Below are 57,671 nucleotides of genomic sequence, written 5' to 3' on the forward strand. Positions count from 1 at the left end.
TCGGGGTAGAAATAGTTGTCCAAATAGGCGACGACCAAACCGATGATGCGGCTTTTGCCCGACACCATCGCGCGCGCCAATACATTGGGGCGATACCCAAGCTCAGTCGCGGCTTTGCGCACCTTTTCTTCCGTCTTCTTGCTGACCGAAGCGCCCGGCGTGAAGACGCGACTGACGGCGGATTGGCTGACACCGGCCAGTTGCGCGACCTGGAGTGATGTTACTTTCTCAGCCATCAATCTGCTGTCCAACCTCCGTCAATCAACATCGAGGTGCCTGTAACCAGCGCTGAGGCATCCGAGGCGAGGTAGCGTACCGCACCCATGATATCTTCGACCTCGCCCACGCGACCCAGTTTGATCTTTTCCATGATCCACGCGGCGCGTTCTGGGTTGTCAAAGGTGGATTGGGTCAGAGGCGTTCGAATGAACGTCGGGCAGACCGTGTTGATTCGGATGCCCTGCTTGCCCCATTCGATGGCCATGGATTTGACCATACCTTCGAGCCCATGCTTGGTTGCACAGTAAAGCGCCCTGTCTACGCCGCCCACATGGCCCATTTGACTGGAGATATGAATTATGGACCCTGGCTTGCCAGCATCGATCAAGGCACGCGCAGCATAGGCGGAAAGGAAGTAGGCGGAACGCAAGTTGACGCCGGTAACGACATCGAATTCTTCGGGTGTCGTTTCAATTGCGGGGCTATGACGGGCGACCCCGGCCGAGTTCACCACGACTTCGAAGTTTCGCGTTTCGAAAAGCTGTTTCAGCTTTCCCAGATCGCCCTGGTCCAGCACAAGCGCTTCGGCTGACCAGCCCTGCCCCTGCAGAGCAGCCACCGTATCATTCAACCGGTCCTCGCCTCTGGCCGCACAGACGACATGCGCGCCCGCCTCGGCCAGCGCCACGGCACAGCCCTGCCCAATGCCTGAAGAGGCACCTGTCACCAGGGCGGTCTTTCCTGTCAGGGAAAACGAAGGGGTGCGCGGCAGTTCAGTCATCAGCTCATTCCATCCGGTATATCAATGCGCCCCATGTTTCGGGCCTTGTTGAATTCCCGCAGACGGGCAAAGACGTCAACGCCTAGCTGACGATAAGCATCCAGAAGATCGACCAGCACCCAGTTTTCACGAATGCGCCCGTTTTCCTGCCGCCAAAAATCGAGGCTGCGCATGGTGATCTTCTGGCCCGCAGGCGCGATCCCCATCCATCCGTCATGGGTGACGGTCTGGATCATATTAGGCCAGCCGGTCACAGCCGCGTATTCGCCATCGCCGAAGAAATGGTAGGTGATGTCCTCGACGTATTTCCCGCGATCCGGCATCCCGTTCAGGAACGGAATCTGGTGCCAGTTACGGAATCCTGCATAGCCTCGTCCGGTGCCGATGCCTGAGGGGCCGTACCAATTCATACGGGGATGCCAGAACCGCTCCATCTCCATCACCTCGGGGCCGCCTTGCGACGGGTGTTTCTTGAGGTGCTCCAGCATGTCGATGATGTGTTTGCAGGTCTCTTTACCTTTGGCCTCATCATGGGGCCCAGGTACCAACCCGTCCTGCGCGGCCGGCCCGGGCACGTGCCATTCGCGGCCAAGACTGGGGGCCATGGGCCAGGTACTTGCCTGAATCATAACCTCGGGGATATCCCAAAGGGCTTGCATTTCAGCAACTTTGCCGTTTTCGAAACGGTAAAACTCATGAAACCGCATGGTGACCTGGTGGCCTGTCGGCGGGATGTCCAGCCACGGGCCGGTGAACGTACCGGTGTAGTAGCCGCCGCATCCAATCCAGTCAGAACCATGTTCATCCGGTCCACCCATGACGATATAATCCCGCCGTTCCAGATCGGGCCAGGCAACCAACAGATCTTTATAGGCGCGGTCATAGAAAGCGTCGCTGCCAATGCTGTCGCCAAAGGGATGGCATAGGTGGAAAACGGCGTCCGAGGCCGTTACCTCGGCCAGTGCCGCGCGAACACCGGCCTCGGAAAAATCATACATCGCGGCCCTGAGCGGAGCGATCAGGGCCTTGTGTTGAGTATGCCTGTCACTCATTCAGCGGCATCCCGATACGGCGCGGGTTCGCCATAGGGCACATTGATGCCACCATAGCGACGCACGCGGACGTTGCACTGTTCTGCGTGGCCTACAAAACCTTCCAACATGCACAGACGCGAGCCGTATTCGCCGATTAGTGTCGCCGCCTCGTTGGTCAGAACTTTCTGATAACTGTGCGTTTTCAGGTACTTCCCGACCCAAAGCCCACCGGTGTAGCGCCCGGCCTTCTTCGTTGGCAGGGTGTGGTTCGTACCAATCACCTTGTCCCCGTTTGACACGTTGGTGCGCGGACCAAGGAACAACGCGCCGTAGCAGGTCATATTCTCAAGGAACCAGTCGTCACGATCCGTCATCACCTGCACATGTTCCGAGGCGATATCATCGGCAACCTGCAGCATCTCGTCATACGTGTCGCAGACAATCACCTCGCCATATTCCTCCCAGGACACTTTCGCAGTGTCGGCGGTCGGCAGGATGCCCAACAGGCGGTCCACCTCGGAGAGCGTCTCATTAGCAAGCTTTTCAGAGTTTGTCAGCAACACGCAGGGGCTGTTGTATCCGTGTTCGGCCTGCCCCAGCAGGTCGGTTGCGCATAGCTCGGCATCTGCCGCGGTCTCGTCCGCGATCACCATGGTTTCGGTGGGACCTGCAAACAGATCAATGCCGACGCGCCCGAACAACTGGCGCTTGGCTTCGGCAACAAAAGCGTTGCCGGGGCCAACCAGCATGTGGACCGGATCAATCGTCTCGGTGCCCAAAGCCATCGCACCAATGGCCTGTATGCCACCCATAACGTAGATCTCATGCGCGCCACCCAAATGCATGGCCGCAATCACTGCTGGGTTCGGCTTGCCTTTGAACGGAGGCGTGCAGGCAATGATACGAGGGACACCCGCGACCGAAGCCGTGGCCACGGACATGTGAGCCGAGGCCACCATTGGGAACTTGCCACCGGGGACATAACATCCGACCGATTGTACGGGGATGTTCTTATGGCCAAGGATCACGCCCGGCAGGGTTTCGACCTCAATGTCCAGCATTGAATCCCGCTGAGCCTGCGCAAAGTTGCGCACCTGTTCCTGTGCGAATTTTATGTCGGCCAGTTCCCTATCGGTCAGTTGACCGATCAAGTCATCGATTTCCTTCTGGCTCAGGCGGAACGAGGCTGGCGAGTAGTTGTCGAACTTCTCACTCAACTCACGCACCGCAGCATCACCGCGGGTTTCAATGTCTTTCAGCGTCGCCTCAACCACGGCGCGGGTCTTGGCATCATCTTCAGCCCGGTCCGCATCGGATTTGCCGCGTTTAAGATACTCGATTGCCATGTTTCCAATCCTCAGTTTTCGGGCCGGGGTGGACATTTCTCACCCCGGTCAAATGCTTCCCAGCCTTCGCCGTTGAACAGGTCGACGCCCAGTTGCGCCGCGACATGTGCGAAATCGACATTCACCCAGTTGTCGACGATCTTGCCGTCAACGACTTTCCAAAAATCCATATAGCGGATCTCGACCCGCTTGCCGGTAGGGGCGATGCCCAGAAACTCACCCGTATGGGTTGCTTCCTGACGACCAAAGGCTGCTGCCCATTCGCCCATGTAAAGACGGGCTTCATCGATGCAGGTTTTGTCCGAAAACGCCGCTTGAAACGGGCGCTGCCAGTTTTCCTGAAACTCTTTCAGCCCGGTTTTGGTGCCGCAGCCTTGATTGCCCATCCAGCGGAAGCCTTGGGTGAAGAATTCTCCGATGTCATCAATGCGGTGATCGTTCAGACCATCCACCATGGTTTCGATCACGCGGCGCGTGTCTTCGGTTTTGCTCATGTCCGTGTCGCGGGTCAGGACAGCTTGTTCGGGACGGGAACCTTTCATGTCTATGTCCTTTCAGGTTGCCAGAGAGAGAGTTTGGGGATCGCAGCCCCTATACTCAGAAAGTCCCTCGGCATCCTGTTCAGCGCCGGGTGGCGCGACATGGCGTTATGGCGTGCATGGTTGCTCATCAGCCTTTGACCGCTCCGGCTGTCAGACCGCTGACGATCTGGCGCTGGAAGATCAGAACAAGGAAGATCAGCGGCGCAGTGATCGACACGGCGGCGGCAACCGCGACCACCTGATCGGTTGTTGTCGTCTCTCGGTTGAACATGCCGACAATAGCGGGAACCATGGTCTGGTTCTGCGCATCCAGCAGCAGTGCAGTGACAAGAAAGTCATTATACGCCAGCAGGAAGCTGAACAGACCTGTGGTGATCACCCCCGGCCACATTACCGGCATGATCACACGGCGGAAGGCCTGAAAATGGCTGCAACCATCAACGCGCGCAGCCTCATCCAGCTCTGCCGGGATATTCTGAAAGAACGAACGCAGCATCCAGATCGTGAATGGCTGATTGATCGCAACCAGAACGGCGATCACCGCAAATGGCTTGCCATACAGCGTCGGTGCGTTTTCACCCAGGATCGGGGCCAGCCACTCGGCCGAGTTGATGAATACCGGTAGATAACCGGCCACCAGCACCGAATGCGGCAGGGCCCGGAACACCAAGGCGACAATCAGGATCCAGAAAGCCAAAGTCGATCCAGACCGTGCCAGACCATATCCCGCCAACGTGCCAACGGTCAGCGACACGGTCACCACACCTGTTGTCACGATCAGTGAGTTTTTGAAGTTGTTTGAAAAGCCCCGGTCAATCCAGACGGTCTTGTAGTGTTCGGTGGTCAGGCCAAGCACGTCCCGACCCAAGGGTCCGAACCAGGGGTTCAGCACGTTTAGAACGGCGGGCAGGACGACAAAGAATGCAAGCAGAAAGCCAACAAGAACAACCAGCACGCCGATCACCCAGCCAAACCATTCTTGCTCGGGTTTCGTGTAAGACTTCACCATCGACGGGAGTGTTTTTGTGGAGATCACAATCGTCGCCCAAATCACCGCGATGCCCAGAATGATGTCCAGCAGCGAAAGACCTTTGCCAACGCCCAGAGTGGCAGGACCGAAGATCACGTTCAACGCGTTGCTGTCGAAGGCATCCACTGGCGACTTGAAGCTCATCACCACGATCCAGAAGATCGGGAAGGCCGCGATCAGGCACCACAGCGCAAGGAAGATGTTTGAAGTCAGCCGCAGGCCAAAAGGCTGGCGAAGCGCACGCGAGGACATATCAGTGACCTCCTTTATGATCGCGCCATGTGCGGCGCAGCGGAAGGATAAGCAGGATGACAACGCCAATCATGGTCAGCATCGAGTTGGCCGAGGCACGGCTGATCGACCGGTTACCCGCCTGATCCGGCGTCAGGTAGTCAAAGGTCAGCCACTGTAGCGAGATCACATAGCCCTGGCTTGAGAAGCCTACGATTTCTTCGAACACGCGGTAGCTGTCCATCAGGTGGATCATTGATACAAATATGATAAGCGGCATCAGATGCGGAATGACGATGTATTTCAGCCGCTGCCAGCGGGTCGCCCCGTCAATTACCGCGCTCTCCAAACTGTCTTGATTAACCGTTTGGAGACCGGCGTAAAAGATGATGGCCGCAAAGGGCGCCACGTGCCAGACGCGGTAGATCATCATCAGGACTTCAATCGTCCAAGCCTGGGCAAACAGGGCTATGTCACGGTTCAGCCACCATTCCATCATCGCAGTCAGGATACCGTCGCCGCGAAACAGCCAATTGATTGACAGAACTCCGATCACCGGAGTGATGATAAAAGGTAGCAGAGAGACGAATATCACCGGGCCGCGGATAGAACGCGCGGCATTGTTTATCAGAATGGCAATCCCAAGCCCGCAACCGACCACCAGCGGCAGGGTGATCAAAGTAAACGTCAGAGTGAACCGCAGGGCCTTCCAGAAATTGATCGTCGACAGCACATGCCAGCTGCCATCACTTATGGCGCGCCATGCACGGTCAGGTTCCAGAACATTGCGATAGCTTTGCAACCCCACGTACTGGGTTTGCGTGATTATCTCACCATGCTCATCCAGCTTTGGCTGCGACACATTTTCAGTCACACAGGTCTGGGTCAGGAAACCGGGGGTACAGGTTTCTTTTTCAACCGTCTCATAGATCGGCTGAGTGACATAGAAACTCTGCTTGAACACGCTGACCAGCGGGAACGCGATGAAGAGAAGCATCATAAAGACAGAGGGACCGACAAAAGCAGCAAATGTCCGGAAGTTCATGGCTCTGCCTTTCTAATGGTTCTCGGGGGAAAGGGATGGGAGGGCCGTAGCCCTCCCAAGGGAGGATCAGTTGCTGATCAGACCCGCTTCTTTCGCGGCAGTGACATAGTCTGCCTCGATATCGGCCAGAGTCGTCTGCGCGTCTTTGGCACCGGTCAGGTAGTCGGCCAGTCCGTTACCCAACGAGGTGTGCATGATGCCCATAGGACCGGAAGCCGGGTAAGCCTTGGCGCCGCCTTCAGCGGACGCTGCAGCACCTGCAGCCAAAGGGCCTGCCGAATAGGCCGTGCTCAGCCATACTGCGACATCGTTGTTCGCACTGACCGTATCGGTGTCCATGCCCTCAAGTGCGACGCGGAAGGCAGCATCCGCTTCTTCGTCGCTCATGTTCGAAGCCAGAACAATACCGTCCCACCAGATTGTGGTCGCCGGAACCGCCGATCCCATTGGAGCCGCGGCCATGGTCACCTTGCCAACGACCTGGCTTTCGGCCTCATCGTTCATCGCAGCGGCACGGCTGGCCCACAGGTTCGCCATGGCAATCTTGCCCTGCTGGAACTGCTGTTGCACATAGGTCGAGTCGGAAACCAGATATTCTGGGTCCATATACTCGGTCATGGCTTTCAGGGTTTCCAGCGCCGCTACGCCTTGCTCGTTGTTGATTGCAGGCATGTTGCCGTCACCAAAGAACGAACCGCCCTCGCCCAAATACATATTGACGAATTCCTGACCAAGGTTCCAACCGGTCTTGAACGTCCCACCAATGGGATAGTCCATGACGCCGGCTTCCTTGATCTTGGCAGCCGCGGAAAGAACATCGCCATATGTCTTGGGTTCTTCGATGCCCAGTTCAGCCAGAACATCGTCGCGATACATCAGGTGCTGCGCATTCACCATCATCGCAATCGCCATGGTCTTGCCATCGACTTTGATCAACTGATTGGGCAGCAAATCCTGACCGTACTTCTCGACCAGATCGTCCAGCGGACGGATCGTACCGGCATTGAGCAAAGGCACCAGAGTTGCGTTCGAAACACCGCCGATCTGATAAAGCGCCGGATCAGCGGCAAATGCCTCAGGTTGCTTTTCGCGGAATTCCTGGTCCAGCGAAGCGCTGAAGTTACCGCATTCCGCCATTGCATCGGTGACCGCTTTCCAGGCTTCAAACCCGGCGGACAGCGACTTCAGTGGCACGTCGTTTTCAAAGGCACATTCCGCCCATGCGCCGGTGGCGGCGATGGACATGGCACCTGCCATAAGGATCGTCTTGAGTTTCATGCGTTTCTCCCTGTCAGGATCGGTCCGTCGTCGACGTCCGGACCGGTGTTAAGCCCGTTTGGGCTGTTTGTGGGGGTGGTCCCCAATCCGCGCACCGCTTTCAGCTTCAAAGAGGTGACAGATTTCTTTTGGCACCGATAACGAGACTGTCTCGCCAATCTCGGCGCGGAAGGCTTTATCGGCTTTGACCGATACCAGAGCACCGCCGACCCGGACCGAGATCATGGTCGCGTCGCCCAGCAATTCCAGCGTGTAAATGGGTGCTGTGATCTGGCCCTGCCCTTCGGCAAGGCTGGCGTCTTCTGCGCGGAATCCCAGTGTCATTGGTCCGTCCGGAGCATCGACTGGAATTTCGACATGCTCGGCTCGGAACACGCCGCCCGAAACCTCGCCATCCATCAAATTCATCGCGGGTGAGCCGATGAAGCTGGCCACAAACGTGTTAGCCGGCATGTCGTAGATTTCCGTGGGGCTACCCACTTGCTGAACCACGCCTTGTTTCATCACCACAACGCGGTCGGCCAAAGTCATGGCCTCAATCTGGTCATGGGTTACATAGATGGTGGTGACGGCCAACTCATGACTTAGATTTTTGATCTGCGCCCGGGTGGAAACCCGCAGTTTAGCATCCAGATTTGAAAGAGGCTCGTCCATCAGGAACACGTTGGGTTCGCGCACAATGGCACGGGCGAGTGCCACACGCTGCCTTTGACCACCTGACAATTCGGCAGGCTTACGATGCAGGAAGTCGTCCAGCTCGACCATCGCGCTGGCGCGGCGCACTTTCTCGTCATGGGTCGACGGGTCGATGCCGCGCACTTTCAGCGGAAAGCGGATGTTTTCATAGACGTTCATGTTGGGATAAAGCGCATAGCTCTGGAACACCATCGCAACGTCGCGGTCCTTCGGCTCCAGATCGTTGACCACATTGCCATCGACCAAGATTTCGCCCTCGGTCACGTCCTCAAGTCCGGCGATCATCCGCATCGTCGTTGTCTTGCCGCAGCCCGAGGGGCCGAGCAGGACCAGAAACTCGCGATCAGCAATGGTCAGGTCGAAATTGTGAACCCCAACGAATGAGCCCCATCGCTTGCCGACGTTCCGCAATTGAATTTCCGCCATGGTGCCCCCTGCAAGGAATCATTTTGCATACGTTTGCAAAACTGTAATTCGCATACGTCAATTCAGGCAAGACTTTTTTGCATACGTATGCAAAACTGACGCAAATACCCGACTCAACCCGGCTTCGTGCCTCTCGTAAAACTTTGATCACAATGGCAAATACCGTGACCTTTCAGACAGAAAAAAAACTCGTCTCTGCGTTTCACACCGCGTTGGATTCCGCGACAGAACAAGAAATCCCGAAGGCAATGGGCCAATACTGCGCCCCGGATCTGAAGTGGCGCGGCTTTCACCCATTCAACGAAATCAATGGCGCCGAACAGGTTGCCCGGCAGTTCTGGCAACCACTAAAGAGCAGCCTAACCCGCCAGCAGAACCGTGTAGATATCCTGTTTGCGGGGCAAAACTCGCTGCGGGACGAGGCCCACGTTTGGGTCGTATCTATGGGGCATTTGATGGGGCTGTTCGACCGTCCGTGGCTGGGCATTCGCCCAACTGGCAAGCTGGCATTCCTGCCCTATTGCGCGTTCTACAAGGTCGCCGGTGACAGGATTGTCGAAACAGCGATGTATTTCGACATACCGCACCTGATGGTGCAAGCCGGGCAGAATCCGTTTCCCCCGCAAACAGCGGCGCATTTGGTGCAACCCGGACCAAGGCCCCATAACGGTCTGCTACTGAACGAGCAGCCCATTGAAGAAGGCGAAAGGACGCTGGCAGTCATCAACGCGATGATCTCGGATCTGGGCCAATGGGACAGTGGGTTGTCGCTTGAGGATGAATTGGCCCGAACCTGGCACCAAGACATGATCTGGTGGGGACCTGAAGGGATCGGCGCGACCTACACGATAGAACGCTATGCCAAGCAGCACTCAGGCCCGTTCCGCGCCGCCTTCGCAGACCGGTCAAAGACCAATCATTTCTGCCGTTTGGCCGAGGGGCATTATGGCGGGTTCTTCGGCTGGCCCAACTTCACGGCAACTCCGTCCGGTGGGTTCATGGGTATGCCCGCAACCGGTACGCCCGGCGAATTCAGGGTGATCGATATCTATCGCCGCGCTGGTGACAAACTGGCAGAAAACTGGGTCTTCATTGACCTGTTGCATTTCTGGAATGCGCAAGGTGTCGATATTCTGGAACGCACGACGGGGATCGAAACGCCATGAGAATAGATGCGCATCACCACTTGTGGGACCTGTCTGCCGTGAACTACCCCTGGCTCATGGAAAAGGGCGTCGCTCGTTTCTTTGGCGACCCCTCCCCCATCCAACGAAACTATTTGCTGCCGGAATTTCGCGCAGATGCCAAAGCCGAGGGTTTCGGCGCCTCGGTCCATATTCAGGTGGGCGCGGCTGACCCCTGGGCCGAAGCGCAATGGGTGCAAACAGTGACCGACCGGTTCCCAGACTGGCCGTTGGTGCAAGTGGCGTTCTGCGATCTGACCGCTGATGATCTGGACAAACAACTCGACCGGCTTCAAACCCTGCCGTCTGTACGTGGCGTTCGTCAGATTATTGGCCGTGCTCCGGGCGAAGATGCCTCAACTGGAACGAACTCGCTGCTAAAAAACCCAGAGTTTTTGGCTGGACTGAAGCAACTGGGCCGCCGCGGTCTTTCCTTTGACCTTCAACTACTGCCTGAACTTATGGGTCAAGCTGCAGATGTCCTTGCGCAAGCTCCGGAAACCCAGACGGCGTTGTGCCACGCAGGTTCACCGTATGACCGGACTCCGCCAGGTTTGCGAAAGTGGGCTGACGAATTGACCGCATTGTCAAGCCTTCCGCAGGTCTATTGCAAACTCTCCGGCCTTGGAATGTTCGATCACAACTGGAGCGCAGAAAGTGTCGCGCCTATCGTTTCAAATTGCTTGTCTCAATTTGGCAGCGATCGCTGCATGTTCGGATCGAATTTCCCAGTTGATAGCCTAACATCAACTTTCAAAGATCTTGTTTCCTGTCACCAACAGATCATCTCAAAATCGGACCATGACGACGTGTTTCATATCACCGCAAAACGCTTTTATCGTTTTGAAGAATGAAAAAACGCATAAACCGAAGTTTTTGGCACCACTTTCTGATGGCTTCTTTGCAATTGCGGCGGATGTCTACTGTCCGCCGTAAGTTCTGAATGCAACGAACAACTTTCGGCTGCCCTTCCAAATGGGTTTTAGCATGCTGCAAAGTACACAATATATGACGCGAGTTGAGTGTACGTAGAATTCGAGAACGAGTGCTGTTGGCCCGCCGCAATGCAACAGTTTTGCCTATCACGTACAAATCTCTTGACGGTAGGCTACTGGCGTGGCTTGCCGCGCTCAGTGCCATTAGGTTGCGACGAGAGATACCTCGTTGTCCGGCGAGTAAGTGTCCCAGATGTTCCAGTGTCCGGTCGTTGGTGTCGGGTTGTTGATTATTGGAACATCGAGCACGGTGGGCTTGCCACCGTCCACAAACCAATATGCCGCAGGTAAATCTGACCGTTCCGTTTAACCCTCGAGGGTATTGGGGCTTATATATTATAAGGTCTATTGTGTGAGGTTCTCATCCAAATTGGGCGTCCGAACCAGTCCTCGCAAAATTCTGTTACTCTTCGCGGGCAATGATCATTGGTTCCCTTGCCACTAATCTTCCCGCAACAGCTCAACTATTTCATCAAGTTCCGCGCGTCGCCTCGATGAATGCGGAAGAGTTATCATCAGCGACCGGCCTGTTTCGCAGGCCTGCGCCGATACACGCACCAAATGCCCGGCCTTCAGCGCAGGCTCGATCAAGCATCCATGCGCCATCAAGGCACCGGCCCCGGACTTGGCCTCTTCGACTGCAAGACCGTAAAGCGAATATTTCGGCCCTTTGGTAGGATCGCTGATAATTGTCCCCGTCTCCTCGGACCACCGCCGCCAATCGTCCTGCCATGTCTGATCGTGCAGCAGCGGGGTGGTTTCAAAGTCGAAACGCTCGACCAGTTCTGGCGCGCAAACCGGGAAAATGACATCCTTCGCGACTACAATTTGATCAGCCGCCCCATCAGGATCGGCAATGAAGACCGAAAGATCAAACAGATCACGTGATAGGCGAGGCGGTGTTTCCATGGCCGTTACCGAGAACTTCATGTCCGGCCAAGTGTTTCGGATGCGCCCCAAACGCGCCGGCAGCCAAAGTTGCGCGACCGAAGGCAGGGCGGCGATGTGGATCTCAACGCTCGGGCTCAGGTTCCGCAGGTTCTGCGTTGCGGCGGCAAGCTGATCGAAGGCCTGGGTGAAATCACTGGCCAAGTGGCGCCCAGGCGCGGTCAGCTCAACCCCTTGCGCGTTTCGCCGGAACAGCGGCACGTCCGCCCAAGCCTCAATCGTTTTGATGTGTTGCGAAATCGCACCGGGAGTGACGCTCAGCTCTTCGGCAGCAGCGACGAAACTGCCCAGCCTTGCTGCAGCTTCAAAAGCGCGGAGTGCGTTGAGAGGTGGCCCTTTCGGGCGTCTTGGTAGAACAGCCATTGTCTTAGACTCAGTTTTTCTACGCCAAGAAATAGCAATTCTGATTTGCGATGTCGCCCCGTTTGTTCAATCTGGTGACAAGCAGGAGGTCACAGACATGACAATCACACACCGAAACTGGGTCCCGGATCAGTGCGAAACCCGTGTTCAGCAAATCGCCGCCAAGGCGTCTCAGGCCGCGTCTGATGAGCTGATCAAACGGATCGGCGATCTTGCGACGCGGAACCGCGAGATCCACGAGCAAGAGTGTTTCAACCTTAACCCGGCAACAAATGTGATGAATCCAAGGGCCGAGGCCCTGTTGTCATCCGGCATCGGGTCCCGACCATCGCTGGGCTATCCCGGCGACAAGTACGAGATGGGGCTGGAAGCTATTGAAGAGATTGAAGTGATTGCCGCCGAGCTTTGCGCCGAGATCTTTGAAGCCAAATTCGCCGAAATTAGGGTGCCGTCAGGCGCGATTGCCAACCTCTATGGGTTTATGGCGACCTGCAAGCCGGGCGATACAATCATTGCACCGCCAGCCTCGATTGGTGGGCACGTGACTCATCACCTTGGGGGGTGTGCTGGGTTGTTTGGTCTGCGCACGATTGAGGCGCCAACGGATGGTGACGGCTATACGGTCGATCTGGATCAGCTACGCGCGTTGGCGCTGAAAGAACGGCCCAAGCTGATCACTATCGGGGGCAGCCTCAATCTGTTCGAACATCCCGTAAAAGAGGTCCGGCAGATCGCTGACGAGATCGGGGCCAAGGTCATGTTCGACGCCGCCCATCAATGCGGGATCATCGCAGGCAAAGCGTGGTGCAATCCTTTGGCCGAGGGCGCGCATTTCATGACGATGAGCACTTACAAAAGCCTGGGCGGCCCCGCCGGTGGTTTGATCGTCTCCAATGACGCGGAGATTGCGCAAAAGCTCGACGCGATTGCCTTTCCGGGAATGACGGCAAACTTCGACGCGGCCAAGTCTGCAGCATTGGCCGTAACAATGCTGGACTGGCGCGATTTCGGCAAACAATACGCGGCCGAAATGATCTCGATGGCGCAAGCGGTCGCAGAACGATTGGACGCTCGTGGTGTTCCCGTCTTTGCGGGTCGGGAAGGATTTACCAACTCGCACCAGTTTGCTGTGTTGGCAGACTCTTATGGTGGCGGGCAAGCGGCGTCCAAAACGCTGCACCGCGCTGGGTTTCTTGCTTGCGGAATTGGACTGCCTGCACCCGAAGTGAAAGGGGACATGAACGGCCTTCGGTTCGGGACGCCTGAACTGGTCAGATGGGGGATGACGTCTCAGGACGCTGATCGGTTGGCGGCATTGATCACTTCTGGATTGGCGGGCGCGGATATCGCCGCCGAGGTTGCAGAGTGGCGGCAGAGTTTTTCGGAACTGCGTTTCGTACACTGACAGCACGATGGGTGCTGTCCATGGCGCTTTCGTCGCGCCCGTGTGATTGCGCCCTTCGCATCGTATATGGGCGCGGGCCGACCGCATGGCCCGCGTTTTGGCATTTCACATTGCCAGATCCGGTTGGTCCCGAGTTATCTCATACGTTCTGGTTTGACCGGATCGGGTCACCTGCAAGATCAACTTCTGAGCATTTTCGAACCGTTCGAAATACGCAAACCGGATATTAGCCAGCGCTGTAATATCTTGGCACTGAATCAGGTAGTCGGCCAGAAAGTCGCTATGTTGATCTTGATCAGCAGACTCGTTGGTATTGTCCTGCCCCAATCCTTCACCCGTAAGTGTGACATTGGCCGACGCGGTAATGCATCCGGCCTCTTCCGGCAGCACAAACAAGCCCAAAGGTTTGGACAGGTCTGATACCGCAACCGCCACCTGCGCGCGATCGTCATCGGTTTCGGCCGGGCCTTCAAAACCGATAATGTCTGCAGAAGGCACATTGAGGGATAAAGAAAATGCCTGATCAGAAAAGGCGATATTCACATATCCCGTACCATGTTTATGGGCAGGGCCTTGCACTTGCGATAGAACAATCGCCGGTGTCAGCATCAAAGCAATGGCTGCACATTTCATAAACAAAGCACCACCCAACAAAGAATCACACAGTCCATTCTAATGTGATTAAAACCCCGTGCAATCGCGGCTTCGGCTCACCTACCCCGCCAATTATGGGGAAAGGGTGCGACATATATTTCCGACAATAAGACTCAGGTTGACTTACCTTACTATTTCACTCAGTTTTTGGTGCGTGCGCGTCGCTGAAGCGGCGCTAGTGAGTTTTTTCTGACAGGAAAGTGTCACCTCCATGACCAAATTTTTTGCCGCCACCAGCGTACTGACCCTTGGGATCGCGACAGCAGCATTTGCCGAAACCCCCGCGAAGATCGACGTTCTGACCACCTATGCGAACATCGCCGAAGCCAAATATGACGACAGCCTGATCGCGGCAAAGTCGCTGCAGGCCGCAGTAAACGCGCTGATCGCTGATCCGTCAGACGCCACACTAAACGCAGCACGCGCTGCATGGATTGCTGCACGTGTTCCGTACCAGCAGACCGAGGTTTACCGTTTTGGCAACGCGATCGTCGACGACTGGGAAGGCAAGGTAAACGCATGGCCGCTGGACGAAGGGCTAATCGACTATGTGGACGCAGCCTATGGTGGTCCAACTGACGAGAACGAATTCGCCGCACTGAACGTCATCGCCAACCCGACGTTCGAGCTGTCAGGCAAAACCATCGACGCCAGCGAAATCACCCCGGAACTGCTGGGCGAGCCCCTGCACGAAGCCGACGGAATCGAAGCGAATGTTGCCACAGGCTACCACGCGATCGAGTTCCTGTTGTGGGGCCAGGATCTGAACGGCCATGGCGCGGGCGCAGGCGACCGTCCGTACACCGATTACGTTCAGGGTGACGACTGCACAAACAGCAATTGCGACCGCCGTGCACAATACCTGAGCGCTGCGACTGACCTGCTGGTCAGCGATCTGGAATGGATGGCGGCGCAATGGGCCGAAGGTGGCGAAGCACGCGCAGTCCTGACTGCCGACGAAATCGCAGGCGTCAGCGCCATTCTGACCGGCATGGGTTCACTGTCTTATGGTGAGCAGGCCGGTGAACGCATGCGCCTTGGCCTGATGCTGAACGACCCCGAGGAAGAACATGATTGCTTCTCGGACAACACACATAACAGCCATTACTACGATGGTCTCGGCGTTCAGAACGTCTATCTGGGCAGCTACACCCGCATCGACGGCACTCCGGTTTCAGGCGCATCGCTGTCGGATCTGGTGATCGCCAGCGACCCATCTCTGGACGCGGAGATGAAGGTGAAACTGGCCAACACCATGCAGGCTCTGGGACGTTTGAAATCAACCGCGGAAGCCGGATTTGCCTATGACCAGATGCTGGAACGCGGCAACGAAGGCGGCGAAGTGCTGATCATGGGCGGCGTTAACGGCCTGGTCGATCAGACAAAGACGATCGAGCGCATTGTGACCACGTTGGAACTTGACCAGATCGTGTTCGAAGGTTCGGACAGCCTGGACAACCCAGACGCGGTCTTCCAGTAAAATACAAGGTTCGCGCCAAACGGAGGCGGCAGTTTCACACCGCCTCCAAATCTTGTGAGGTACCTTTGATCTGTTGCCTCTGGACGTTTCTAAATTAACTTACTAATACAGTAAGAAATACAACTCAGAGCCCTGATTGCTATGATCGTATGCCACTGCACAAACATCTCGGATCACGATATCCGCGCAGCTATCGACTGGATGCGCACGTCTGATCCTTACGCGGTCATTACACCTGGTAAAATCTACCATGCCCTTGGAAAATCAGCAGATTGTGGCGGGTGCATGCCGCTTTTTCTAGACTCGATGCGCTCCAGCGATAAGTTGGAGGTCCCGATGCAGCTTCGCGCACTTCGCAGCGAGGCAACACAGGAGAATGCAGATGAAGGGCGACCCCAAGGTCATAGAATATCTCAACAAATCTCTGCGGCATGAACTGACGGCGGTCAGCCAGTATTGGCTGCATTACCGCCTGCAAGAGGATTGGGGCCTCGGCCACATGGCCAAGAAAAGCCGCGAAGAATCCATCGAAGAAATGGGGCACGCGGACAAGCTGATCGAGCGAATCATTTTCCTGGGCGGTCACCCGAACTTGCAACAACTTGACCCGTTGCGCATTGGCCAGACCCCAAAAGAGACGTTGGAATGTGATCTGGCCGCAGAGGTCGACGCCCGGGCCTTGTACAAGGAAGCGCGCGAATACTGTCAGAGCGCTGGCGACTACGTCACTATGTCTCTGTTTGAAGGATTGCTGGCGGATGAGGAAGGGCATATCGATTTCCTCGAAACGCAGCTGGACCTGTACGAAAGGATTGGCGAAGCCAATTATGCGCAACTCAACGCATCGAAAATGGACGAAGGCGAGTAAGCTTGCCCTTTTGCCGGTGGCCGCGCTTGCGGCTACCCAATCCCTGTCGGCAGAGCTGCGGGATCTTCACCTCAACTACCTTCCCAGAACTGAAGACGAACATGCAAGGATTGCGCGGGTTACCGCCGCACCTGTCGAATTCAGCGCGCCTCAGCGCTTTGAAGAGCTGCCAGGTGGGGCCGCAACTGTCCGCGCGCGCATCGACGCAGATGCGTTCTCGCAGCCCTCAGGCAACCTGAGTTTCGAGCAGGAGCTGGACTTCAAAGTCGGCAACGGCCTGTTCAAGAAGATCTGGGTGTCTTCCCCGTCTTCCACGTTGGCCTCAGATGGGTTGGGGCCGCTATATAACGCACGATCCTGTCAACGCTGTCACATCAAAGACGGGCGTGGGCATACTCCCAACGGCCCCGATGATAACGCAATTTCGATGTTCCTGCGCGTGTCTATCCCCGGAACCCCCGAGGACGGATACGCCGAGATCGAAGACTACTTCGCCACCCGTCCCGAACCGAATTACGGCAGGCAAATGCAGGATCTGGCCCTTCCCGGCCACCCGGCAGAGTACCGGCTTGATATCACTTACGAAGACGTTCCCGTCACTTTGTCGGATGGGGAAGTCGTCACTTTGCGGCGTCCTACGTACGAAGCTGCCGATCTGGGTTATGGCCCTTTGCATCCTGACGCGATGATCAGCCCCCGCGTGGCTCCGCAGATGATCGGCCTGGGCTTGCTCGAGGCGATCCCGGTACAAGACCTACTGTCGAATGCGGACCCGGAAGATGAGGATGGCGACGGAATATCCGGCCGGCCTAACATCGTATGGGCAGTTGAATATGGCGCGCCGATGATGGGCCGGTTTGGTCATAAGGCGGGCATGCCCACGATCATGGAGCAATCCGCTGCAGCCTTTGCCGGTGATATCGGCATTTCCAGCCCCCTCTATCCGGCTGCGCACGGCGATTGCACGGCGGCGCAGGTGGATTGCGTAAACGCTCCACACGGCGATGGCGACGACCGGACCTTTGAAATTGATCAGGTCGGCATGGATCTGGTCGCGTTCTACAGCCGCAATCTGGGTGTACCGGCCCGCCGCGATTTGGACGATCCTCAGGTGTTGCGCGGCAAGCAGGTGTTCCATGACACCGGCTGTGCATCCTGCCACACGCCCTCTTTCGTGACACATCGCATGGAAGACCGCCCCGAGCATAGTTTTCAGCTGATCTGGCCCTATTCGGACCTGCTGCTGCACGACATGGGCGAAGCGCTTGCCGATAACCGGCCCGAGGCCCGCGCCACGGGTCGTGAATGGCGGACACCACCACTTTGGGGGATCGGACTGACCCAACAGGTATCGGGCCATACGCAGTTTCTGCATGATGGGCGGGCGCAATCGTTGCTCGAGGCGATCCTGTGGCACGGCGGTGAGGCGCAGACAGCGCGTGACACGGTCGTCGGGATGCCTAAGCCTGACCGCGATGCCCTTATCCGTTTTTTGGAAAGCCTTTGACCCATGCGCGCCTTCGTACTTGCTCTTTCCCTGACATTGCCGTTGGGCGCAAACGCACAAGATCGCGAGCCGATCCTGTCCGACGCCATCGAGGCTCATATCCTACCCGGCTATTCCGCCCTGTCAGAATCCACCAACGCTTTGGCCGATGCTGCGCAGGCGGATTGTGACCCGAACTCGACCCAGCTTCGCAATGCATACAACGACGCGTTTGACGATTGGATTTCGGTTAGTCATCTGCGCTTTGGCCCATCCGAAGTCGAGGACCGCGCCTTTGCATTAGCGTTTTGGCCCGATACCAAGGGATTCACCCCTAAAGCACTGTCCAGCCTGATTTCTGCTGAGGATACAGCCATTCAATCCCCGGATGCCTTTGCGGAAACCTCCGTGGCCGGCCGCGGTTTTTTCGCGCTGGAACTGATGCTCTACGATCCACGCTTCACCGATCTGGGCAGAGCCGAGTATCGCTGCGCGCTGATGCAGGCCATAACCGCAGACATCAACTGCAATGCCGGGGCAATTGATGCAGATTGGGCGGACTACGCACGCGCATTGGCAAACCCGGGTGAGAACAGTCCATACCGGTCTGAAGACGAAGCCATGCAAGAGCTTTACAAGGCCCTGACGACCGGTCTGGAATTCACCGCCGAAACCCGCCTTGGTCGCCCATTGGGAAGTTTCGACCGTCCCCGCCCCAAACGCGCCGAGGCGCGGCGTTCCGAACGTTCGTTGCGCCATGTGGAGTTGTCATTGATCGCTTTGCGTGACCTGGCCGCGCGTCTGTCGGCAGATCACCCGGAAATCGCCGCCGATCTGGATGACGCATTCGCCGCCGCCATCGATCGGGCGCAGTCGCTGGACGATCCGGCATTTGCCGGGGTGGCAAACCTGCAGGGACGGTTCCGCGTTGAGGCGCTACAACAATCCATCAACGATATCCGCGCCATTGCCTCGACCGAGCTTAGCCCCACGCTGGGCATCAATGCCGGGTTCAACTCATTGGACGGGGATTGAACCGTGACGAGCCGACGAAGTTTTCTTGCTGGGTTGGCTGCTGCCAGCTTTGCGCCCTTGCGTGGATGGTCAGCTGTCGGCGCACCGGATTATCTGGCCGCCGCACTGTTCCCGGATGGGACTTTTCGGCTGGCCGGGTTGGATACGGGCGGCGACATCCTGTTTTCTCTGCCGTTGCCCGCGCGCGGGCACGCGGCGGCGGCGCATCCCCACCACGCGCAGGCGGTGGCCTTTGCACGCCGTCCGGGAACATTTGCAATCATCATCGACTGCGCGACCGGCACACAGACCGCTGTGTTAGAAGCCCCGAAAGGCCGCCATTTCTATGGGCATGGCGTGTTCTCAACCGATGGAACGCGGCTGTTCACCACCGAAAACGATTTTGAGACCGGTCAGGGTGTGATTGGTGTCTGGAACACGGATGACCACACACGAATTGGGGAGTTCGCTTCAGGCGGTGTCGGTCCCCATGATATGCGTCTGATGCCAGATGGTCGCACATTGGTTGTGGCAAATGGCGGGATCGAAACCCATCCAGAAGCAGGAAGAACCAAACTCAACCTGCCTGTGATGCAACCGCGCCTGACCTATCTGGATCAAAATGGCGGGGTTCTTGAGCAGGTGGAACTGCCACAAAAGCTGCACAAAAACTCGATCCGCCATCTGGCGGTGCGACCTGACGGTTTGATCGGTTTCGCGATGCAATGGCAGGGCGACTCATCGCAACACCCTCCCCTCTTGGGTTTGCATCGCCGTGGCGAAAAACCCCTACTACTCAGCGCGCCCGACGCTGACCAAAGTACGTTGCAGGGATATGCGGGCAGCATCGCCTTTTCCGGTGCAAGCGAAACAGTCGCTATCACCTGTCCCCGCGGCAATGCCCTGCACCGTTTTCGGGTCACGGATGGACAGCTTGATGGCGTCTTCCTGCACGAGGATGTTTGCGGCCTTGGCACCGCATCAAACGGGTTTGTGTTCACAACCGGGACTGGTGTGATCGGGCAATTGTCCACAAACAAAGCCCAAATATCCAACCGGTCTAATTGCCAATGGGACAATCATCTGATCCCAATTCGTGCTACCGCATAAATTCGGAAAACTCCGCCCCATAGATTACACTTGGAAGAATCATATAGCTGCCGTATTGGCGGGCGCGAAACTGGCACCCTGACTTACAAGGACTGACTTGATTGAAACACACGCCCGACGCACCGCATTCCATCTACGGAGTTGAGAAATGGGGCAAAGGTCTCATTGAGGTGACGGAGCAGGGCGAAATCGGTCTGCGTAATCCCATGGCACCCGAGGCTGAAGCGATCAGCTTACCGGGTATTCTCAGTGATCTGGATGAACGTGGCATCAAGGCCCCGATGATCCTGCGCGTCAGTTCCTATCTGGAACACGAGATTGTCCACATTAACGAGAGCTTTCGCGATGCGATTGCGCGCACCGGCTACAAGGGCAGCTATCGCGGTGTCTTCCCGATCAAGGTGAACCAGCAGGCGCAAGTGGTCGACCGGATCGTCGAGTTCGGCAAGAAATACAACTACGGGCTCGAGGCCGGATCCAAACCCGAACTGGTGGTCGCGCTGGCGCACCGTCTCGCCCCCGAGGCGTTGATTGTCTGCAACGGCGTCAAAGATGCCGAATTCATTCAGTTGGCCATCCTCAGCCGCAAGATTGGGTTCAACACGGTCATTGTGTTGGAAAGCCCGAAAGAGGCTGACACGGTGATCCAGGTCTATAACGAACTGGGCATCGAACCCCTGATCGGTGTGCGGGTCAAACTGACCAACCAGATCAGCGGTAAGTGGGAGGAAAGTTCGGGCGACCGGTCCGCCTTTGGTATGAACACCGATCAGCTGGTCGCCACGGTGGATAAGCTGAAAGCGGCGGGCCTGCTGCATTGCCTAAAACTACAGCACTCACACCTTGGTTCGCAGGTGCAGGACGTCAACGATGTGCGCCGCGCGGTGGGCGAAGCCTGCCGGTATTACACCGAACTGACGCGCGAAAGCGTGCCGCTCACCCATCTGGACCTCGGCGGCGGTATGGGCGTGGATTACACAGGTGAGAAGAAGGCCGCCGAGAACTCGATCAACTACACGGTCGAGGAGTACTGCGCCAATGTTGTCGAGACCGTCGCCTACGCGATGGATGAGGCAGAAGTGAACCACCCTACGTTGGTTACCGAAAGCGGCCGCGCCGTGGTGGCGACATCGTCGATGCTGGTGTTCAACGTGCTGGAAAGCACGCTTTACGATGCGCCCAACGGCCCAGAGGTCGAAGCGGACGATCACCATCTGGTCTCAGATCTTGCGGCGATCAACGGCTATCTCAGCAGCGACCGACTGCAGGAATGCTGGAACGACGCGAATTTCTACCGCAACGAACTGCGCGCGCTGTTCCGCCGCGGCTATGTGGACCTGCGCCAGATGGCCCGCGCCGAACGGATCTATCTGTCGCTGATGGCCCGTCTCAAGGCACTGGCCGCAAGCGACGATCTGGACACGGATGTCGATGATCAGCTTGAGAAAGTGGCCGATATCTATCACTGCAACTTCTCGCTGTTCCAGTCGCTGCCTGATGTCTGGGCGATCGACCAGTTACACCCAATTGTGCCCCTGCAGGGCCTGAACCAAACGCCTGATCGTCGCGCGGTTCTCTCCGATATCACTTGCGACAGCGACGGGAAGATTGACCAGTTCATCCTGGCCGACGGTGTCTCGCCCAGCCTGCCTGTGCACTCCCTGCCCGAAGATCGGGAATACCTCATGGGTGTTTTCTTTGTCGGGGCCTATCAGGAAACACTGGGCGATTTGCACAACCTGTTCGGCGACACGAACGTCGTTACCATCGACCTGCGCGCGGACGGCGGCTTTGACCTGCTGCACGAGCAAGAGGGCGACACGATCAGCCAGGTTCTGTCGTATGTCGAGTTCGACCCCAACGATTGTGTCGCCGCGTTCCGCAAAATGGTGGACGAGGCGATCTCGACCGGTACTCTGATGGCCAAGGACCGCAAAACCCTGATGAGCGCCTATCGCGACTCCATCAACGGCTACACCTATTACGAATAACTCCAGAGAGGAGATGACCCCCATGGGAACTTTGAGTGGCAAAACACTGGTTGTCGGCGCAGGCGGCGTATCGCACGCGGCCGTGCACAAGATGGCAATGAATTCGGATATCTTTACCGAAATCACATTAGCCAGCCGCACGAAATCGAAATGCGACGCCATCGCCAAGGCAGTGAAAGATCGCGTGGGCGTTGACATCGCCACGGCGGAGCTGGACGCCTATAAGGTCGAAGATACCGTCAAGTTGATCAAGGAAACCGGGGCCGAACTGCTGGTGAACCTCGCCCTGCCCTATCAGGATCTGGTGCTGATGGATGCGTGTCTTGAGGCGGGCATTCATTATCTCGACACTGCGAACTATGAACCCGAAGATGTGGCCAAGTTCGAATACCACTGGCAATGGGCTTATCAGGACCGGTTCAAAGAGGCAGGCCTGACCGCCATCCTCGGCTCGGGCTTCGATCCGGGTGTAACCAGCGTGTTCGCCAAATGGCTGAAGAAACACAAGCTGGACACCATTCGCCAGATCGACGTTCTGGATGCCAATGGCGGCTCGAACGATCAGGAATTCGCCACCAACTTCAACCCGGAAATCAACCTGCGCGAAGTGCTGGCCGAAGTGCGCCACTGGGAAAACGGCGCATGGCATACCAGCCCGGCGATGACCACAAAGGTCGAATACGATTTCCCCGCCATCGGCCAAAAAAACATGTACCAGATGTATCACGAGGAATTGGAGTCGCTTACGACCCACTTCCCCGAGATTGAGCGTGCCCGCTTCTGGATGACATTCGGCGACGCCTACATCACCCACGCCAAGGTGCTGGAAAATGTCGGCATGACTCGCATCGACCCGGTGATGCATGACGGCAAGGAAATCATCCCGATCCAGTTCCTGAAAACTCTGCTGCCCGATCCCGGCGATCTGGGTGCCGAAACTAAAGGCAAAGCCTGCATCGGTGACATCGCCACGGGTCAGGCCAAGGACGGCTCGGGCGAGAAGACCTATTACATCTACAACATCTGCGACCACGAAGAATGCTACGCAGAAGTCGGCAGCCAAGCCGTCAGCTACACCACGGGCGTCCCCGCCATGATCGGTGCGGCGCAGGTGCTGAAAGGCAACTGGTCCGAGCCCGGCGTATGGAACATGGAACAGCTGGATCCGGACAACTTCATGGACATGCTGAACGAGCACGGTCTGCCGTGGCAGGTCCACGAACTCGACGGTCCGGTCGAGTTCTAACTTCATCTTTTCCAAAATATTCCGGGGGTCCGGGGGCAGAGCCTCCGGCCTCTCCACAATTCGGAGGCGCCGGACATGTCCGACATGATGACCACACAGGCCGGAGACGCAGGAGCCTTTCGCAGCTTTGACCTGAGCCGCGTGCCAAGCCCCTGCTTCGTGGTTGATGAAAAGGCCGTCGAGCGGAACCTGACCATTCTCTCCGACATTGGAACCCGATCCGGCGCACATGTGCTGAGCGCGCTCAAGGCATTCTCGATGTTCTCGCTTGCCCCGCTTGTTCGCCTACATCTCGGCGGCACATGCGCGTCCGGCATTTTCGAAGCACGGCTGGGTCGCGAAGAATATGGTGGCGAGGTCGCGACCTTCTGCGCCGGCTACAAGGACGCAGACATCGATGAAATTCTGTCGTTGTCCGATCACATCATATTCAACTCACCAGCGCAAAAAGACCGGTTTCTTGCCAAAGCTCGGAACGCTGGCGTTCAGGTTGGTCTGCGCATCAACCCGGAACATTCCGAAGGTGAGATCCCCAAATATGACCCCTGTGCGCCCTGCTCTCGCCTTGGCACCCCAATCAGTCAGTTGACGACCGACGAATTGACCGGGGTTGATGGCCTGCACATGCACACGCTCTGCGAACAAGGGTTCGCGCCATTGCAGCGCACTTGGCAGGCGGTCCTGCCAAAACTCAAGCCCTTCCTCGGCCAACTCAAATGGCTGAACTTTGGCGGCGGTCATCATATCACGCGCGACGACTATGACCGCGACGGGCTGGTGGCTTTCATCCGGGACATCCGCGAGAAATACGGCATCGATGTCTATCTCGAACCCGGTGAGGCGGTCGCGTTGGACGCAGGTATCTTGGTCGGCGAAATTCTCGACCTGCCCACCAATGGCATGAACCTTGCAATCACCGATATCTCGGCCACATGCCACATGCCTGACGTGATCGAAGCCCCCTATCGCCCCGCCCTAATGGATGAGGCCGAAGCAGGCCATACTTACCGTCTGGGCGGCCCCTCCTGTCTGGCCGGTGATGTGATCGGGGATTACACATGGGATCAGTCACTGGAAATCGGCCAACGCTTTGCCTTCCTGGATCAGGCCCACTATTCGATGGTCAAGACCAACACATTCAATGGCGTACCGCTGCCTACCATCGCGCTGTGGAACAGTGAAACGGACGAGCTGAAGATCATCAAGCAGTTCGGCTATGACGACTTTAAGGACAGACTTTCATGAGCATTTTCCTCGACAGTGAACTGACCGAAGCCGAGCGGACTGAAGATGCCCGCTTTCGCGTGATCCCTGTGCCGCTGGAGCGCACGGTCTCTTACGGCTCGGGCACGGCCAAAGGGCCTGATGCCATCATCGAGGCCAGCAATGAGCTGGAACGCATTACCGGACATGCTGAACCATGCGTCGAGGGGATCTTCACCGAAGAACCAGTGGATTGCGATGCTTCGCTTGCTGAGATCATGAACCGCCTTTCCCAGCGCACCGAAGCCGCTGTTCGCGCGGGCAAGGTTCCGGTGACTTTGGGCGGAGAGCATTCCCTCAGTTACGGTGCCGTCATGGGAGTGGCGCGCGCATTAGGTCAACCAATCGGCATCGTTCAGATCGACGCCCATGCTGACCTGCGCAACGCCTATCAGGGGGAAAAACACAGCCATGCCTCAGTCATGCATCTGCTGGCCGAGGAAGGCGTTCGATTGGCTCAGTTCGGCGTCCGTGCCTTTTCGACTGAAGAGGCGCAGAGCCGCCTGAAAAACCACATCTTCCACGTGGATGCAGAAGATCTGGTCACAGGCAATATCCATGCCGTCGACCTGCCAGAGGATTTCCCCGAGCTGGTCTATGTCAGTTTCGATGTCGACGGGCTGGACCCGGCAATCATGCCCGCCACCGGAACTCCGGTGCCGGGTGGCCTTGGATATTATCAGGCGCTACGGCTGGTAGAACACACCCTGAAAGGCCGCAAATGCGTAGGCTTCGACGTGGTCGAACTGGCCCCGAACGGCAATGCCGCCTGGGACTTCACCGCCGCGCAGATCGTTTATCGCCTGATGGCTGCCTGTTAACCCTCGGACGTTTCGTTCAGTTCCATATGGCCCTCGCCCTTGTTCAGGACGCGGCGCAGCATGGGTTCAAAGAACTCCAGCGGTTTGGTCTGGTAGTCCGGATCAAACGCCTTCTGATCGTATTCATGGCAGAAGTAACGGCAGTCCTCCCAATGGGGGCTGTCGCGGTACTTGTCGCGGGCGTTGCGATCACCGCCCAGGTGGTGATTGTAGTAATAGCCTTGGAACACGCAGTGGTGTTTTAATATCCAGTGGGTTTTTTCGCTGACATAAGGTTTCATCATCGCTGCCGACAGCTCACCGTGGTTATATGGTGACAGAATATCTCCGGTGTCATGAATCAGTGCCGCGACCACCAGTTCTTCATCTGCACCATCCTCATAGGCACGTGTCGCGGCCTGAAGGCTGTGCTGGTAACGGTTGACCGGATATGGCGTCCACGCCTCGTCCAGGGAACGGATCGCGTCCAGAATTCGGTCAGGAAGGGCAGCGTTGAACGCCTCTTCATACTCCATGACAGCGTCCCAATCGGCTTTGGTCGCCTCTTCAAAACTGGTCCAGGTAGGTTTGTGGCTTTTGTCCAGCATGATGTTTCCTCTGGCTGATCTGCTAAAGCCAGCATATCCGAAGACAGCAGCTGAAAAAAATGAATTGATTTTATCACTTCGATCAAAAAATACTTTCAAAATGCAAATCAAAGCCCTTGAGACATTTCTGTGCGTTGCAGACACCGGTGGCTTCCATGCCGCTGCACGACACCTCAACATCACACAGACAGCGGTCAGCGCCCGTGTCAAACTGATCGAAGAGGAAACCGGAAAGCCCTTGTTCACTCGGGGCGCAGGCGGCACCAACCTGACGGAATTCGGACGGCAGTTTCGACCTTATGCCGAGCAGATGTTATCGTTGTGGTCCTTCGCCTCGCGCGATCTGCCGGGCCAGACACCGCACCGGATTGCCCTGCGCCTTGGTGCACAGCTCAGCGTTTGGGATCCATTGCTGGTCGATCTGGCCGTTCGTTACGAACAGCGCCATGGCCAGCTGTTGCTAACCCTGAACTACGATCATGACCTCAACATGGTCGAGGCCGTGGCGACGCATGTATTGGATGCGGCACTGACCCACGAAAAACCATCTGATCGGCGCGTTCTATATCACGAACTGGCGCCTGAACGTTTGTTGTTGGTCGAAACCCCCAACGCCGACAAAGACCCGGTTTTCGTCAATCTCGAATTGGGCGAAATCTATCAGGACCACGTGCGTTCAGCAGCGCGCAAAGCGGCAGGTCAGACACTTTTTTTGGGCAATTGCATGATGGGTCTGCGCTATGTTTTACGGCGCGGCGGTACGGGTTACTTTCCCGAATATGTAATTCGAGATCAGTTGAGCGACGGCACTTTGGTATCAGTTGCCGAAGCGATGGATCTGATGTTGCCGCTTTACTTGGTGGCCAGACGGGATAGCGAGGCGTTTGACGACGTGGTGGGTTGCCTGACTGAACTGCGCGCGGCGAATTAAGCCTGCGACAAGGTTCCATTCGCCCCCCGCGATCGGGTGCGCAGCAATGGTCGCCCGGCGATCAACAGGAACACGCACGAAATAAGGACGCCGATAATCGCCGGCAGGTATAGCAATATCCACAGGTTCGGATCATCGATCACAACCGGCGCCACAAAGCCCCGGACACCCTCTAACAGGACTAGAATGGTGAACGCGCCGAAAATCTGCGGCCACAGTCCAAAGCGCGAAAAACTGCCCAGCATCAAGGTTGAAAACCCAGCCATTGCCACCGCGATACAAATGGCGATCCATGAAAAGCGCTGATGCAGCTCTTCGATCAATTCCCCTTCGGAAAACAGCTCGGTCGCCAGAATTCTATCCCGGCCTTGCAACAATTCGAGCGTTGGGATCGCCTCAAGACTACGCATAGCGCCGGTGTCGGAATTTGTCAGTTCCGAGATGTCATAAGAAGCATCCGCAAAAAGCGTCGAAGACAGCGTTCTGCCTTCTGGATTCAGGCGCAATGCAATCCCGTCCACCATCACCAGGTGAATGCCGGTGCCATTGTTGACCAGATAAGCCGTCTTGCTGGAATAGCTTACCGGGTCCTCTTCATTCCGACGATCCGATACGAAAACCTCGGACAGCGTGCCATCCAAATCAATTTTCCCAATGTAGACCGTAACGCCTTGCGCGGGGTGCAGAAATTCACCCTCATTTAAAAGCTGGGCAGTGACGTCTCCGGCAACCTCGGCCTGGCGCTGCTCTAGCTGCTCCACCGATGCAGGGCGCAGAAAGACACTGATCGCGGCCATCATCAGACCGGTCAGGATGCCAAATACGAACACTGCGCGCGCCAATCTCCAGGGGCTAGTCCCTGTGGCCAGCATCACCGTCATCTCGCTTTCACGGCTCAGGCGGTTGGTGGCATAGACGGCTGCAGCAAACACCGCCATCGGCATCACGGTGCGGATAAGGGTCGGCAACGTCAGTGCGGTGAATTCCAGAAACACCATCGCGGGTTGGCCGCCACTGATCACCCGATCAAACAGGCTGACGGAACGGGTAATCCAGAACACACCCACCAGAACCAAGGTGAAAAAGCCGAACAGAATCAGCAGCTGCCGCAGGAAGTAACCATCAAAACGCGACATGAACCCTCTTCCGCCTGTCTATTGTGGGCTGGACCATAGGCCATTCCAAAGGTGTAGGAAACCGGATTGATCGAATTGCGCGGCACCTGGCTAAACCAATGTTAATCCCATCCAAATCCCAGGCTCAACACAGCCGCCAATCTGAGTGGAATGAACAACCGAGCACGCGATGGAGGAGAATATGATGGCCCACGCAGACTTCATCACCGAAATGGGCGTCTTTTGAAGCCTCGTACAATCGCATGCGGCGTGAAGCCGGTTGGTTGTAGAAAATGGATCGGTCAGATTCAGCCGCCTTTAGAAGCCAACGGGTCTCAAAATTCCCGTATGCAACACTGGCAGAAATTTCTACGCCACATATTTGCCATATTTCCTTTCAGTTGATACGGTCGCAAAAAAGGCGAATGCCGGTGGCCAAAATAGAGCAGCAGTCAAAATATTCTAAGAGCGTCGCAGCGCTCACCGTGCCAGAGTCCTTAAAGGGCAAACGCGGAGGGCTGTTCTATTTGCTTCACGAGATAGAGAGGTCTCGGCTTATGAAGCTGCACGGGCCTAACTTCGAAGACTTCATCTCAAAGTCACCTGCGGGCCGGGACTCAAACAACGGTCGGTTGGTCAGTATGCTCCCCGTCGACGAATTCAAATTTTTCTAGCAATCAATGCCGTGCTGCGGCGTTGTTCAAAAAGTTAGGAATCGCGCCTTGCGTCCGGGTCCCTGCAGACTCAGATAGCACGCCAAGTTATTGCAGGATACCTAGCTTGGTTTCGTTCTTTACGATGAAACGGCCGCAGATCAATGAGGAAATGGCAGGGGCAGCAGGGTTCGAACCCGCGACCTACGGTTTTGGAGACCGTCGCTCTACCAACTGAGCTATACCCCTAAGGTGCGCATCAAATATGCCAGCCGCGCAGCGGACTCAAGAGGCTTTTTCAAATTCCGCGCGACTAATGCACCCGACAAACAAGTTGCGTGCAGCGTTTAGTTCTATAAGACACGGTTTGGTCAGTACGAGGGACCCAATCCGTGAGTATCCGCAAAAAGATCGCCGACAGCGAAGCCGTTTTGAACTGGGCCGCGCGCCGCATCGCAAGTTATATCCGGATGGTCAATCGCAACACCAAATGGCAGCGCATCGGATACGAAGAACTGGACCAACTGGCCGAACAAGGTGAGCCGGTGATCGTGGTGCTGTGGCACCAAAGGCTGGCGCAGTCGCCGTATTTCTTCCCGCTGGACAAAGGGCGCATCTGTTCAATCACTTCGTCTGCGCGGGCCGGCAGCATGGTAGGTCGGGTACAGAAACTATTCGGCATGGACACCATCGCCATGGCCAGCAAACACAAGAGCAACGTCGCCGTTTCGCGAGAAGTGATCGGCAAGATAAAACAAGGGGTTTCCATCGGCATCGCAGCTGACGGGCCACGTGGACCCGAGCGTGTGCTTTCCACGGTGCCATTGGTTTGGGCGCGCACGTCTGGCAAACGAATCTTCGGGATCACCTTTTCTGCACAATATGGCAGCGAAGCGGGTACATGGGATCGTCTGCTGATGCCCCGCCCCTGGCGGAACACGGGAGTCTTTCTATGCCGCGAGTGGACTGAGACCGTGCCGCGCAAAGCATCAGAAGAGCAAATCGAAGAGCTGCGCCAAAGCCTTGAGCAGCATATGAACAATATCACTGCCGAGGCCGACCGCATGGTCGGGCGCGAACCGTGGTCGCCAGAGGCCTAACCGCCCCTTAACCGCTGCATCAGGTAAACTTCGCTGCCTTCAGGGATTGGCTCGGTCAGCCCTGTGGCGATAACGCGGCCATCAATTGCGATAGACACCCCGGCATCAATAGGACCTTGAAGCTGTGGATGGGCCAGCACCAATGCGCGTAACAGTTCTCCGGTCGTCTTGGCTTCAACCTCGACGACCTGCTGGCCCCCGGTCAATGACCGGAGGCCGGACCAGAGATGAACCTCAACCATCGTCCTTGAGCGCGGCCAGAATACGCGGCGGCGACATCGGCAACTGACGCATGCGCACGCCAGCCGCATGGGACACGGCGTTGGCAATGGCGGCCAGAGGCGGCACGATGCCGGTCTCGCCGACGCCTCGCACACCGAAGGGGTGACCGGGGTTGGGCACTTCGACAATCACCGTGTCGATCATCGGCAGGTCACTGGCGACGGGGATGCGATAGTCGAGGAAGATCGAGTTCTGCAGGCGACCGTCATCGCCGTAGATATACTCTTCGTTCAGCGCCCAGCCGATGCCTTGCGCGGCACCGCCCTGATACTGGCCTTCCACATATGTCGGGTGAATCGCCTTCCCGGCATCCTGGATGACAGTGTAGCGGGTGATCGAGGTCTTGCCGGTTTCCGGATCAACCTCGGCATCAACGATATGAGTGCCAAACGACACACCTGCGCCTTCCGGGGTCGCCTCAAAGTGGCCTGAGATCGGACCGCCGGTCGAACCCATATGGGCCGTGATATCGGCCAGTGGCCGCGGATCGAAATCACCGGCATTGGGGCCCGAGGGCACCGCACAGCCGTTTTCCCATTTGACTGCGTCCGTCGGAATTCCCCAGCTGGCCGCCGCACGTTCGCACAGTTTTTCGACTGCGTGTTTGGCTGCTTTGATGGTCGCCAGACCGGAGGCGTACGTCACGCGAGAGCCGTGGCTGACGTCGTTGTACCCAAGCGTCGCTGTATCGGCGATGGTCACCCGGATGTTTTCGTAGGGAATGCCCAGCACCTCAGCCGCCATCAGCGCCATTGAAGCGCGCGAGCCGCCGATGTCCGGCGTACCGACCATCAACTGGGCCGAACCGTCCTCAGACAGAGATAGCGAGACCGAAGTTTCACCACCGTGGTTAAACCAGAACCCGCAAGAGATGCCGCGCCCCTGCCCTGGCTTCAGCGGGGCTGAGTAATGCGGATGCGCCTTGGCGGCTTCCAACGTCTCAACCAGACCGATGCGCTCATAACGCGGGCCGTAGCTGGCCTTTGTGCCTTCATACGCCGCATTTTTCAGGCGTACATCGACAGGATCAAGGTCCAGCTTTTTGCACAGCTCATCAATCACCGACTCAACGGCAAATGCCCCCATTGGTGCACCGGGTGCACGGTAGGCTGCCTGTTTCGGTCGGTTGGCCATAACGTCATAGCCAACCTGTTTGACGTTGGTCAGATTGTAAGGCGCAAAGGCACACATGGCGGTCATATCGCCCGGCGCGCCCGGAAACGCGCCACCTTGCAGGCGGAACACGCCCTGCGCGGCCGAGATGGTACCGTCCTTCTTCATGCCGATCTTGATGTCCATCGACGCCGAGGCCGTCGGGCCAGTTGCCCGGAACACTTCGGACCGGGTCATCACGAGTTTGACCGGGCGGTTGGCCTTTCGGCTTAGCGCCAGTGCAACGGGTTCAATGAACACAGTCGTCTTGCCACCAAAGCCGCCGCCAATTTCGGACGCTGTTACGCGCAGCTGTGCGGTCTCAATCCCCAACAGCGCCGCACAGGTTTTCTGCGCGATCCAGTGGCCCTGGGTCGTGCACCACAGCTCACCCTTGCCATCATTGCCCAACATACCCAAACAGGCGTGCGGCTCGATGTAACCCTGATGGGTCGCCTCAGTGACAAAGCTGTCTTCGATGACCAGATCGGCCTCGGCAAAGCCAGCCTCGACATCACCGTGTCCGCTTTCGTGGTACCGCACGACGTTTGGATGCATTCCTTCAGGAACTGAATAGTCCGCGGCACCTTCGCGAATGACCGGAGCATCCGAGGCCATCGCCTTGTCCACATCGGTGACGTGGGGCAACACCTCGTATTCGACCTCGATCAGCTTGAGCGCATCGCGCGCTGCCAGCGCCGACGTGGCCGCAATGGCCGCTACAGCGTGGCCGTCATACAGTGCCTTTTCGCCTGCCATGACGTTTTCCAGAACATTCCAGAATTCGCCTTCCAGACCCGGTTTGAACGGGACGTCGGCAAAGTCCGCACGAGTCACGACGGCTTTGACGTCCTTATGCGCCTGGGCCTTCGAAGCGTCGATTTTCACGATCCGCGCATGGGCATGGGGCGAGCGCAGGATCGCGCCGTGTAGCATGCCGGGTGCCGAGATATCTGCCCCGAACTTCGCGCGGCCCGTAACCTTGTCCAATCCGTCGGGACGGTTCGGTCGGGTGCCAACGAAAGTAAATTCCGATTTGCGATCGTCCAGTGCCATTACGAAGCCTCCCGCAGCTCTTCCGCCGTTTCCATGACGGCACGAATGATTTTGTCATAACCGGTGCAGCGGCACAGGTTCCCTGCCAGCCAGTACCGGGTTTCTTCTTCTGTCGGGTTGGGGTTCTTTTCCAACAGAGACTTGGCCGCGACCAAAATGCCCGGTGTGCAGATGCCGCACTGAAGCGCGGCGTGTTCGATAAACTTCTGCTGCAGCGGGTGCAGAACGTCGCCATCCGCGATGCCCTCGACCGTTTCGATCTGCTTGCCATCGGCCTCTACCCCCAGCATCAGGCAGGAACAGACCAGGCGCCCGTCGACCGAGACGGAACACGCGCCGCAGTCACCAGTACCACAGCCTTCTTTCGCGCCGGTCAGGTTCAGCTTGTCGCGCAGACAGTCCAGCAGGGTTTCGCGCGGGTCGCAGAGGTATTCAACCGAGTCGCCGTTTACAGTGGTGGATACGTGGAACTTGCTCATGCTTGTTCTCCCTTCGCACGGGCATAGGCGATTTTCGCGGCGCGCGTGGCAAGAACGCCAGCGACCTCGGTGCGGAACGCGATGGTGCCGCGCTTGTCGTCAATCGGGTTGCACGCAGCGGATGCCGCAGCAGCCAGCGCATCAAGCGCGGCATCGTTCAACGTACTGCCGATGATGGCCTTCGCGCAGTCTTCAACCAGTAGAACGGTCGGGGCGACAGCACCCAGCGACACGCGGGCTTCGGTAACAGTGTCGCCGTCCAAACGCAGGTTCACCCCTACGCCGACAACAGCAATATCCATCTCGGTGCGTGGTATGAACCGCAGATAGGCGTCGCCGCCGTCCTCACCTCGTGCAGGGATATGGACAGCCGAGACAAGCTCACCCTTGGCCAGCGATGTCTTGCCAGGGCCGGTCGGGATATCTTCGACAGCAACTTCGCGATCGCCACCCGGGCCTGTCACGGTAACGGTCACTCCGGCGGCGACCATAGCAGGCACGGAATCCGCCGCAGGAGAGCCATTGCAAAGGTTCCCGGTCAGCGTTGCGCGCCCCTGCACTTGGGTTGATCCGATCAGGTCCATCGCCTCGACCACACCGGGCCAATCCCGGCCCAGTTCGGGGTGCTCGCTCATTTCTGCACCGGTGGCAGCGACTCCCAGCGTCCAGCTGCCATCTGCATTGCTGTTGATGTCGCTCACGCCATCAATCTTTTTGATGTCGATCAGCGTGTCGGGTGTCACCAGTTCCGAGCGCAGCTGCACCAGTACATCGGTGCCTCCTGCAAGAAACCGGGTAATGCCCGTCGCATTCGCGGCCAGAGCCGACGCCTCGGCAAAGCTGGCGGGGCTGTGATAATCCATGAAAATACCTCGCACCTGTTGATCAGGATTCACTGGGGTTCGCAGGGGACGTTAGTGCAGCTACCCCACGGCGTCCATGGCTGGAACGACCAATTTTTGTGTTTATCGAAGTCGTTTTCAGACCTCAGATCAGAGGTCGAGTTCGATCACACCGTCAGGTTCAGCCGCACGGCTTTGACACAAGATGATCGCGCCCTCGCGCTGTTTGTTGGACAGAACGAAATCACGATGCTCAATATCGCCGGAAACCACTCCGCATTTGCAGACGCCACATATACCGTCGGCGCATTTAACATCCACGTGAATACCCGCCTCGTTCAATACCTGAGCGGCATCTTTGCCTTCGGGGACGGTCAGTTCCCTGCCCGATTTTGCCAGCTTCAACGTGAAGGGATGGTTTTCATACTCCGGCTGTTCCGGAACTGAGAAATACTCCAGGTGCCGCGCCTCTTCGGGAAATCCCTGACTGTCGGCCGCTTGTATGACACCGTCCATGTAGCGATCCGGTCCGCAGGTATAGACGTGCCACCCTTCCTGATACCCCGACAAGACGGCATCCAGATCGGCGCGTGTTCCTTCATCTGAGAAATGAAAATGCACATGGTCGGCCCAGGGCATCGCCGCCAGATCGTCCAGGTACCCAGCCCCAGCGCGGGTGCTGGCGGAATAGTGTAACGCGAACGGCTTGCCCAAGCTGTGCAACCGATGAGCAAATGCAATCATCGGGGTGATGCCGATCCCGCCGCCCATCAAAAAAGTCTTTGTTGCGCTCTCATCCAGTTCGAAATGGTTGATCGGATTCGAGATAAAGACCTTGCGCCCTTCGCTGAAGATTCGATGCAACAGGGCCGAACCGCCGCGTCCTTCATCCTCGCGCAGAACGCCGATCTGATAGACTGACCCGTCCGATGGGTCCCCCGACATTGAGTACTGGCGCAGAAACTCAGGCGCGACCAGCACATCCAGATGCGCCCCGGCGGTCCAATCCGGTAAAGGCGCACCATTCAGGGCCGAGAATTCATACTTGGTCACATCCGCCGTCATCTTGTCGACCTTGGTCAGCGCAACCCGCATCACCGGCGCATCGCCCGCGATCGAGTAACGATGCACGATCGACGTATCCCCTTCTGCCTTGCGGTTTTTGTATTCTTCGGCTGACACCATCGCCTGATAGGCCGCAATCCCGGCCTCGCGGTCCATCGCAAAGGGATATGGCCACGGATGGGGGGCCAGATAGGCGGGATAGACGGCTAATGTCTGATCGTCGTACTTCAGGTCCAGATCTGTCTGCAGGTCACGCCGGTTCAGCGGGTGTTTCGTCGGACGATAGGCTCCGTCCGTTTGCAATTCGATATCCCACCACCATTTCTTGGTGTCGTTCAATCCGCCATTACCCACGGCATCGTCCAGTTTCGCCAATGCCGGCGCGGCTTTCGGGATGTTTATCGCGGCCCAGCGGAACGGGCGTTCCTTGAAGATACCCTCAAGGTTCCACGGGCACGTCTTCATGCAACGCCCGCACATCGCTCCGCCGGGCGTGGTCACGCGATAGGTCGCACATTTCTGACTGTCGGATTTCCAGATCTCATAGCCGTTGAACATGAGTTTTGGCCCTGCGGTGATTGCCCCTGAAGGGCATTCGCGCGCGCATTTGTTGCAGCTTTCGCAGAAAGTCTGCAGGCCAAAATCAATCGGTTTGTCGTGCTCTATCGGCATGTCGGTCGTCACCGCGCCAGACTTGAGCCGGGGCCCGAGATAGGGGTTCAGGATGACCTCACCAATCCGGCTGACCTCGCCCAATCCGGACAGAAGCAAAAGCGGCGGCTGAAGCACCTCGCCATCCATGACCGTATGCGCCTTGGCTTTGTAACCCAGGTTGCGGATCTGCTGCGCGATTACACCGCCCAACAGCGAAAACCGCAGATAGGCGCGCATCGACTGGGCAACTGCGATCCAGTCGTCGCCACTGGACCCCTCCATGGTTTCATAGCCTTGATCGATGATCACGCTGATGGCTTGATCATGGGGCGGGTTGATCTCTTCTCCGGTCGCGTCGTGAGAGTACCACGCCCATTCCGGGCAACGGCTGAGGCCCACGGCATCGCCTCCAATGAAATAGGTCGCGGCCTTGATATTCGCGGCATTTCGGGCGGCATCGGTCGGGCGCGAGCCATCTGCGCTGTCGCCATCCTGCAATAGCACAAATGCGCCCAGTGAACGGCGCTGGGCGAAACTGGGGGCGGCCTTGCGCACATAATGCCCCCCCCTGGCTGCATCCTGCAGCGGTTTGCCCATATCCCCGAATTGTGCGCGGGCAAACATGTCGGCGCGTTTGGGAACGCGGGCCACGTTTTCTTCGTCGATGTAGGTCGTCGGGTCCTCGATGCGCTTAAGTTTCTCGAACGGATGCGCCCCGTCCACGTAGCGTCGTTTGGCGTAAGCATCCCGGTTCAGCGCGTTCTTGGCGAACCCCGTTCCCAGCCACCACGCCGGACCCTGAGTGCGAAACCACGGTTGCTGCGCCAAGGATTGCAGCGGTCGATCATGCGCAATCTCCATCTCGGTTGTAACAGCTGCCAGGCCAAACCGCGTACCTAGCCACGGCACGACAACATCGCCATCCTCGACCGAGGCCAAACCAGCCGCCACCGCCAGTTTTCCAAGATCAACCTCAGAGGACATCGCGGTATGCGCCCGCGCATCGAACCCCAACAACCGGATGTAATTGGCAATCACCACCGCATTTTCGGTCGCCAGCAAACAGGAACGGTGGTCCTGCGCATCCATGATCCATTCAGAGCCGGGCTCATCCGGGTTCGGATCACGGTTGTGTTCATAGACAAAGACGATGGCGTGGCGGTGGGTGTCCATCGGCTTGGGGGCCGCCTCCATACTTTCCTTAAGGTCGGCCATAATGACATCAATACCCGACGCCAGCGTCTTGGTCTGCCGGGTCTTCAGCGCATGGGCCAGTCGATCTAGGTCGGGGTTACGACGCGGCTGGGGCAGCATCGCCTCGGCAGGCAAAGGCCCGCACCCCATCATCGACGCGTCATTGAAATAGCCAAAGGCCTTCAGGTGATGCGCCCGCGCGCTCGGATCAGCCGGGATTTCAGAGGGCACAGCATTCACGAACCCATCACGAATAGCGTCCATCATCGCCTGAAACTCACCCATTGCGTTGACGATGCTTTCAGGCTGATCCGGCCGGTGAAAACTGAGTACGGGCATCGGCGGCACGGCAGACAGGTCCGGCACAACGCTCTGACGTGCCAGCCGCTCTGACGGATAAGGCCCCATGTGGACCGGCCGGTTCTTGTCCGAGAAAAAGCGGATCCCCATCGTGCGCCTCCTGATTTCTAGGTCTCACCTAATGCGGCGTGGACAGTAAATCCATTCATGAATAATCATAAGCGGTATGAGCAAAACAGATTTCATGGATCTGGATGGCAAAGTCCTGAGGGTCTTTCTGACCATTCTCGAAGAAAACTCGGTATCCAAGGCCGCAGATCGGCTTGGCGTGACGCAATCGGCCATCAGCCACACCCTGTCCAAACTTCGGGTGGTTCTGGGCGATCCGTTATTTATCAGATCAGGGCAAGGTCTGACCCCTACTGAGCGCGCCTTGTCCCTGAAAGACCCCGTGCAGCAGGTTCTGGACAATATGCGCGCACTGACCGAGGACCGCCCGTTCGACCCGCTGTCCGAAGAGATGGTCTTTCACATCGCCACAAACGACATGCCGAGGGAATTGATTTTCCCGCAATTGCTGCAAAAAGTACGGACCGAAGGCGTGCGGCTAGGGTTGGGGTTTATCCCATCAGGTGTTCCAGACCCTGAGCTGCTGCGCAGCGATCGGTGTCAATTGATGCTGACACCTTTGCCGCCGGATGGACCGGACATCTTTCAAAAGCGCATCCTCAGCAGTCCGTTGATGATCTACTATGATGGCACACGACGATCTCCTCCGGACAGTTGGGAAACCTATTGCGAAACCGAGCATGTCGAAGTGCGCTTTGCCGATGGCCGCAGCTCGCGCGCTGTTATGCGGGGTGTCGATCAAAACCAGATCAGGCCACCGACGGTTACCCTGCCGCATTTCAATGCCATTACCTCATTTGTGAAAGGCGGCGACCTGATTTCAACCGATACGGCGTTGATGAAACACGGGCCGCTACATGCGTTGGATTGTGCACCTCTGCCCTTCGCGTGCGACCCTGTCTCTATCTACATGGTCTGGCACCAAAGATCATCCAACGACCCGGCACATCGCTGGTTGCGTGACAGGATCGAAGCCATCGCGGCGACGCTTCAGGATTGAGACAGCAACCAGTCTTTCATCACTGCGACCAGCGCGGGTTGGCGTGGCTGTTTAGGTGTCACGATGTAAAAGCCCAGGTCCTCGACCAGCTCGTCCGGGATCGGGCGCACCAACTGACCGGCGGCCAACTGGGCAGAAACAAGCGGTTCGTTAGCAAGCGCAACGCCCTGGCCCGACACGGCTGCATCGATGGCAAGGCTGGTCTGGCTGAAACTCATCATCTTCGGCTTGCCGGTGATCCCTGCCCGCTGCAGGAACAAAGGCCACAGCCCATGGGTGTCGTTCAGCAGAGTGTGCTTTGTCAGGTCAGCAGGATGCGCAATCCTGGCCGCCATCTCAGGACCGCAAACCGGAACGAATGTTGTAGAAAACAGAGGCACTGCGACCACCCCCGGCCCAAAAGGCGCGCGCCCTTGCCGAACAGCAATGTCGACACCGTCCCCCTGGAAATCCGCCAGCCGTTCCCGCGCGTCGACCTGCACGGCAATATCAGGGTGGTGCCGCGTAAAGTCCTGAAGACGGGGAACCAGCCATTTCGAGGCAAAGCTGGGCGTGACTGAGATAGTAATTTGTCTGTCCCCAGAAAGATCCTCGACGGCCTCTTCGATCAGTCGGAAGGCCCGGCGCAAGGGCGCATAGAACCTGCGCCCGGCCTCGGTCAGCGCGAGGCCACGCGGCAGGCGGTCAAAGAGCGTCACAGCCAATCGCGCCTCAAGTCCGCGTACCTGCTGGGCGACAGCACCTTGGGTGACGCCCAGGTCCTCGGCAGCCATGCGAAAGTTCAGATGGCGCGCCGAAGCTTCGAAAGCCCGCAAGGCGTTCAGAGGGGGAAGAGCCACCATCGTAGCACCCTGTAGTTTTTCTACATCATAAGGCCAGCAGAACTGATTGGTCAATCAGATTGCCAAAGCGCATCTTCATGCCATCAATGAATGGAGAAATCACATGACCAAAGTGGCGCTGATAACAGCGGGCGGCAGCGGAATGGGCGCAGATTCAGCCCGACGTCTGGCCGCAGATGGATTTAAGGTAGGTATCCTGTCGTCTTCGGGCAAGGGTGAGGCGCTGGCGCACGAACTGGGTGGCGTTGGTGTGACCGGGTCAAACCAGTCGACGGATGATCTGCAAAAACTGGTCGATACCGCGATGACTCATTGGGGGCGCATCGACGTGCTGGTCAACTCGGCCGGTCACGGACCGCGCGCGCCAGTGCTGGAGCTGACGGACGAGGATTGGCACACCGGTATGGACGTCTATTTCCTGAACGCCGTCAGACCAACCCGGCTGGTGACACCTATTATGCAGAAGCAAGGTGGTGGATCGATCATCAACATTTCGACCTTCGCCGCGTTCGAGCCCGACCCTGTCTTCCCAACCTCGGGCGTGTTCCGCGCAGGTTTGGCCGCTTTCACCAAGCTGTTCTCGGATCATTACGCGGCTGACAACATCCGGATGAACAACGTCTTGCCAGGGTTCATCGACAGCCTGCCAGAGAAAGAGGAATTCCGCGCGCGCATCCCGATGGGCCGCTATGGACGCAGCTATGACGAGATCGCCTCGGTCGTGGCGATGCTTGCGTCAGAAGGCGGCGGCTATATCACCGGTCAAAACATCCGGGTTGATGGCGGCATCACCCGCGCGGTCTGAGGTCAGAACCGCGCTTTTACAAAATGAGTCAGCGCCGCGCCGGTTTCAAAATAGGCGCGGCGTAGCCCTATCCACTTTTCCTGATACTCTGGGACTGCGGGCACCGGCAAAAGGCTTGGATCGTCCTGCAACAGACTTTGGGCAACAAGGCGGCCAAAGACAGTGCCTGGCCCGATTCCACGCCCCGAAAATCCATGAACGGACAGAGCATTGGGACCGATCTGCGTAATCTTCGGGATGTGGTCCGACGTCATGGCGATGCGGCCATGCCACCCTTCGACCAATGGCTGATCGGCCAGTTGCGGATACAGCTGTGCCAGTTTGCGCTTGATCCAGCTCTTGTGAATCCCGCCGCCTGCTTGATCCAGATCACCCATGGCACCGATGATAAACCGCCCCTCTTGATCCATTCGGAACGAGGTCATGATCAGGTCTGTGTCCCAGCACCCCTCATCCCCCGGCAAAACGCTAGCGCGCAGATTGTCCGACAATGGGGCCGTGGCATATTGGAAATAATAGACTGGTACATAAGCGGGGGCCGATGCGGTCAGATCACGGTGATAGGCATTGGTCGCCTGAATGACCCATTTGGCGCGCACCGTGCGCCGAGCAGTCTTCAACACCCAGATTCCATCCATTTGCTGCATGGACTGAACCGGGTCTTGCGTGGAAACTAACGCGCCAGCCTCAACCCCGGCACGCGCCAATCCACGCACATATGCCAATGGCTGGATGGTTCCGGCGCGCGGATCGAACAGGGCGCCACCAAAGGCCGCACTGCCGGTGCGTTGGGCTGTCAGTTCTGCAGACAGCAACTCAACCGGTGCGCCAGCAGCGCTGAGTTGCGCATGGCGGACCTGCAGGTCCCGGAGGCCCGCAGCCGAATGCGCACAGTGCAGAGTTCCGTTGCGCACAGGTTCACAGTCTATCCCATGCTGGTCGATCAGGCTGAACACCTCTGATGGAGCAGCAGCCAAAAGGTCAACCAGCCGATCCCCAACCATGTCACCCAGATGCGCGCGAATCTCAGCGGGCGGCAACCACAGCCCCGCATTCGCCAGCCCGACATTGCGGCCCGAGCCACCGTGACCGATGTCATGCGCCTCAAGCAGACAGACCGAAGCACCAGCCTTGGCCGCGGTCAGCGCCGCAGAACAGCCGGTATAACCACCACCGATCACCGCCAGATCAACAGTGAAATCACCGGTCGAAACACTGGGTTCGACATGTTCACGGCATGTGTTCAGCCAAAGGGACTGGTTGTGGTCGCTCATGTCGCGCTCCTTGAAATTGCGCGGATCATCAGGGCAGTGTCAGCCGGTTGCAAGCGCTCTTTGATCCTCGCGCCCCATGGCGATCAGGAAGGGTTGCGCATCCTGTTTCGCTTGAAAATCAGCCTTGTTACCCATGCCCCGCCAGTTCGCCAGAACAAGAGATTGCGCCACTGCGCCACCTAAGGTCGCACCGGGGCCGGTAACAATGAACACGTCTGGCGCGAACTCATGCGCGGCGGTCTGGATCGCACGGGTAAAGTCATAGGGTTCGGTCACTTGGTGGCCCAGGGTATAATCCCAAAGCGCATGCGTATCCGTCGCACCCGGCCACCAAACCTTTCCGCGACCGTCGATCAGGGGGCGTTCAGGCTGTCCGAACAAGTCCGCTCCCAAACGCGCACGCCCTTCGGCAGCGACCGGTGCCTGCAAGGATGTGTGAAACGCGGCATGGTTTGGCAGACGCATCGGGAAACTGTCCTGCACGGCGGGTTGCGACGCCTCGAACGCCTTCAGCCCCATTTCATTGCCTGCCAGAACCAGCATTCCGCCCAGTTCAATGGACAAAGCAAGATCATGATCCTGAATTGCGTTGATGCGCGCCACATCTGCCAACAGCTCGGTCTTGCGCGCGGCGTCGTCCGCCCAATCATCGGCAACATAGGGGTAAACCAATTGACCGCCGATCAGGTGATCCTGCATCAGTGTTCCCATCGTGTTCACGACGCGAAACCCGTCCTCAGGCGACAACGCCCCGGCAGCGGCCAATGCAATGTACCACCCCATCGAGTTCCCGGTGACCGCGACCACTTCGATATCATCGGCCTGCGATTGCGCGTCCGCCAGCGAAGCTGCGTAGATGAGCGGTGAGGCAATGTCGCCTTTTGAATACTTGGAAACTGTGAACCGCGCTGCGCCATCCAATGCAGTAACGGCCTCTTGCCCTGCTTCGGCACGTATCGCGTCGAAGCGCCTAAACATCGCAGTCCGCTGCGCGTGGTGGCGATGCAGATAGCCAAGCTCGGGCTTGTTGTATGTACCCCGACCGGGGCAGATCACGACAGCTGTGCGGGTCATGAGCGGCCCCCCGTCAGTTTTAGCGCAGCGGCGAGAATCCCCTCTTTCGACGGCAGCGGAGCAGCATAAGCGGGGCCAGTGGCGATAAAACAATCTTCGGCCACGACGCGCGCGCTAGGGGTAGAGGGACTGTTTTCGGTGAAAAAGGTCATCAGCGCCTCGGACTGGCTGCCAGTACGGCGGCACTCGTCGACGATCAGGACGTGTTTGCAACCCTTTGTGGCCTGACGCAGAGCCTCAATCGGGAGAGGTGCCAGCCAGCGCATGTCGATGATACGGGTTTTCACGCCCGCTGCCTCCAACTCGGGCAGAGCCTGTTTCGACAGGTAATGCCCGTTTCCATAAGTGACCATGGCCAGATCTTTACCCTCGCCATGCACGCCAACCTCACCCAGCGCGATACTCTGGTCAGGCGACGGGTACGCCGTCATCCAACCTGCGTCCTTTGCATCGTGCAGATCGCGCATCGGATAAAGGGCAATAGGTTCCAGAAAGACCACGACCCGCTGTTCTTCGCGCGCCAGCCGTACGCATTCGCGCAGCATCTTAGCCGCATCTGCGCCTGTCGACGGGCATGCAATGATCACGCCGGGAATGTCGCGCAGGACAGCCAGCGAGTTGTCATTGTGGAAATGGCCGCCGAACCCTTTCTGATACCCAAGCCCCGCGATGCGCAGAACCATCGGGTTAGTGAACTGCCCGTTCGAGAAAAAGGGCAGGGTCGCGGCCTCGCCCCTGATCTGGTCCTCGGCATTGTGCAGATAGGCCAGAAACTGGATTTCGGGGATCGGAATGAACCCGTTATGCCCCATGCCAATGGCCAGTCCCAGAATGGACTGCTCATCCAACAGCGTGTCGATCACCCGGTCCGGGCCAAAGCGTTGCTGCAGTTTCTGGGTCACGCCATAGACGCCGCCCTTGCGGCCGACATCTTCGCCCATACAGACGACCTCGCCGTGTTCCAGCATCAGATCGGTCAGCGCCCAGTTGATCAGACGGCTCATGGGTTGCGGATCATCCATTGCCCGCATGTCGCCGCCAAAGGCCTTGGCGCGCGCTTCGGTACTGGGACCGTTGGTGGGCTTACAGATCCGCTTTGGCGGGATCAGGCTGGCCATAACCTCGGACGCATTGGCCAGATGCGGGCGGGTTGCGGCCTCCGCCGCGATGCGGTCCGTGCGGGCGCAGGTATCTTCGTAGTTTTTCAACGCCTGCTCCGGCGCCAACGCCCCGGCCTGTTCCAGCAAGCGCACCGAGTGCAGCAGGGGATCGTTGGCCTCGTCCGCCTCCACTTCGGATTTTGGTAGGTATGTAGTCGGCACATCAGCGCCTGCGTGTCCGTAAAGGCGGACGGTTTTCAGGTGCAGGAAGGCAGGTTTGCGGCGGGAGCGGACATACTCGGCGGCTTCCTTGGACACTGCGTAGGTCTCGTAGATATCCAGACCGTTGGCCTGAAAGTACTTGATCCCGGGGCGATGCTCCATCGACGCCTGTATCCAACCCTTGGGCGTTTTGACCGAGATTCCAATCCCGTTATCCTCACACACAAACAACAGCGGCAAAGGCGTCGACTGCACGCTGGTCCAGCCTGCGGTGTTGATCGCGCCCTGCGCGGTGGAGTGGTTGGCCGAGGCATCCCCGAAGGAACACATCGTAATCCCGTCCAAGGGCAGTTCACGGTGTTCAGGATCGCGTCTCCGCGCGGCGCCTAACGAATAAGCAGCACCCACAGCCTTGGGCAGATGGCTGGCGATGGTCGAGGTTTGCGGCGGGATGGTCAGCGCCTTTGAACCCAAAACCTTATGCCGCCCGCCCGAGGTCGGATCCTCTTTCGAGCAGGCAAAGCTCAGCAACATGTCCCACGCAATTTGCTGGCCCGGCACCTGCTCGGCCCGGGCGATCTGGAACGCCGCGTCGCGGTAGTGAAGAAAGGCAATATCGGTCGGACGCAATGCATGCGCCACGGCTGCCATCCCTTCGTGGCCGGATGATCCGATGGTGTAAAACCCCTGCCCCGCCTTCTGCATGGCCCGGCTGGTCCGGTCCAATGCACGGCTAAGGACCTGTGACCGGAACAGCGACACCGCATCGGTTCCGCTTAGCCCCGGCCTCGGGCTTGCGCCTTCGGGGAAGTCGCGCTTGGCGACCCGGGTCAGGAAATTCTCGTGAACGATCTGGGCGCGATCCATTGGGTGTCTTCCGGTCTTACTTAGTTACAACTTGGCGGTAGCGTCCGCGATACGGCGCATACCTTCTTGCAGGCTTTCGGTGGCATAGGCAAAAGAAAGCCGCAAATGCCCCGGCATCCCAAACGCGCGCCCCGGCACCAGCGCCACGCCCGCCTCATCCAGCAGATAGCGACAGAATTCATGGTCTGTGGGCATTTTCGCATGAGTTTTGGGAAAGACGTAAAACGCGCCATCCGGCACGGCACATTCCAGACCAGCGGCGTTTAGCCCTTCGACAACCAGATCGCGGCGCTCTCGCATTTCCCGACGGCGTTCTGCCAGCAAGCCTTGCGGCCCGTTGATGGCCTCCAATGCTGCAGCCTGGGCAATCGAACACGCCCCCGACGTGATTTGCCCCTGCACGGCAACCATCGCGTTGATCAACTCAGCAGGGCCAATTCCCCACCCGATGCGCCAGCCGGTCATGGAATAGGCCTTGGACACGCCGTTTACGATCAACGTTCGTTCCGCCAATTCGGGAACGGCCAGCACAAAGGGCGTGAAAGGCACAAAAGACAGGTGTTGATAAATCTCGTCAGAAATCACCCAGACCTGAGAATAGTTTTGCAATACCGCGCCCAGCGCCTGCAATTCCGCCTTGGAATAGACCGCGCCGGTCGGATTGGACGGCGAGTTCAGCAGCAGCCAACGCGTGCGCGGGGTGATCGCGGCCTCCAACTGATCCGGCGTCAGTTTGAATTTCTGCGTCGCCGGACAGCGGACGACTACGGGGACACCGCCAGCCAAACTGACCATATCCGCATAGCTTGTCCAGAATGGAGCAGCCATAATCACTTCATCACCAGGGTTCAGAGTTGCCATCATTGCGGAGGACAAAACCTGCTTGGCACCCGTCGAAACGATTACATTTTCGGGGCGCGCGCCAGCCTCAGTCGCAATCGCTGATCGCAAGGCGGGCGTTCCTGCCGTTGCGGGGTATCGCGTCTGCCCGTCAATAGCTGCGCGGTGGGCCGCCTTAACAACATGCGGCGGCGTTGGGAAATCAGGCTCACCTGTGCTGAGCGCAATCACGTCGGCACCCTGCGCGCGAAGACGCGCGGCCTGCTCTGAGATACGAACGATCTCTGACAGCTCAATGCCATTCAACCGGTCGGCGGGCTGAAACTCTTTAATACTGGTCGTCAGGTTCATTGGTCCACATCCACGCTGGAATCCACACCTCTGTATCGGGCTGGCGCGCTGCAATTGCCAGTGATATTCCGTGTGAAAGGTATGAGGATTAGTCATATGATTGCGCCCCGTCGGTTTCTTCCCTCGATCCCCTCTCTTCTGGCATTGGAGGCGGTTGATCGCCTCGGCAGTGCCTCGGCTGCAGCCGAGGAGCTGTCGCTAACCCAAAGCGCGATCAGCCGACAGCTGAAGTCCATGGAGGAACAACTGGGTGTCGCGCTTATCCAGCGCAATCAAATGCGATTGCACCTGACCTCCGCCGCGAAAGATTATGTTCAGGTGGCGCGCACAGCGCTGAACCAGATTGCGCTGGCGTCACTGAAACTGAAGGCCAACCCAACAGGCGGGTCGCTGAACCTGTCCATCCTGCCCGCCTTTGGAATGCACTGGCTGGCACCACGCCTGCAGGATTTTGCCCGTCGCCACCCCGAAGTGACTGTGAACCTGAGCACATGCCTCAAGCCGTTTGACTTCGAGACCGAACATTTTGATGCCGCCATCCACTTCGGCCAAAAGAACTGGCCGGGCGTCAACTACCTGCCGATCATGCGTGAAGATGTGGTTCCGGTCTGCGCTCCGGACCTATTGCCAGATCAGGAGCAGGACTTGAGCTGGCTAATGACGGCTCCCCTGCTGCATCTAGAGACTCGACCGGACGCTTGGGAGCGATGGTTTGCGGCACAAGGGCGTGACGTATCAGGGATGCGGGGAATGCTGTTCGATCAGTTCTCGACTATGGTGCAGGCCACGATCCACGGGTTGGGAGCGGCGCTATTGCCCAGCTATCTGATTGAAGACGAACTGAAAACCAAAAGGTTGGTTCCCGCATGGAACGGACCCCGCATCAGCCTTGGGCAATTCTTTTTGGTCTGGCCGCAGTCACGGCCGGAATCCGAACCGCTACGGTCGTTTCGGATATGGCTCCAAGGTCAGGTTGGCCAATTCTGATCCCAAACTGCGCAGCCTCCGGCCTTGCGTCCTGCGGACGGCAGAGGGGTCGGGCAGGTGCGGGCTGCGCCCGCACCTGCCCGACCCAACGGGAGGAGACGTTTTCCAAAAACGTTGACAACAGGCGGGAGCCCTTTGGGTGCGTTACTTATCCAGCGAGCGGGCGATCAATTCTTTCATGATCTCGTTGGTGCCGCCATAGATCATCTGCACCCGCGCATCCGCATAAAGCCGAGCGATCGGGTATTCCATCATGAACCCGTACCCACCGAACAGCTGAAGGCATTCGTGCATGATCTCGTTCTGCACTTCTGAACCCCAATATTTCACCATCGAGGCCGTCGCCGCATCCAACGTGCCCGCCTCAAGTTGTGCGATGCAGTCATTGACGAAACTGCGCAGAACTTCGGCTTTGGTTTTGCACTCAGCCAATTTGAAACGCGTGTTCTGAAAGTCCATAACGCGTTGGCCAAAGGCCTTGCGTTCCTGCGTATAACGCACTGTCTCGGCAATTGCGAAGTCGATCGCGCCCAACGCCATGATGCCGATGGTCAGGCGTTCCCAGGGCAGTTGCTTCATCATCTGATAGAAGCCCTGGCCTTCTTCTGGTCCGATCAGGTTCGTCATCGGAACCTTGACGTCTTCAAAGAACAGCTCGGCAGTATCGTTGGCCTTCATCCCCAATTTCTTGAGGTTACGACCCCGGCGAAATCCTTCTGCGCCTTCGGTTTCTACTGCGATCAGCGATACGCCCTTGGACCCTTGCGATTTATCCGTCTTTGCAGCCACCAGAATCAAATCGGCGGATTGGCCGTTGGTGATAAAGATCTTGGATCCGTTCAGGCGATAGGAATTTCCGTCCTTGTCTGCGGTGGTGCGAACGGACTGAACGTCCGAACCTGTTCCGGGCTCGGTCATGGCCAAAGCGCCAACCATTTCACCGGATGCCAAACGAGGCAGCCATTTGTGCTTTTGATCCTCGCTGCCATAGGCGTTCAGGTAATGGACAACAATCGACTGAATTCCAAAACCCCAACCCGAGTCACCGCGTGCGGCTTGCCCGTACATCGTGACCGCGTCAAATCCAATCCCACCGCCTACGCCACCATATTCCTCGGCAATAGCGCCGGCCATCAAACCCATATCCCCGGCCTTGTTCCAGAATTCGCGATCGACCATGCCGTTTTGGTTCCAGCGTTCGATATTGGGTACAAGTTCGTCGTCCATGAACCGGTTTGCCATTTCGGCAAACATCTGATGTTCGTCAGTGACCCAGTTGGCGGTTGGCTTGAATAGCGACATATAGGTTTCTCCCAAATCGAATTTCGATAAGGGTAGCGTTGGGCATCGCGCAAACCAACCCATCTACCGGATTGCTACGCAACGTCTTTTTCGTACAAGACCTTACGTTCACAGGTTTAAACCCGGTCAAGCCAGGGCATTATCCAGCAGAACCTGTGCCGCTGCCTTTGCATCTCGCGCAGGATCGCAGCTTTTTACCAGAACGGCCGTGACGATTGCGCCCTCTTGCAAGAGCAGCAGCTGGCATCCCAATGCCTCGGGATCACGTGCGCCTGCCTTGCGGGCCAGATCGGTGAGAAATTCGAGCATCAGATGCTTGTGTTCGGCTGCTTGCACATGGATCGGGTGATCTTGTTCCTGATACTCTGCGCCCGCTTTGATGAACATGCATCCGCGAAAGCTGTCCTCCTTGAACCATTCGCCCAGCACATCAAAACTGGCGATCAGCCGTTCGGCAGGTGTATCGGCTAGCTCATCTACGCGTTGCAGGAACCATTTGCGAAAGTTCTCATCCCGCAACTGTAAAGCCGCCAGGATCAGCTCTTCCTTGGTACGGAAATGTTTGTACATCGACGTTTTCGACACGCCCGTCTCGACCACTAACTTGTCCATGCCGGTGACGTGAAATCCGTCACGATAGAAGACCTGCAATGCCTTGCGGACCAGCTCGTCACGTTTGTTCGGGCGCATCTGTCAGCTCCTGTATGTACTGATCGGTACATAATACACTGCAGCGATGGCTGCAACAGACACAACCTAACCTGCTGTTTTCACTTACTCTCCTTAGGAGACGAAAAATGTTAGTTCAAATAAATCCAACTCAACACTTGAAAAAGGTTACCGATCTGTACACATTCACGGCACAGTGTACCGATCAGTAAATTTAGGAGCGAACATATGAGACCCCGCACCAGACCTCTCTCGCACCAGTACATCCCCCTTCTTTTGACCATCGCCTTGATGGCGGCTTCTCTGACCTGAAAGACCCGCGCATGAACCGTCCTCCGCTGCCCCCGTTCACCCTGGAAACCGCAACGCAAAAAGTGCGATTGGCAGAAAACGCCTGGAATAGCCGTGATGCGGATGTCGTGACCCCGGCCTATACCGAAGACAGCCAGTGGAGAAATCGGGCAGAATTCCTAAGCGGCCATGCAGACATCCATGCCTTTCTGACACGCAAGTGGCACAAGGAACTGGACTATCGGTTGACCAAAGAGTTGTGGGCCTATTCCGGTGACCGCATTGCGGTTCGTTATGCTTATGAATGGCGTGACGACAGCGGCCAGTGGTTCCGGTCTTATGGCAACGAAAACTGGCAATTTGCCGAAGATGGTCGAATGGCCGAACGGCACGCGTCGCTGAACGACCTGCCGATTGCGGAAACCGAACGTCTGTTTTTCTGGCCGCAAGGCCCCCGTCCCGACGATCACCCCAGCCTGTCCGATCTGGGACTTTGAAAGGAATACTCATGCCCCGCGCCTTTTCCGAACTGACCTTCACACCTGCCGTCCGAGCCCATCAGGAACGGATGGGATCTGCCAAGACCTATGCCAAATTCATCGAAAGTGGCCCGCAGCAAGGTCATGAAATCGGCGAGCCTGAAAAGGCCTTTATCGAAGCGCGGGATGGGTTCTATCAATCCACCGTGTCCGAAACGGGTTGGCCATATGTGCAATACCGTGGCGGACCGACCGGGTTTCTCAAAGTTCTGGGACCGCAGACAATCGGTTATGCCGACTTTTCGGGCAACAAACAGTATATCTCGCGTGGTAACCTGGATGGTAATGACCGGATTGCAATGATCCTGATGGATTACGCCAATCGGCGGCGACTGAAAATTCTTGGCCGGGTCGCGTTCACCGAGGGCGAAGATGCCACGACCAGCCTTTATCCTGACGGTGCCGATGCCCCGGCTGAACGCGCCGTCATCATCCGGGTCGAAGCGCTGGACTGGAACTGCCCGCGCCACATCACGCCCCGCTTTACCGAGGCGGAGCTTCGTCCACATCTGAACTCGCTAGGGCAGCAATTGGCGCAACTTCAGGCCGAAAACGACAGGTTGAAGCAAGAGCTGGCAAAACGGCCCTGACCCAACAGCGCCTGATGAACCTCTCGAACCAGGACTTTACCCATGTCGCGATTTTCATTGAATATGGCCGGTTTCATTCTTGTAGGCATCGCGCTGACCACGGCCGCAGTGTCGCTTGCGTTCTTCGCCTCCCCCGAGGCCGTCAGATCGCCGCCGCCGGATACCTACAACTCTCTCTTGCTAGAAATGTTTGCGAACAGGTGACGCCGACACGCGGGTTGCAAAAAGAAAATCCGCGATACCCCTTGACCTTCCCGTGACTGGAACCCCCATTTGGAGGGCAGATCAGACATCGGGACGAGTCACATGGCTACACCGCAAACAACACAATTCAAAATCTCGGGCATGTCCTGCGCCTCCTGCGTGGGGCGTGTAGAAGCCGCGTTACAATCGGTGCCAGAAGTGACCGATGCCTCGGTCAACTTCGCGACCGAAACGGCGCAGGTCACACATACCGGGCCGATCAACGCACTGACTGACGCCCTGAGCAACGCCGGGTATCCGGCGGCCAGCAAGCAGACGACCCTGAAAATTGGCGGGATGACCTGCGCCTCGTGCGTGGCAAAGATCGAAAAAGCGCTGACTGCTGATCCTGCGGTCGTCGACGCACAAGTCAATCTTGCGACCGAAACCGCTGTGGTCACGTTTATCGACGGGGCCACCGACCCGCAAAAGCTGGCCAGTTTGTCTGAGGCAGCAGGATACCCTGCGCGCGTGGCAGACAGCATGACGGCTGACCAAACAGACCACACGAAATCCGACGAAGCGCATGCGCTGACCCGCGCGACGATCTTCGCAGCGGTATTGGCTCTGCCAGTATTCATTCTGGAAATGGGCGGGCATATGATCCCGGCCTTCCACCATTGGGTCCAGGCCACAATCGGCACGCAAACCAGCCACCTCATCCAGTTCGCACTGACCTCGGCCATACTGATTGGCCCCGGGCGCGTGTTCTATACCAAGGGGATCCCGTCGCTGATGCGCGGATCGCCCGATATGAACGCGCTGGTCGCTTTGGGAACGGGGGCCGCCTATTTGTTTTCCGTCATCGCAACCTTCGCCCCGCAGATCCTGCCGCAGGGTAGCGCCAATGTGTATTTCGAGGCCGCCTCGGTCATCGTGGTTCTCATACTGCTGGGCCGGGTCATGGAAGCGCGCGCCAAAGGCCGGACCGGGGCCGCAATCCGCAAGCTGGTCGGATTGCAGCCCAAAACGGCACGGGTCGAACAGGACGGGAACTTCATAGACAGGCCCATCGCTGACATAACAGTAGGCGATACCCTGCAGATCCGCCCGGGCGAACGGGTTCCCGTGGATGCCGAAGTTCTGGACGGTACCTCTTATGTGGACGAAAGCATGATCACCGGCGAACCGATACCGGTCGGCAAGTCGCCATCAGATCAGGTCGTCGGTGGTACGGTGAATGGCACCGGAGCGCTGCGGGTACGCGCAACGCGCGTTGGTGCCGATACGGTGTTGGCGCAAGTCATCCACATGGTCGAACAGGCGCAGGGAGCGAAGCTGCCGATCCAGGGGCTGGTCGACCGGATCACTGCAAGGTTTGTTCCTGTGGTTATTGGGGTTGCGCTTTTTACGATCGCCATTTGGATGTTCGTCGGCCCGGAACCGGCTTTGCCATTGGCGCTGGTCGCCGGCGTCTCGGTTCTGATTATCGCCTGCCCCTGCGCCATGGGCCTTGCGACACCAACCTCAATCATGGTCGGCACCGGCCGCGCGGCAGAATTGGGCGTGCTGTTCCGCAAAGGCGATGCGTTGCAGCAGTTGCAGCAAGCCAAGGTGGTCGCGCTGGACAAGACCGGGACACTCACGCTGGGCCGGCCGGAACTGGAGAGCGTTACGACCGCAAACGGCTTTGACCGCGACAGTGTTCTGCGTTTGGCGGCCGCCGTAGAGGCACGGTCAGAGCATCCCGTTGCCACTGCCATCACTCGTGCCGGACCATCTGAATTGCCTGAGGTATCCGAATTTGACTCGCTCACAGGGCTGGGTGTTCGGGCTGTGGTCGAGGGGCATAAGCTGCTGATCGGTTCGGCCAGATTGATGGAGCAGAACGACATAACCGTCAGGGACCTGATGGCCGAGGCCAACCAGCGCGCCGAAGAAGGCGCAACCCCTTTGTTTGTAGCCATCGACGGTCAGGCCGCTGCAATGCTTGCGGTCGCGGACCCGATCAAGCCCGGCACTGTGCAGGCGCTTGGGCGGTTGCACGAAATGGGGCTAACTTTGGCGATTGTGACAGGCGACAACGCCCGGACGGCGCAGGCGCTGGCGGACAAGCTGGGCATAGATCATGTCACGGCCGAAGTGCTGCCCGATGGTAAGCTTGCCGCGATCAATACTCTGCGCGACACGTTCGGCGCACTGGCCTTTGTCGGGGATGGCATCAACGATGCCCCAGCGTTGGCTTCGGCGGATATCGGAATCGCCATCGGAACCGGCACCGATGTAGCGATTGAAACTGCGGATGTGGTGCTGATGTCGGGTGATCTGCGCGGTGTCGCAAACGCGGTCGAGATCAGCCGCAGAACCATGCGCAACATCAAGCAGAACCTAGGCTGGGCGTTTGGTTACAACATCCTGCTTATCCCGGTTGCTGCGGGAGTTCTTTACCCGTTTGGCGGCCACCTTCTGTCCCCGGCCCTTGCCGCAGGGGCCATGGCATTGTCCAGCGTCTTTGTCGTCTCGAATGCACTGCGTTTGCGGCGCGTCCGGGCCAGCCTGCCTGACACCCCGCAAGGCCATGCAACGCAAACGGTGACCTCATGAATATCGGCGATGTTTCAAGCCAGACCGGCCTACCCGCCAAGACGATCCGGTATTACGAAGATATCGGCCTGGTAAAGCCCCTGCGCGATGACAACGGATACCGCAGGTTTCGCAGTCAGGACGTGCACAAACTGAATTTTCTGGGCCGCGCCCGCGCCTTGGGATTCACGATCGAGGATTGCCGGACGCTGATGGCATTGTACGAGGACGAAACCCGTGCCAGCGCCGATGTCAAAAAGGTGGCCCGCGCGCATATGGCTCAGATCGAAGCCAAGATCGCTGACCTGAACGCCATGCGGGACACTCTGAGCCATCTGATCGACGCTTGCGCAGGGGACGACAGACCCGATTGCCCGATCCTACAGGATTTGGGCGGCAAAGCGTGACGCGGGGTTGCCCTTTGGACGCAGCTTTGCTTTGTCTCTGCTAAACAATCCGGCCCGCTGAAAAAGACGGGGACCGGACAGCAGAGAGGATCTCCAAATGGCAAAAGTCGCGTTTCTGGGTCTGGGCGTCATGGGATACCCCATGGCCGGTCACTTGCAGGCCGCAGGTCATGAGGTGACCGTTTACAACCGCACCGCCACTAAGGCCGAAGCTTGGGTCGCCCAACATGGTGGCGCCATGGCGACAACCCCCCGAGAGGCCGCGCAGGGTGCAGATTTCGTCATGGCCTGTGTCGGCAATGACGACGATCTACGGATGGTTTGTACAGGTGAAGACGGCGCATTCAGCGGCATGTCCAATGGGGCGACCTTTGTTGATCACACCACTGTTTCGGCCATGGTGACACGCGATTTGTACGAAGTTGGGCAAACAAAAGGCATCGCTTTTGTGGACGCTCCGATCTCGGGCGGTCAGGCAGGGGCAGAAAATGCGGTTCTGTCGATTATGTGCGGTGGGGATCAGGCGGCGTATGACGCGGCTGAACCGATTATGCAGGTCTATTCCAAGATATGCCGTCGTATCGGCGACAGCGGTGCAGGTCAGATGACCAAGATGTGCAACCAGATCGCTATTGCCGGTCTGGTGCAAGGCCTCAGCGAAGCGCTGCACTTTGCCGAGAAGGCGGGCCTTGATGGCCGCGCAGTTGTTGAAGTTATCAGTCAGGGCGCGGCGGGCAGTTGGCAGATGGCAAACCGATATGAGACAATGCTGGATGACCATTTCGAACATGGGTTTGCGGTGGACTGGATGCGTAAGGACCTCGGCATCTGTCTGGATACGGCCAATGAAACGGGGGCTTCGCTGCCTGTTACCGCTCTGGTCGATCAGTTTTACAAGGACGTTCAGAAATTGGGCGGCGGGCGCTGGGACACGTCCTCGCTGATCAAACGCCTGCGCGCGCTGGATTAAAGGACCGTCGCACTGATGACCGAGTTGACCGAATTCTGGGCCCACGCCCTGCGCATCCATTGGGGGCTTGAGGCCAAACTGAACCGGCTGGACGGCGAATATGACCTCAACTTTCTGGTCAAGGCCACCAATGGTCAGGACTACGTACTGAAAGTCATGCGCGCGGGTTGCGAGGCAGAGTTCATTGACCTGCAGATAAAGGCGCTGAAACACGTTGCCGCCGAGGCACCGGGACTGCCCTTTCCCAGTGTTTTTCCGGATATCAACGGTGCGCTGCTCCCGGAAATCCCTGATCAGGATGGGCAGCCCCGACTGGTTTGGTTGCTCGAATGCCTGCCCGGCCAATGCTATGCCAAGGCTGCGCCGAAATCCGAGGAACTGATCCTGAAACTGGGCCGCGTTCTAGGCGCAACCGACCGGGCACTGGAACGGTTTACTCACGACGGGCTACACCGCGCGGATTTCAAATGGGACCTGACACAGGCGGGCTGGATTTCGGACAAGTTGGATGCCATTGCCGACCCTGCGCGGCAGGCAATGTTGTCAGAGATTTGCGTTGAATTCGATGCGATCTCGGGCTCTCTGGCGGGCCTGCCGAAGCAAGCGATCCACAATGATGCCAACGACTACAATATATTGGTCGACGGTGAACTGGGTCAGCGGCAAACCGTCTCTGGCTTGATCGACCTGGGCGACATGTGCGCCGCACCGCGTATTTGCGATCTGGCGATAGCCGGGGCGTATATCGTCCTGGACCACCCAAAACCCGAGCCGGCATTGACGGCGTTGGTCCGCGGCTATCACGCCGCCAATCGTCTGCGTGCTGACGAGGTCGATTTGATCTGGCCGCTGCTGCGGATGCGGCTGGCCGTGTCCGTGGTAAACTCGACCCTGATGGCGGCGGACAATCCGGACGACCCTTATGTGACCATCAGTCAGGCCCCCGCTTGGCGGTTTTTGGAAAACGACAGGGTGAATGGCGGCTTGATGCTCGCCCGGCTGCGCGCCGCCTGCGGGTTGCCGGTAACCGACGGGGCCGAACGTATCCACGCCTATCTGTCCGAACATCGCGGTCAATTCGCGCAGATGTTCGAACAGGACCTGAGCGATGTTCCGATGGGATCGCTTTCGGTCGAGAATTCAACTTGGCCCCAGAACCCGTTCCACATGCCTCTGGATGAAGCCGCGCGTGTCGGTGAGGAATTCGGTGAGGAATTCGGTGAGGGGCTCTGGCTGGGCTACTACAACGAACCGCGCCTGATCTATGCCGAGCCAGCGTTCCGCAAAGGGCCGTGGAAAGCCTCTGACCGACGGACAGTGCATTTGGCGGTGGATGTGTTCGCCCCAGCCGGAACCGTGTTGTATTCCCCGATGAGCGGTCGGGTCGAAGCGGTCGAAAACCGTGACGCGCATCTGGACTATGGCGGCGTCGTGATTCTGCATCATGAAACACCCGAGGGCGATCCGTTCTATACACTCTACGGTCATCTCGACCCCGAAGTCTGCGACCGACTGAAACCGGGCGATCCTGTGGCGCAGGGCGCGGCTTTTGCGCGATTGGGGGATGCTACGCAAAACGGCGGCTGGGCTCCGCATGTGCACTTTCAACTGGCCCTGACAACCAATGGCATGCAAAACGACTGGCCCGGCGTTGGTGATCCTGACGAAATGGAGCTGTGGCACGCCGTCTGTCCAAATCCGGCAGCGTTGTTGAATCTGCCGGACGACAAGGTGTTCTATCGCCCGACCGACAAGCAAGCGATCCTGCAAGGGCGGCATGACCATTTCGGTGGCAACCTGTCCCTGACCTACGATGATCCGGTCATGCTGGTGCGCGGGTGGAAGCATCATCTGTTCGACGAATGGGGCCGCCCCTATCTGGATGCCTATAACAACGTCCCTCATGTGGGTCATGCACACCCGCGCATTCAGGCCGTGGCAGCCGACCAGCTTAAGCGGATGAATTCGAACACCCGCTACCTGCACCCCGCTCAGACTGCGTTTGCCGACAAGATTCTGTCCAAGCTGCCCGACCATTTCGAAGTCTGCTTCTTCGTAAACTCAGGCACGGAAGCCAACGAGTTGGCCCTACGACTGGCACGGGCGCATACCGGGGCCAAAGGGATCGTGACGCCGGATCATGGCTATCACGGTAATACCAACGCGGCAGTGGCGGTCTCTGCCTACAAGTTCAACAAACCCGGCGGCATTGGCCAGGCCGATTGGGTCGAGCTGGTCGAGGTGGCTGATGACTATCGTGGCTCGTTCGGACGCGACGATCCCGATCGGTCACAGAAGTTTGCCGATCTGGTTGATCCGGCTATTGCCGCGTTGCAGGCCAAAGGCCAGGGGTTGGCTGGCTTCATCGCCGAGACCTTCCCCTCGGTCGGCGGCCAGATCATTCCACCCAAGGGGTACCTGTCAGCCGTCTACGAAAAAATCCGTGCAGCAGGAGGTGTTTGCATTGCTGACGAGGTGCAGACGGGCCTTGGTCGCCTTGGCGACTACTATTTCGGCTTTGAACACCAGGGCGCGCTGCCGGATATCGTTGTTATGGGGAAACCCATCGGCAACGGCCATCCGCTGGGCGTACTGGTCACGACCAAAGCCATCGCAGACAGCTTCAACAACGGGATCGAGTTCTTTTCGACTTTTGGCGGCTCTACCCTGTCCTGCCGGACCGGCAAGGAGGTGCTGGACATTGTCGATGACGAGGGGCTGCAGGACAATGCCCGTGACATGGGCACGCGCCTGATGGATGGGCTCCGACAGATTGAGGCTGATTTCGGCTGTGTCGGTGACGTGCGCGGTATGGGCTTGTTTCTGGGCGTAGAACTGATCAATCCGGACGGATCCGAAGGCACCGAAATCTGCAATTATGTCAAAAACCGGATGCGCGATCACCGTATCCTGATCGGCAGCGAAGGACCCAAGGACAACATCCTGAAAATTCGCCCGCCTTTGACGATTGAGGCTGAAGATGTCGACATGATCCTATGGGCATTACGCAAGGTCCTATCCGAGGTCGGCGATTACGCCCCCACCTCGGTCTGCGATCATGACCACCACCACGCGGGCTGTGGGTGTTGCTGAAACAAAAAACCCCGGCTCTGACAGGCCGGGGTTTTGAAGTCGCCAGCCGCTTAGTGCAGCATGGCCGAGGGGGATTTATGCCCTGTCGTCGGCAGGGGTATTGACGCGGTCATCCGGCGCAGCACCATACCCATCTCTTCGGACAGTGACGCCAGTGCCGGGGCAAAGTCTGGTCGTACGATCAGCGTTGCCATCATCATCGCGTCTTCACGCGCACCTTCCGAAGCGGCAGCGATCATCTGGGCAAAACAGTTTTCGTCTGCACCAAGGCAGGAACAGCCAAGCCCATGCCGTACCAAGGGACGGCGGCTGTGGTGGGCACACAGCCCGCACAGACGATCTAGCGTCATCACTGCAGCCCGCCCCTGATCCAGGCCAAGCGCAATTTCGAAATCGCTTGCAGCATCCGCACGGGCCTCGGGACTTTCGCTCCATAATCGCAGATACATCACAGCACCGGCTTCGATCGGGCTAAGGTCGGACAGACGCCCAACCGCAGCGCCACCGCGAGAGGAATGCGTGCTCATTTCGTCAGGATCAGCTTGCCGGCGCGTGTGATACGCAGGGTATAAAGTTGATCGCCCAGTTCGATATGGGCCAGGTTGCCACCCTTGGTCAGATCTTCGGCCTTATGTGCCGGAAGCATGGACACCGCATAGGACTGGCTGGGATTCGGGGTCTGCACAT

At 57.9% G+C, this 57,671-nt stretch carries 51 protein-coding genes, 1 tRNA gene and 1 pseudogene (2 of these 53 running past the window's edge); 25 read left to right on the forward strand and 28 right to left on the reverse strand.

What is annotated here, in order from left to right:
* The 9 genes from AC2FFH_RS03370 to AC2FFH_RS03410 all read right to left on the reverse strand — a co-directional run.
* Nucleotides 1–236: the start of a LacI family DNA-binding transcriptional regulator gene (locus AC2FFH_RS03370; RefSeq protein ID WP_496725441.1), read on the reverse strand. The gene continues 808 nt to the left of window position 1, outside the view; 236 of the gene's 1,044 nt are visible here — the first part of the coding sequence; its start codon is at nt 234–236; its stop codon lies beyond the left edge, outside the window.
* Nucleotides 236–1,000 carry an SDR family NAD(P)-dependent oxidoreductase gene (locus AC2FFH_RS03375; protein ID WP_496843748.1) on the reverse strand — a complete coding sequence of 255 codons (765 nt, stop codon included), beginning with the start codon at nt 998–1,000 and terminating at the stop codon, nt 236–238. Before AC2FFH_RS03375 ends, AC2FFH_RS03370 begins: the two co-directional genes overlap by 1 nt.
* A complete protein-coding gene (locus tag AC2FFH_RS03380) occupies nt 1,000–2,052 on the reverse strand; it encodes an ester cyclase (protein ID WP_496768848.1) in 1,053 nt (350 codons plus the stop codon). The genes AC2FFH_RS03375 and AC2FFH_RS03380 overlap by 1 nt, the downstream gene beginning before the upstream one ends.
* Entirely contained in the window at nt 2,049–3,380 is a 1,332-nt protein-coding gene (hisD, locus tag AC2FFH_RS03385; RefSeq protein WP_496725437.1) for a histidinol dehydrogenase, read from the reverse strand. Before hisD ends, AC2FFH_RS03380 begins: the two co-directional genes overlap by 4 nt.
* Nucleotides 3,381–3,391: 11 nt before the next feature.
* The gene (locus AC2FFH_RS03390; protein ID WP_108859141.1) at nt 3,392–3,922 is read right to left on the reverse strand and encodes an ester cyclase; all 531 of its coding nucleotides are present in this window, start codon (nt 3,920–3,922) and stop codon (nt 3,392–3,394) included.
* Nucleotides 3,923–4,049: 127 nt separating this feature from the next.
* Entirely contained in the window at nt 4,050–5,204 is a 1,155-nt protein-coding gene (locus AC2FFH_RS03395) for a carbohydrate ABC transporter permease (RefSeq protein WP_170561322.1), read from the reverse strand.
* Nucleotide 5,205: 1 nt separating this feature from the next.
* The gene (locus AC2FFH_RS03400) at nt 5,206–6,228 is read right to left on the reverse strand and encodes a carbohydrate ABC transporter permease (protein ID WP_496740692.1); all 1,023 of its coding nucleotides are present in this window, start codon (nt 6,226–6,228) and stop codon (nt 5,206–5,208) included.
* A gap of 66 nt (nt 6,229–6,294) precedes the next feature.
* A complete protein-coding gene (locus AC2FFH_RS03405) occupies nt 6,295–7,506 on the reverse strand; it encodes an ABC transporter substrate-binding protein (RefSeq protein ID WP_282153301.1) in 1,212 nt (403 codons plus the stop codon).
* A gap of 48 nt (nt 7,507–7,554) precedes the next feature.
* Nucleotides 7,555–8,628: an ABC transporter ATP-binding protein gene (locus tag AC2FFH_RS03410; protein ID WP_496768851.1), complete on the reverse strand. Its 1,074-nt coding sequence runs from the start codon at nt 8,626–8,628 to the stop codon at nt 7,555–7,557.
* 164 nt (nt 8,629–8,792) lie between these two features.
* Here AC2FFH_RS03410 and AC2FFH_RS03415 point away from each other — a divergent pair, with 164 nt between their 5' ends.
* Both AC2FFH_RS03415 and AC2FFH_RS03420 read left to right on the forward strand, forming a co-directional pair.
* Nucleotides 8,793–9,794 (forward strand): nuclear transport factor 2 family protein, encoded by a 1,002-nt coding sequence (locus tag AC2FFH_RS03415; protein ID WP_496843749.1) that lies wholly within the window; start codon nt 8,793–8,795, stop codon nt 9,792–9,794.
* Entirely contained in the window at nt 9,791–10,666 is an 876-nt protein-coding gene (locus AC2FFH_RS03420; RefSeq protein ID WP_496768855.1) for an amidohydrolase family protein, read from the forward strand. The genes AC2FFH_RS03415 and AC2FFH_RS03420 overlap by 4 nt, the downstream gene beginning before the upstream one ends.
* 582 nt (nt 10,667–11,248) lie before the next feature.
* On the opposite strand, the gene AC2FFH_RS03425 is transcribed toward AC2FFH_RS03420, so the two are convergent.
* Nucleotides 11,249–12,118: a LysR family transcriptional regulator gene (locus AC2FFH_RS03425; RefSeq protein WP_496768857.1), complete on the reverse strand. Its 870-nt coding sequence runs from the start codon at nt 12,116–12,118 to the stop codon at nt 11,249–11,251.
* A 97-nt stretch (nt 12,119–12,215) separates the two neighbouring features.
* On the opposite strand from AC2FFH_RS03425, the gene glyA reads away from it, so the two are divergent.
* A complete protein-coding gene (gene glyA, locus AC2FFH_RS03430) occupies nt 12,216–13,523 on the forward strand; it encodes a serine hydroxymethyltransferase (RefSeq protein ID WP_496843750.1) in 1,308 nt (435 codons plus the stop codon).
* A gap of 105 nt (nt 13,524–13,628) precedes the next feature.
* Here glyA and AC2FFH_RS03435 read toward each other — a convergent pair whose 3' ends face one another.
* Nucleotides 13,629–14,156 (reverse strand): ZrgA family zinc uptake protein, encoded by a 528-nt coding sequence (locus AC2FFH_RS03435; RefSeq protein ID WP_496843751.1) that lies wholly within the window; start codon nt 14,154–14,156, stop codon nt 13,629–13,631.
* 232 nt (nt 14,157–14,388) lie between these two features.
* Between AC2FFH_RS03435 and AC2FFH_RS03440 the strand changes: the two genes are divergently transcribed.
* The 10 genes from AC2FFH_RS03440 to speB all read left to right on the forward strand — a co-directional run bounded on the left by AC2FFH_RS03440 (nt 14,389) and on the right by speB (nt 25,456).
* A complete protein-coding gene (locus AC2FFH_RS03440; protein WP_496768863.1) occupies nt 14,389–15,657 on the forward strand; it encodes an imelysin family protein in 1,269 nt (422 codons plus the stop codon).
* A gap of 141 nt (nt 15,658–15,798) precedes the next feature.
* Nucleotides 15,799–16,092 carry a (2Fe-2S)-binding protein gene (locus tag AC2FFH_RS03445; protein ID WP_496768865.1) on the forward strand — a complete coding sequence of 98 codons (294 nt, stop codon included), beginning with the start codon at nt 15,799–15,801 and terminating at the stop codon, nt 16,090–16,092.
* A complete protein-coding gene (gene bfr, locus AC2FFH_RS03450) occupies nt 16,040–16,525 on the forward strand; it encodes a bacterioferritin (protein ID WP_496768867.1) in 486 nt (161 codons plus the stop codon). The genes AC2FFH_RS03445 and bfr overlap by 53 nt, the downstream gene beginning before the upstream one ends.
* The gene (locus AC2FFH_RS03455) at nt 16,485–18,032 is read left to right on the forward strand and encodes a di-heme oxidoreductase family protein (protein ID WP_496768869.1); all 1,548 of its coding nucleotides are present in this window, start codon (nt 16,485–16,487) and stop codon (nt 18,030–18,032) included. Before bfr ends, AC2FFH_RS03455 begins: the two co-directional genes overlap by 41 nt.
* A gap of 3 nt (nt 18,033–18,035) precedes the next feature.
* On the forward strand, nt 18,036–19,046 hold the full coding sequence (locus tag AC2FFH_RS03460) for an imelysin family protein (RefSeq protein ID WP_496843752.1): 1,011 nt from the start codon (nt 18,036–18,038) through the stop codon (nt 19,044–19,046).
* A 3-nt stretch (nt 19,047–19,049) separates the two neighbouring features.
* Entirely contained in the window at nt 19,050–20,135 is a 1,086-nt protein-coding gene (locus tag AC2FFH_RS03465; RefSeq protein WP_496768873.1) for a DUF1513 domain-containing protein, read from the forward strand.
* A gap of 101 nt (nt 20,136–20,236) precedes the next feature.
* Nucleotides 20,237–22,126, forward strand: coding sequence for a biosynthetic arginine decarboxylase (speA, locus tag AC2FFH_RS03470; RefSeq protein WP_496843753.1), 1,890 nt, complete (start codon nt 20,237–20,239; stop codon nt 22,124–22,126).
* A 22-nt stretch (nt 22,127–22,148) separates the two neighbouring features.
* Nucleotides 22,149–23,372: a saccharopine dehydrogenase family protein gene (locus tag AC2FFH_RS03475; protein WP_472722978.1), complete on the forward strand. Its 1,224-nt coding sequence runs from the start codon at nt 22,149–22,151 to the stop codon at nt 23,370–23,372.
* 75 nt (nt 23,373–23,447) lie between these two features.
* Complete coding sequence (gene nspC / locus AC2FFH_RS03480) at nt 23,448–24,617, forward strand: carboxynorspermidine decarboxylase (RefSeq protein WP_496768877.1); 1,170 nt, start codon at nt 23,448–23,450, stop codon at nt 24,615–24,617.
* On the forward strand, nt 24,614–25,456 hold the full coding sequence (gene speB, locus AC2FFH_RS03485; RefSeq protein ID WP_496768880.1) for an agmatinase: 843 nt from the start codon (nt 24,614–24,616) through the stop codon (nt 25,454–25,456). Before nspC ends, speB begins: the two co-directional genes overlap by 4 nt.
* Here the strand turns inward: speB and AC2FFH_RS03490 are convergent.
* On the reverse strand, nt 25,453–26,043 hold the full coding sequence (locus AC2FFH_RS03490; protein ID WP_496843754.1) for an HD domain-containing protein: 591 nt from the start codon (nt 26,041–26,043) through the stop codon (nt 25,453–25,455). The two genes, speB and AC2FFH_RS03490, sit on opposite strands and share 4 nt — an antisense overlap.
* Nucleotides 26,044–26,143: 100 nt before the next feature.
* On the opposite strand from AC2FFH_RS03490, the gene AC2FFH_RS03495 reads away from it, so the two are divergent.
* Nucleotides 26,144–26,974, forward strand: coding sequence for a LysR family transcriptional regulator (locus AC2FFH_RS03495; RefSeq protein WP_496843756.1), 831 nt, complete (start codon nt 26,144–26,146; stop codon nt 26,972–26,974).
* Here AC2FFH_RS03495 and lptF read toward each other — a convergent pair.
* Together lptF and AC2FFH_RS03505 are read right to left on the reverse strand one after the other, a co-directional pair.
* Nucleotides 26,971–28,110 carry an LPS export ABC transporter permease LptF gene (lptF, locus tag AC2FFH_RS03500; protein WP_496843757.1) on the reverse strand — a complete coding sequence of 380 codons (1,140 nt, stop codon included), beginning with the start codon at nt 28,108–28,110 and terminating at the stop codon, nt 26,971–26,973. The two genes, AC2FFH_RS03495 and lptF, sit on opposite strands and share 4 nt — an antisense overlap.
* An 805-nt stretch (nt 28,111–28,915) precedes the next feature.
* A tRNA-Trp gene (locus AC2FFH_RS03505) sits at nt 28,916–28,991 on the reverse strand.
* Between the two features lie 143 nt (nt 28,992–29,134).
* Here AC2FFH_RS03505 and AC2FFH_RS03510 point away from each other — a divergent pair.
* The gene (locus tag AC2FFH_RS03510) at nt 29,135–29,842 is read left to right on the forward strand and encodes a lysophospholipid acyltransferase family protein (protein WP_496843758.1); all 708 of its coding nucleotides are present in this window, start codon (nt 29,135–29,137) and stop codon (nt 29,840–29,842) included.
* Here the strand turns inward: AC2FFH_RS03510 and AC2FFH_RS03515 are convergent.
* The 5 genes from AC2FFH_RS03515 to AC2FFH_RS03535 all read right to left on the reverse strand — a co-directional run bounded on the left by AC2FFH_RS03515 (nt 29,839) and on the right by AC2FFH_RS03535 (nt 37,016).
* Nucleotides 29,839–30,084 (reverse strand): MoaD/ThiS family protein, encoded by a 246-nt coding sequence (locus AC2FFH_RS03515; RefSeq protein WP_496725387.1) that lies wholly within the window; start codon nt 30,082–30,084, stop codon nt 29,839–29,841. The genes AC2FFH_RS03510 and AC2FFH_RS03515 overlap by 4 nt on opposite strands.
* Nucleotides 30,077–32,332, reverse strand: coding sequence for a xanthine dehydrogenase family protein molybdopterin-binding subunit (locus AC2FFH_RS03520; RefSeq protein ID WP_496768889.1), 2,256 nt, complete (start codon nt 32,330–32,332; stop codon nt 30,077–30,079). Before AC2FFH_RS03520 ends, AC2FFH_RS03515 begins: the two co-directional genes overlap by 8 nt.
* Nucleotides 32,332–32,811, reverse strand: coding sequence for a (2Fe-2S)-binding protein (locus AC2FFH_RS03525; RefSeq protein WP_058278395.1), 480 nt, complete (start codon nt 32,809–32,811; stop codon nt 32,332–32,334). Before AC2FFH_RS03525 ends, AC2FFH_RS03520 begins: the two co-directional genes overlap by 1 nt.
* Nucleotides 32,808–33,674, reverse strand: coding sequence for an FAD binding domain-containing protein (locus AC2FFH_RS03530; protein WP_496768893.1), 867 nt, complete (start codon nt 33,672–33,674; stop codon nt 32,808–32,810). The genes AC2FFH_RS03525 and AC2FFH_RS03530 overlap by 4 nt, the downstream gene beginning before the upstream one ends.
* Nucleotides 33,675–33,803: 129 nt before the next feature.
* Nucleotides 33,804–37,016 carry a reductive dehalogenase gene (locus AC2FFH_RS03535; protein WP_496843759.1) on the reverse strand — a complete coding sequence of 1,071 codons (3,213 nt, stop codon included), beginning with the start codon at nt 37,014–37,016 and terminating at the stop codon, nt 33,804–33,806.
* 76 nt (nt 37,017–37,092) lie between these two features.
* On the opposite strand from AC2FFH_RS03535, the gene AC2FFH_RS03540 reads away from it, so the two are divergent.
* Nucleotides 37,093–37,995, forward strand: a complete 903-nt coding sequence (locus tag AC2FFH_RS03540; protein WP_282170990.1) for a LysR family transcriptional regulator — start codon at nt 37,093–37,095, stop codon at nt 37,993–37,995.
* Here AC2FFH_RS03540 and AC2FFH_RS03545 read toward each other — a convergent pair.
* Nucleotides 37,986–38,837 (reverse strand): LysR substrate-binding domain-containing protein, encoded by an 852-nt coding sequence (locus tag AC2FFH_RS03545; protein WP_496843760.1) that lies wholly within the window; start codon nt 38,835–38,837, stop codon nt 37,986–37,988. The genes AC2FFH_RS03540 and AC2FFH_RS03545 overlap by 10 nt on opposite strands.
* Nucleotides 38,838–38,940: 103 nt before the next feature.
* Between AC2FFH_RS03545 and AC2FFH_RS03550 the strand changes: the two genes are divergently transcribed.
* A complete protein-coding gene (locus tag AC2FFH_RS03550) occupies nt 38,941–39,642 on the forward strand; it encodes an SDR family oxidoreductase (protein ID WP_496723882.1) in 702 nt (233 codons plus the stop codon).
* A 2-nt stretch (nt 39,643–39,644) separates the two neighbouring features.
* On the opposite strand, the gene AC2FFH_RS03555 is transcribed toward AC2FFH_RS03550, so the two are convergent.
* Genes AC2FFH_RS03555 through AC2FFH_RS03570 form a run of 4 tightly spaced genes read right to left on the reverse strand, consistent with a single transcriptional unit; the run spans nt 39,645 to nt 45,370 of the window.
* Complete coding sequence (locus AC2FFH_RS03555) at nt 39,645–40,916, reverse strand: NAD(P)/FAD-dependent oxidoreductase (RefSeq protein WP_496768899.1); 1,272 nt, start codon at nt 40,914–40,916, stop codon at nt 39,645–39,647.
* 39 nt (nt 40,917–40,955) lie between these two features.
* Nucleotides 40,956–41,990 (reverse strand): ACP S-malonyltransferase, encoded by a 1,035-nt coding sequence (locus AC2FFH_RS03560; protein ID WP_496843761.1) that lies wholly within the window; start codon nt 41,988–41,990, stop codon nt 40,956–40,958.
* Nucleotides 41,987–44,179: a dehydrogenase E1 component subunit alpha/beta gene (locus AC2FFH_RS03565; RefSeq protein ID WP_496768905.1), complete on the reverse strand. Its 2,193-nt coding sequence runs from the start codon at nt 44,177–44,179 to the stop codon at nt 41,987–41,989. The genes AC2FFH_RS03560 and AC2FFH_RS03565 overlap by 4 nt, the downstream gene beginning before the upstream one ends.
* Before the next feature lie 24 nt (nt 44,180–44,203).
* Entirely contained in the window at nt 44,204–45,370 is a 1,167-nt protein-coding gene (locus AC2FFH_RS03570) for a pyridoxal phosphate-dependent aminotransferase (RefSeq protein ID WP_496768907.1), read from the reverse strand.
* 96 nt (nt 45,371–45,466) lie between these two features.
* On the opposite strand from AC2FFH_RS03570, the gene AC2FFH_RS03575 reads away from it, so the two are divergent.
* Nucleotides 45,467–46,357 carry a LysR substrate-binding domain-containing protein gene (locus AC2FFH_RS03575; RefSeq protein WP_496843762.1) on the forward strand — a complete coding sequence of 297 codons (891 nt, stop codon included), beginning with the start codon at nt 45,467–45,469 and terminating at the stop codon, nt 46,355–46,357.
* 144 nt (nt 46,358–46,501) lie between these two features.
* Here the strand turns inward: AC2FFH_RS03575 and AC2FFH_RS03580 are convergent, their stop codons facing one another.
* Both AC2FFH_RS03580 and AC2FFH_RS03585 read right to left on the reverse strand, forming a co-directional pair.
* Nucleotides 46,502–47,659: an acyl-CoA dehydrogenase family protein gene (locus AC2FFH_RS03580; RefSeq protein ID WP_108859173.1), complete on the reverse strand. Its 1,158-nt coding sequence runs from the start codon at nt 47,657–47,659 to the stop codon at nt 46,502–46,504.
* Nucleotides 47,660–47,785: 126 nt separating this feature from the next.
* Nucleotides 47,786–48,349 (reverse strand): TetR/AcrR family transcriptional regulator, encoded by a 564-nt coding sequence (locus AC2FFH_RS03585; protein ID WP_496768913.1) that lies wholly within the window; start codon nt 48,347–48,349, stop codon nt 47,786–47,788.
* A gap of 302 nt (nt 48,350–48,651) precedes the next feature.
* On the opposite strand from AC2FFH_RS03585, the gene AC2FFH_RS03590 reads away from it, so the two are divergent.
* From AC2FFH_RS03590 to AC2FFH_RS03620, 7 genes and pseudogenes are all read left to right on the forward strand, one after another.
* The gene (locus AC2FFH_RS03590; RefSeq protein ID WP_496725361.1) at nt 48,652–49,116 is read left to right on the forward strand and encodes a nuclear transport factor 2 family protein; all 465 of its coding nucleotides are present in this window, start codon (nt 48,652–48,654) and stop codon (nt 49,114–49,116) included.
* Between the two features lie 11 nt (nt 49,117–49,127).
* The gene (locus AC2FFH_RS03595; protein WP_496843763.1) at nt 49,128–49,748 is read left to right on the forward strand and encodes a pyridoxamine 5'-phosphate oxidase family protein; all 621 of its coding nucleotides are present in this window, start codon (nt 49,128–49,130) and stop codon (nt 49,746–49,748) included.
* Nucleotides 49,749–49,790: 42 nt separating this feature from the next.
* Nucleotides 49,791–49,952: a hypothetical protein gene (locus AC2FFH_RS03600; protein ID WP_496725357.1), complete on the forward strand. Its 162-nt coding sequence runs from the start codon at nt 49,791–49,793 to the stop codon at nt 49,950–49,952.
* Nucleotides 49,953–50,054: 102 nt separating this feature from the next.
* On the forward strand, nt 50,055–52,535 hold the full coding sequence (locus tag AC2FFH_RS03605; protein WP_496843764.1) for a heavy metal translocating P-type ATPase: 2,481 nt from the start codon (nt 50,055–50,057) through the stop codon (nt 52,533–52,535).
* Nucleotides 52,532–52,921, forward strand: a complete 390-nt coding sequence (gene cueR, locus AC2FFH_RS03610) for a Cu(I)-responsive transcriptional regulator (protein ID WP_058275308.1) — start codon at nt 52,532–52,534, stop codon at nt 52,919–52,921. The genes AC2FFH_RS03605 and cueR overlap by 4 nt, the downstream gene beginning before the upstream one ends.
* A gap of 94 nt (nt 52,922–53,015) precedes the next feature.
* Nucleotides 53,016–53,891, forward strand: a pseudogene (locus AC2FFH_RS03615) (NAD(P)-dependent oxidoreductase); the annotation flags it as partial.
* 15 nt (nt 53,892–53,906) lie between these two features.
* Nucleotides 53,907–56,984 carry an aminotransferase class III-fold pyridoxal phosphate-dependent enzyme gene (locus tag AC2FFH_RS03620; protein WP_496843765.1) on the forward strand — a complete coding sequence of 1,026 codons (3,078 nt, stop codon included), beginning with the start codon at nt 53,907–53,909 and terminating at the stop codon, nt 56,982–56,984.
* A gap of 50 nt (nt 56,985–57,034) precedes the next feature.
* On the opposite strand, the gene AC2FFH_RS03625 is transcribed toward AC2FFH_RS03620, so the two are convergent.
* Nucleotides 57,035–57,511 (reverse strand): hypothetical protein, encoded by a 477-nt coding sequence (locus tag AC2FFH_RS03625; protein WP_496768920.1) that lies wholly within the window; start codon nt 57,509–57,511, stop codon nt 57,035–57,037.
* Nucleotides 57,508–57,671, reverse strand: partial view of a hemin uptake protein HemP gene (hemP, locus tag AC2FFH_RS03630; protein WP_081894606.1) — the 3' portion only. The gene runs 4 nt beyond the window's last position; the window shows 164 of its 168 coding nt (coding positions 5–168); its start codon lies off the right edge, out of view; its stop codon occupies nt 57,508–57,510. The genes AC2FFH_RS03625 and hemP overlap by 4 nt, the downstream gene beginning before the upstream one ends.

This window comes from Ruegeria sp. YTSC003 (assembly GCF_059609785.1).

Coding starts and splice junctions, on each gene's coding strand:
- AC2FFH_RS03380 (WP_496768848.1), bottom strand. CDS start 2,052: ATGAGTGACAGGCATACTCAACACAAGGCCCTGATCGCTCCGCTCAGG.
- AC2FFH_RS03395 (WP_170561322.1), bottom strand. CDS start 5,204: ATGTCCTCGCGTGCGCTTCGCCAGCCTTTTGGCCTGCGGCTGACTTCA.
- AC2FFH_RS03625 (WP_496768920.1), bottom strand. CDS start 57,511: ATGAGCACGCATTCCTCTCGCGGTGGCGCTGCGGTTGGGCGTCTGTCC.
- AC2FFH_RS03390 (WP_108859141.1), bottom strand. CDS start 3,922: ATGAAAGGTTCCCGTCCCGAACAAGCTGTCCTGACCCGCGACACGGAC.
- AC2FFH_RS03555 (WP_496768899.1), bottom strand. CDS start 40,916: ATGAGCGACCACAACCAGTCCCTTTGGCTGAACACATGCCGTGAACAT.
- glyA (WP_496843750.1), top strand. CDS start 12,216: ATGACAATCACACACCGAAACTGGGTCCCGGATCAGTGCGAAACCCGT.
- AC2FFH_RS03445 (WP_496768865.1), top strand. CDS start 15,799: ATGATCGTATGCCACTGCACAAACATCTCGGATCACGATATCCGCGCA.
- AC2FFH_RS03550 (WP_496723882.1), top strand. CDS start 38,941: ATGACCAAAGTGGCGCTGATAACAGCGGGCGGCAGCGGAATGGGCGCA.
- AC2FFH_RS03535 (WP_496843759.1), bottom strand. CDS start 37,016: ATGGGGATCCGCTTTTTCTCGGACAAGAACCGGCCGGTCCACATGGGG.
- AC2FFH_RS03605 (WP_496843764.1), top strand. CDS start 50,055: ATGGCTACACCGCAAACAACACAATTCAAAATCTCGGGCATGTCCTGC.
- AC2FFH_RS03440 (WP_496768863.1), top strand. CDS start 14,389: ATGACCAAATTTTTTGCCGCCACCAGCGTACTGACCCTTGGGATCGCG.
- AC2FFH_RS03405 (WP_282153301.1), bottom strand. CDS start 7,506: ATGAAACTCAAGACGATCCTTATGGCAGGTGCCATGTCCATCGCCGCC.
- AC2FFH_RS03375 (WP_496843748.1), bottom strand. CDS start 1,000: ATGACTGAACTGCCGCGCACCCCTTCGTTTTCCCTGACAGGAAAGACC.
- AC2FFH_RS03545 (WP_496843760.1), bottom strand. CDS start 38,837: ATGGTGGCTCTTCCCCCTCTGAACGCCTTGCGGGCTTTCGAAGCTTCG.
- cueR (WP_058275308.1), top strand. CDS start 52,532: ATGAATATCGGCGATGTTTCAAGCCAGACCGGCCTACCCGCCAAGACG.
- hisD (WP_496725437.1), bottom strand. CDS start 3,380: ATGGCAATCGAGTATCTTAAACGCGGCAAATCCGATGCGGACCGGGCT.
- bfr (WP_496768867.1), top strand. CDS start 16,040: ATGAAGGGCGACCCCAAGGTCATAGAATATCTCAACAAATCTCTGCGG.
- AC2FFH_RS03575 (WP_496843762.1), top strand. CDS start 45,467: ATGATTGCGCCCCGTCGGTTTCTTCCCTCGATCCCCTCTCTTCTGGCA.
- lptF (WP_496843757.1), bottom strand. CDS start 28,110: ATGTCGCGTTTTGATGGTTACTTCCTGCGGCAGCTGCTGATTCTGTTC.
- AC2FFH_RS03600 (WP_496725357.1), top strand. CDS start 49,791: ATGTCGCGATTTTCATTGAATATGGCCGGTTTCATTCTTGTAGGCATC.
- AC2FFH_RS03425 (WP_496768857.1), bottom strand. CDS start 12,118: ATGGCTGTTCTACCAAGACGCCCGAAAGGGCCACCTCTCAACGCACTC.
- nspC (WP_496768877.1), top strand. CDS start 23,448: ATGTCCGACATGATGACCACACAGGCCGGAGACGCAGGAGCCTTTCGC.
- AC2FFH_RS03460 (WP_496843752.1), top strand. CDS start 18,036: ATGCGCGCCTTCGTACTTGCTCTTTCCCTGACATTGCCGTTGGGCGCA.
- AC2FFH_RS03435 (WP_496843751.1), bottom strand. CDS start 14,156: ATGAAATGTGCAGCCATTGCTTTGATGCTGACACCGGCGATTGTTCTA.
- AC2FFH_RS03540 (WP_282170990.1), top strand. CDS start 37,093: ATGAGCAAAACAGATTTCATGGATCTGGATGGCAAAGTCCTGAGGGTC.
- AC2FFH_RS03490 (WP_496843754.1), bottom strand. CDS start 26,043: ATGCTGGACAAAAGCCACAAACCTACCTGGACCAGTTTTGAAGAGGCG.
- AC2FFH_RS03530 (WP_496768893.1), bottom strand. CDS start 33,674: ATGGATTATCACAGCCCCGCCAGCTTTGCCGAGGCGTCGGCTCTGGCC.
- AC2FFH_RS03520 (WP_496768889.1), bottom strand. CDS start 32,332: ATGGCACTGGACGATCGCAAATCGGAATTTACTTTCGTTGGCACCCGA.
- AC2FFH_RS03585 (WP_496768913.1), bottom strand. CDS start 48,349: ATGCGCCCGAACAAACGTGACGAGCTGGTCCGCAAGGCATTGCAGGTC.
- AC2FFH_RS03410 (WP_496768851.1), bottom strand. CDS start 8,628: ATGGCGGAAATTCAATTGCGGAACGTCGGCAAGCGATGGGGCTCATTC.
- AC2FFH_RS03515 (WP_496725387.1), bottom strand. CDS start 30,084: ATGGTTGAGGTTCATCTCTGGTCCGGCCTCCGGTCATTGACCGGGGGC.
- AC2FFH_RS03565 (WP_496768905.1), bottom strand. CDS start 44,179: ATGGATCGCGCCCAGATCGTTCACGAGAATTTCCTGACCCGGGTCGCC.
- AC2FFH_RS03525 (WP_058278395.1), bottom strand. CDS start 32,811: ATGAGCAAGTTCCACGTATCCACCACTGTAAACGGCGACTCGGTTGAA.
- AC2FFH_RS03495 (WP_496843756.1), top strand. CDS start 26,144: ATGCAAATCAAAGCCCTTGAGACATTTCTGTGCGTTGCAGACACCGGT.
- AC2FFH_RS03455 (WP_496768869.1), top strand. CDS start 16,485: ATGCGCAACTCAACGCATCGAAAATGGACGAAGGCGAGTAAGCTTGCC.
- AC2FFH_RS03590 (WP_496725361.1), top strand. CDS start 48,652: ATGAACCGTCCTCCGCTGCCCCCGTTCACCCTGGAAACCGCAACGCAA.
- AC2FFH_RS03570 (WP_496768907.1), bottom strand. CDS start 45,370: ATGAACCTGACGACCAGTATTAAAGAGTTTCAGCCCGCCGACCGGTTG.
- AC2FFH_RS03475 (WP_472722978.1), top strand. CDS start 22,149: ATGGGAACTTTGAGTGGCAAAACACTGGTTGTCGGCGCAGGCGGCGTA.
- AC2FFH_RS03560 (WP_496843761.1), bottom strand. CDS start 41,990: ATGACCCGCACAGCTGTCGTGATCTGCCCCGGTCGGGGTACATACAAC.
- speB (WP_496768880.1), top strand. CDS start 24,614: ATGAGCATTTTCCTCGACAGTGAACTGACCGAAGCCGAGCGGACTGAA.
- AC2FFH_RS03580 (WP_108859173.1), bottom strand. CDS start 47,659: ATGTCGCTATTCAAGCCAACCGCCAACTGGGTCACTGACGAACATCAG.
- AC2FFH_RS03400 (WP_496740692.1), bottom strand. CDS start 6,228: ATGAACTTCCGGACATTTGCTGCTTTTGTCGGTCCCTCTGTCTTTATG.
- AC2FFH_RS03620 (WP_496843765.1), top strand. CDS start 53,907: ATGACCGAGTTGACCGAATTCTGGGCCCACGCCCTGCGCATCCATTGG.
- AC2FFH_RS03595 (WP_496843763.1), top strand. CDS start 49,128: ATGCCCCGCGCCTTTTCCGAACTGACCTTCACACCTGCCGTCCGAGCC.
- AC2FFH_RS03420 (WP_496768855.1), top strand. CDS start 9,791: ATGAGAATAGATGCGCATCACCACTTGTGGGACCTGTCTGCCGTGAAC.